At 40.9% G+C, this 57,671-nt stretch carries 59 protein-coding genes (1 of these 59 running past the window's edge); 43 read left to right on the forward strand and 16 right to left on the reverse strand.

Annotated elements, in window-relative coordinates:
- Positions 1-262: 262 nt before the first annotated feature.
- Positions 263-736 carry a hypothetical protein gene (locus CLV38_RS02810; protein ID WP_106191244.1) on the forward strand — a complete coding sequence of 158 codons (474 nt, stop codon included), beginning with the start codon at positions 263-265 and terminating at the stop codon, positions 734-736.
- Positions 737-801: 65 nt separating this feature from the next.
- On the opposite strand, the gene CLV38_RS02815 is transcribed toward CLV38_RS02810, so the two are convergent.
- Positions 802-1,509 (reverse strand): zinc metallopeptidase, encoded by a 708-nt coding sequence (locus tag CLV38_RS02815; protein WP_211295409.1) that lies wholly within the window; start codon positions 1,507-1,509, stop codon positions 802-804.
- A 283-nt stretch (positions 1,510-1,792) separates the two neighbouring features.
- Between CLV38_RS02815 and CLV38_RS02820 the strand changes: the two genes are divergently transcribed.
- Genes CLV38_RS02820 through CLV38_RS02835 form a run of 4 tightly spaced genes read left to right on the forward strand, consistent with a single transcriptional unit; the run spans position 1,793 to position 6,566 of the window.
- Complete coding sequence (locus tag CLV38_RS02820; RefSeq protein ID WP_106191249.1) at positions 1,793-2,968, forward strand: galactokinase; 1,176 nt, start codon at positions 1,793-1,795, stop codon at positions 2,966-2,968.
- Positions 2,961-4,469 (forward strand): UDP-glucose--hexose-1-phosphate uridylyltransferase, encoded by a 1,509-nt coding sequence (gene galT, locus CLV38_RS02825; RefSeq protein WP_106191251.1) that lies wholly within the window; start codon positions 2,961-2,963, stop codon positions 4,467-4,469. The genes CLV38_RS02820 and galT overlap by 8 nt, the downstream gene beginning before the upstream one ends.
- A 27-nt stretch (positions 4,470-4,496) precedes the next feature.
- Positions 4,497-5,549 (forward strand): aldose epimerase family protein, encoded by a 1,053-nt coding sequence (locus tag CLV38_RS02830; protein WP_106191254.1) that lies wholly within the window; start codon positions 4,497-4,499, stop codon positions 5,547-5,549.
- Positions 5,550-5,576: 27 nt separating this feature from the next.
- Positions 5,577-6,566, forward strand: coding sequence for a LacI family DNA-binding transcriptional regulator (locus CLV38_RS02835; RefSeq protein WP_106191256.1), 990 nt, complete (start codon positions 5,577-5,579; stop codon positions 6,564-6,566).
- Positions 6,567-6,687: 121 nt separating this feature from the next.
- On the opposite strand, the gene CLV38_RS02840 is transcribed toward CLV38_RS02835, so the two are convergent.
- Positions 6,688-7,434, reverse strand: a complete 747-nt coding sequence (locus tag CLV38_RS02840) for an NAD-dependent epimerase/dehydratase family protein (protein WP_106191259.1) — start codon at positions 7,432-7,434, stop codon at positions 6,688-6,690.
- Between the two features lie 87 nt (positions 7,435-7,521).
- Positions 7,522-7,731: a CsbD family protein gene (locus CLV38_RS02845; protein WP_106191262.1), complete on the reverse strand. Its 210-nt coding sequence runs from the start codon at positions 7,729-7,731 to the stop codon at positions 7,522-7,524.
- A 168-nt stretch (positions 7,732-7,899) separates the two neighbouring features.
- Between CLV38_RS02845 and tsaB the strand changes: the two genes are divergently transcribed.
- The 4 genes from tsaB to tsaD are packed head-to-tail and all read left to right on the forward strand — an operon-like array spanning position 7,900 to position 10,702.
- Entirely contained in the window at positions 7,900-8,628 is a 729-nt protein-coding gene (tsaB, locus tag CLV38_RS02850; protein ID WP_106191265.1) for a tRNA (adenosine(37)-N6)-threonylcarbamoyltransferase complex dimerization subunit type 1 TsaB, read from the forward strand.
- Positions 8,615-9,199 carry a ribosomal protein S18-alanine N-acetyltransferase gene (gene rimI / locus CLV38_RS02855; protein ID WP_170068794.1) on the forward strand — a complete coding sequence of 195 codons (585 nt, stop codon included), beginning with the start codon at positions 8,615-8,617 and terminating at the stop codon, positions 9,197-9,199. Before tsaB ends, rimI (CLV38_RS02855) begins: the two co-directional genes overlap by 14 nt.
- Positions 9,200-9,216: 17 nt before the next feature.
- Positions 9,217-9,720, forward strand: coding sequence for a ribosomal protein S18-alanine N-acetyltransferase (rimI, locus tag CLV38_RS02860; RefSeq protein ID WP_106191270.1), 504 nt, complete (start codon positions 9,217-9,219; stop codon positions 9,718-9,720).
- The gene (tsaD, locus tag CLV38_RS02865; RefSeq protein ID WP_106191273.1) at positions 9,692-10,702 is read left to right on the forward strand and encodes a tRNA (adenosine(37)-N6)-threonylcarbamoyltransferase complex transferase subunit TsaD; all 1,011 of its coding nucleotides are present in this window, start codon (positions 9,692-9,694) and stop codon (positions 10,700-10,702) included. Before rimI (CLV38_RS02860) ends, tsaD begins: the two co-directional genes overlap by 29 nt.
- Positions 10,703-10,870: 168 nt before the next feature.
- Here the strand turns inward: tsaD and CLV38_RS02870 are convergent, their stop codons facing one another.
- A complete protein-coding gene (locus CLV38_RS02870) occupies positions 10,871-11,317 on the reverse strand; it encodes an Lrp/AsnC family transcriptional regulator (protein WP_106191275.1) in 447 nt (148 codons plus the stop codon).
- A 56-nt stretch (positions 11,318-11,373) separates the two neighbouring features.
- A complete protein-coding gene (locus CLV38_RS02875) occupies positions 11,374-13,332 on the reverse strand; it encodes an ABC-F family ATP-binding cassette domain-containing protein (RefSeq protein ID WP_106191278.1) in 1,959 nt (652 codons plus the stop codon).
- A 378-nt stretch (positions 13,333-13,710) separates the two neighbouring features.
- Between CLV38_RS02875 and CLV38_RS02880 the strand changes: the two genes are divergently transcribed.
- Positions 13,711-14,412, forward strand: coding sequence for a redox-sensing transcriptional repressor Rex (locus CLV38_RS02880; protein ID WP_106191280.1), 702 nt, complete (start codon positions 13,711-13,713; stop codon positions 14,410-14,412).
- Between the two features lie 53 nt (positions 14,413-14,465).
- On the opposite strand, the gene CLV38_RS02885 is transcribed toward CLV38_RS02880, so the two are convergent.
- Together CLV38_RS02885 and CLV38_RS02890 are read right to left on the reverse strand one after the other, a co-directional pair.
- Complete coding sequence (locus CLV38_RS02885) at positions 14,466-14,675, reverse strand: YdiK family protein (RefSeq protein WP_170068795.1); 210 nt, start codon at positions 14,673-14,675, stop codon at positions 14,466-14,468.
- 28 nt (positions 14,676-14,703) lie between these two features.
- Positions 14,704-15,366 carry a CPBP family intramembrane glutamic endopeptidase gene (locus tag CLV38_RS02890; RefSeq protein ID WP_170068796.1) on the reverse strand — a complete coding sequence of 221 codons (663 nt, stop codon included), beginning with the start codon at positions 15,364-15,366 and terminating at the stop codon, positions 14,704-14,706.
- A gap of 247 nt (positions 15,367-15,613) precedes the next feature.
- On the opposite strand from CLV38_RS02890, the gene groES reads away from it, so the two are divergent.
- From groES to CLV38_RS02925, 7 genes are all read left to right on the forward strand, one after another.
- The gene (gene groES / locus CLV38_RS02895; protein ID WP_106191288.1) at positions 15,614-15,898 is read left to right on the forward strand and encodes a co-chaperone GroES; all 285 of its coding nucleotides are present in this window, start codon (positions 15,614-15,616) and stop codon (positions 15,896-15,898) included.
- Positions 15,899-15,942: 44 nt separating this feature from the next.
- A complete protein-coding gene (gene groL, locus CLV38_RS02900) occupies positions 15,943-17,568 on the forward strand; it encodes a chaperonin GroEL (protein ID WP_106191290.1) in 1,626 nt (541 codons plus the stop codon).
- Between the two features lie 187 nt (positions 17,569-17,755).
- Positions 17,756-18,679 (forward strand): ketopantoate reductase family protein, encoded by a 924-nt coding sequence (locus CLV38_RS02905; protein ID WP_170068797.1) that lies wholly within the window; start codon positions 17,756-17,758, stop codon positions 18,677-18,679.
- Between the two features lie 100 nt (positions 18,680-18,779).
- On the forward strand, positions 18,780-19,121 hold the full coding sequence (locus tag CLV38_RS02910; RefSeq protein WP_106191295.1) for a hypothetical protein: 342 nt from the start codon (positions 18,780-18,782) through the stop codon (positions 19,119-19,121).
- A gap of 36 nt (positions 19,122-19,157) precedes the next feature.
- The gene (locus tag CLV38_RS02915; RefSeq protein WP_106191297.1) at positions 19,158-19,955 is read left to right on the forward strand and encodes a carbon-nitrogen family hydrolase; all 798 of its coding nucleotides are present in this window, start codon (positions 19,158-19,160) and stop codon (positions 19,953-19,955) included.
- A 39-nt stretch (positions 19,956-19,994) separates the two neighbouring features.
- The gene (locus CLV38_RS02920) at positions 19,995-20,723 is read left to right on the forward strand and encodes a DNA-3-methyladenine glycosylase family protein (protein WP_211295404.1); all 729 of its coding nucleotides are present in this window, start codon (positions 19,995-19,997) and stop codon (positions 20,721-20,723) included.
- A 66-nt stretch (positions 20,724-20,789) separates the two neighbouring features.
- Positions 20,790-22,265, forward strand: coding sequence for a hypothetical protein (locus tag CLV38_RS02925; RefSeq protein ID WP_106191299.1), 1,476 nt, complete (start codon positions 20,790-20,792; stop codon positions 22,263-22,265).
- A 54-nt stretch (positions 22,266-22,319) separates the two neighbouring features.
- Here CLV38_RS02925 and CLV38_RS02930 read toward each other — a convergent pair whose 3' ends face one another.
- The gene (locus CLV38_RS02930; RefSeq protein ID WP_106191301.1) at positions 22,320-22,991 is read right to left on the reverse strand and encodes a CAP domain-containing protein; all 672 of its coding nucleotides are present in this window, start codon (positions 22,989-22,991) and stop codon (positions 22,320-22,322) included.
- A gap of 182 nt (positions 22,992-23,173) precedes the next feature.
- On the opposite strand from CLV38_RS02930, the gene CLV38_RS02935 reads away from it, so the two are divergent.
- From CLV38_RS02935 to CLV38_RS02985, 11 genes are all read left to right on the forward strand, one after another.
- On the forward strand, positions 23,174-24,577 hold the full coding sequence (locus CLV38_RS02935; RefSeq protein WP_106191303.1) for an MATE family efflux transporter: 1,404 nt from the start codon (positions 23,174-23,176) through the stop codon (positions 24,575-24,577).
- A 669-nt stretch (positions 24,578-25,246) separates the two neighbouring features.
- A complete protein-coding gene (locus CLV38_RS02940; RefSeq protein WP_106191306.1) occupies positions 25,247-25,873 on the forward strand; it encodes a glycosyltransferase family 32 protein in 627 nt (208 codons plus the stop codon).
- Between the two features lie 138 nt (positions 25,874-26,011).
- Positions 26,012-27,622 carry an amidohydrolase gene (locus CLV38_RS02945; RefSeq protein ID WP_106191308.1) on the forward strand — a complete coding sequence of 537 codons (1,611 nt, stop codon included), beginning with the start codon at positions 26,012-26,014 and terminating at the stop codon, positions 27,620-27,622.
- The gene (locus CLV38_RS02950) at positions 27,622-28,530 is read left to right on the forward strand and encodes a YitT family protein (RefSeq protein ID WP_106191310.1); all 909 of its coding nucleotides are present in this window, start codon (positions 27,622-27,624) and stop codon (positions 28,528-28,530) included. The genes CLV38_RS02945 and CLV38_RS02950 overlap by 1 nt, the downstream gene beginning before the upstream one ends.
- Before the next feature lie 71 nt (positions 28,531-28,601).
- Positions 28,602-29,255 carry an ABC transporter ATP-binding protein gene (locus CLV38_RS02955; protein ID WP_106191312.1) on the forward strand — a complete coding sequence of 218 codons (654 nt, stop codon included), beginning with the start codon at positions 28,602-28,604 and terminating at the stop codon, positions 29,253-29,255.
- Positions 29,252-30,016, forward strand: a complete 765-nt coding sequence (locus CLV38_RS02960; protein WP_106191314.1) for an ABC transporter permease — start codon at positions 29,252-29,254, stop codon at positions 30,014-30,016. Before CLV38_RS02955 ends, CLV38_RS02960 begins: the two co-directional genes overlap by 4 nt.
- 241 nt (positions 30,017-30,257) lie before the next feature.
- Complete coding sequence (locus CLV38_RS02965) at positions 30,258-31,169, forward strand: 3D domain-containing protein (protein ID WP_245920522.1); 912 nt, start codon at positions 30,258-30,260, stop codon at positions 31,167-31,169.
- A 364-nt stretch (positions 31,170-31,533) separates the two neighbouring features.
- The gene (locus tag CLV38_RS02970; RefSeq protein WP_106191319.1) at positions 31,534-31,722 is read left to right on the forward strand and encodes a hypothetical protein; all 189 of its coding nucleotides are present in this window, start codon (positions 31,534-31,536) and stop codon (positions 31,720-31,722) included.
- Between the two features lie 35 nt (positions 31,723-31,757).
- Entirely contained in the window at positions 31,758-31,979 is a 222-nt protein-coding gene (locus CLV38_RS02975; RefSeq protein WP_106191322.1) for a hypothetical protein, read from the forward strand.
- 47 nt (positions 31,980-32,026) lie between these two features.
- Positions 32,027-32,248: a hypothetical protein gene (locus CLV38_RS02980; RefSeq protein ID WP_106191324.1), complete on the forward strand. Its 222-nt coding sequence runs from the start codon at positions 32,027-32,029 to the stop codon at positions 32,246-32,248.
- A gap of 46 nt (positions 32,249-32,294) precedes the next feature.
- On the forward strand, positions 32,295-32,576 hold the full coding sequence (locus CLV38_RS02985; RefSeq protein ID WP_106191327.1) for a hypothetical protein: 282 nt from the start codon (positions 32,295-32,297) through the stop codon (positions 32,574-32,576).
- Positions 32,577-32,663: 87 nt separating this feature from the next.
- Here CLV38_RS02985 and alr read toward each other — a convergent pair whose 3' ends face one another.
- Positions 32,664-33,833, reverse strand: a complete 1,170-nt coding sequence (gene alr / locus CLV38_RS02990) for an alanine racemase (protein WP_170068798.1) — start codon at positions 33,831-33,833, stop codon at positions 32,664-32,666.
- Positions 33,834-33,979: 146 nt separating this feature from the next.
- On the opposite strand from alr, the gene CLV38_RS02995 reads away from it, so the two are divergent.
- On the forward strand, positions 33,980-34,621 hold the full coding sequence (locus tag CLV38_RS02995) for a superoxide dismutase family protein (RefSeq protein WP_211295405.1): 642 nt from the start codon (positions 33,980-33,982) through the stop codon (positions 34,619-34,621).
- 181 nt (positions 34,622-34,802) lie between these two features.
- On the forward strand, positions 34,803-36,140 hold the full coding sequence (locus CLV38_RS03000; RefSeq protein ID WP_106191335.1) for a C1 family peptidase: 1,338 nt from the start codon (positions 34,803-34,805) through the stop codon (positions 36,138-36,140).
- 67 nt (positions 36,141-36,207) lie between these two features.
- Here the strand turns inward: CLV38_RS03000 and CLV38_RS03005 are convergent, their stop codons facing one another.
- Together CLV38_RS03005 and CLV38_RS03010 are read right to left on the reverse strand one after the other, a co-directional pair.
- Positions 36,208-36,486: a hypothetical protein gene (locus CLV38_RS03005; RefSeq protein WP_106191337.1), complete on the reverse strand. Its 279-nt coding sequence runs from the start codon at positions 36,484-36,486 to the stop codon at positions 36,208-36,210.
- Between the two features lie 138 nt (positions 36,487-36,624).
- Positions 36,625-38,160, reverse strand: coding sequence for an AbgT family transporter (locus CLV38_RS03010; protein WP_106191340.1), 1,536 nt, complete (start codon positions 38,158-38,160; stop codon positions 36,625-36,627).
- A 343-nt stretch (positions 38,161-38,503) separates the two neighbouring features.
- On the opposite strand from CLV38_RS03010, the gene CLV38_RS03015 reads away from it, so the two are divergent.
- The 4 genes from CLV38_RS03015 (at position 38,504) to CLV38_RS03030 (ending at position 43,215) form a co-directional block, all read left to right on the forward strand.
- Positions 38,504-39,247 carry an acyl-[acyl-carrier-protein] thioesterase gene (locus CLV38_RS03015; RefSeq protein ID WP_106191342.1) on the forward strand — a complete coding sequence of 248 codons (744 nt, stop codon included), beginning with the start codon at positions 38,504-38,506 and terminating at the stop codon, positions 39,245-39,247.
- Between the two features lie 12 nt (positions 39,248-39,259).
- Positions 39,260-40,249, forward strand: a complete 990-nt coding sequence (locus tag CLV38_RS03020) for a LacI family DNA-binding transcriptional regulator (protein WP_106191345.1) — start codon at positions 39,260-39,262, stop codon at positions 40,247-40,249.
- A gap of 116 nt (positions 40,250-40,365) precedes the next feature.
- Positions 40,366-41,754, forward strand: a complete 1,389-nt coding sequence (locus tag CLV38_RS03025) for a PTS transporter subunit EIIC (RefSeq protein ID WP_106191347.1) — start codon at positions 40,366-40,368, stop codon at positions 41,752-41,754.
- A 15-nt stretch (positions 41,755-41,769) separates the two neighbouring features.
- A complete protein-coding gene (locus CLV38_RS03030; RefSeq protein WP_106191350.1) occupies positions 41,770-43,215 on the forward strand; it encodes a glycoside hydrolase family 32 protein in 1,446 nt (481 codons plus the stop codon).
- Here the strand turns inward: CLV38_RS03030 and CLV38_RS03035 are convergent.
- From CLV38_RS03035 to CLV38_RS03045, 3 genes are all read right to left on the reverse strand, one after another.
- On the reverse strand, positions 43,204-43,662 hold the full coding sequence (locus CLV38_RS03035) for a hypothetical protein (RefSeq protein WP_106191352.1): 459 nt from the start codon (positions 43,660-43,662) through the stop codon (positions 43,204-43,206). The genes CLV38_RS03030 and CLV38_RS03035 overlap by 12 nt on opposite strands.
- A 170-nt stretch (positions 43,663-43,832) precedes the next feature.
- Positions 43,833-44,804 (reverse strand): asparaginase, encoded by a 972-nt coding sequence (locus CLV38_RS03040; RefSeq protein WP_106191355.1) that lies wholly within the window; start codon positions 44,802-44,804, stop codon positions 43,833-43,835.
- A gap of 17 nt (positions 44,805-44,821) precedes the next feature.
- Entirely contained in the window at positions 44,822-45,445 is a 624-nt protein-coding gene (locus tag CLV38_RS03045) for an MBL fold metallo-hydrolase (protein WP_106191357.1), read from the reverse strand.
- Positions 45,446-45,768: 323 nt separating this feature from the next.
- Between CLV38_RS03045 and CLV38_RS03050 the strand changes: the two genes are divergently transcribed.
- From CLV38_RS03050 to CLV38_RS03065, 4 genes are all read left to right on the forward strand, one after another.
- Entirely contained in the window at positions 45,769-48,150 is a 2,382-nt protein-coding gene (locus CLV38_RS03050; protein WP_106191359.1) for a S8 family serine peptidase, read from the forward strand.
- A 129-nt stretch (positions 48,151-48,279) separates the two neighbouring features.
- A complete protein-coding gene (locus CLV38_RS03055; protein WP_106191362.1) occupies positions 48,280-48,744 on the forward strand; it encodes a Dps family protein in 465 nt (154 codons plus the stop codon).
- A gap of 99 nt (positions 48,745-48,843) precedes the next feature.
- A complete protein-coding gene (gene tsaE / locus CLV38_RS03060) occupies positions 48,844-49,308 on the forward strand; it encodes a tRNA (adenosine(37)-N6)-threonylcarbamoyltransferase complex ATPase subunit type 1 TsaE (protein ID WP_106191364.1) in 465 nt (154 codons plus the stop codon).
- Entirely contained in the window at positions 49,295-49,825 is a 531-nt protein-coding gene (locus tag CLV38_RS03065; RefSeq protein ID WP_245920523.1) for a GNAT family N-acetyltransferase, read from the forward strand. The genes tsaE and CLV38_RS03065 overlap by 14 nt, the downstream gene beginning before the upstream one ends.
- A gap of 44 nt (positions 49,826-49,869) precedes the next feature.
- Here CLV38_RS03065 and CLV38_RS03070 read toward each other — a convergent pair whose 3' ends face one another.
- Positions 49,870-50,394, reverse strand: coding sequence for a 3'-5' exonuclease (locus CLV38_RS03070; protein ID WP_106191366.1), 525 nt, complete (start codon positions 50,392-50,394; stop codon positions 49,870-49,872).
- Between the two features lie 193 nt (positions 50,395-50,587).
- On the opposite strand from CLV38_RS03070, the gene CLV38_RS03075 reads away from it, so the two are divergent.
- On the forward strand, positions 50,588-51,142 hold the full coding sequence (locus tag CLV38_RS03075; protein ID WP_106191368.1) for a GNAT family N-acetyltransferase: 555 nt from the start codon (positions 50,588-50,590) through the stop codon (positions 51,140-51,142).
- A gap of 117 nt (positions 51,143-51,259) precedes the next feature.
- The gene (locus CLV38_RS03080; protein ID WP_106191370.1) at positions 51,260-52,657 is read left to right on the forward strand and encodes a 6-phospho-beta-glucosidase; all 1,398 of its coding nucleotides are present in this window, start codon (positions 51,260-51,262) and stop codon (positions 52,655-52,657) included.
- A gap of 73 nt (positions 52,658-52,730) precedes the next feature.
- Here CLV38_RS03080 and CLV38_RS03085 read toward each other — a convergent pair whose 3' ends face one another.
- Entirely contained in the window at positions 52,731-55,361 is a 2,631-nt protein-coding gene (locus CLV38_RS03085; protein WP_106191373.1) for a calcium-translocating P-type ATPase, PMCA-type, read from the reverse strand.
- 367 nt (positions 55,362-55,728) lie between these two features.
- Between CLV38_RS03085 and CLV38_RS03090 the strand changes: the two genes are divergently transcribed.
- The 3 genes from CLV38_RS03090 to CLV38_RS03100 form a co-directional block, all read left to right on the forward strand.
- Positions 55,729-56,097: a hypothetical protein gene (locus CLV38_RS03090; RefSeq protein ID WP_146128983.1), complete on the forward strand. Its 369-nt coding sequence runs from the start codon at positions 55,729-55,731 to the stop codon at positions 56,095-56,097.
- A 134-nt stretch (positions 56,098-56,231) separates the two neighbouring features.
- Positions 56,232-57,230 carry a UDP-N-acetylmuramate dehydrogenase gene (gene murB, locus CLV38_RS03095; RefSeq protein ID WP_106191378.1) on the forward strand — a complete coding sequence of 333 codons (999 nt, stop codon included), beginning with the start codon at positions 56,232-56,234 and terminating at the stop codon, positions 57,228-57,230.
- Positions 57,231-57,318: 88 nt separating this feature from the next.
- On the forward strand, positions 57,319-57,671 hold the beginning of the coding sequence (locus tag CLV38_RS03100; RefSeq protein WP_106191380.1) for a Gfo/Idh/MocA family protein. Its footprint extends 568 nt past the window's final position; only the first 353 of its 921 coding nucleotides appear in the window; it begins with the start codon at positions 57,319-57,321; its stop codon lies off the right edge, out of view.

A 57,671-nucleotide genomic window follows, 5' to 3' on the forward strand; every position in this document is an offset into this window, starting at 1 on the left:
CGGTGGACCTATTCCATGGCCCTATTATTAGGGAATATCCCAGAATATCCAAGCAATACTAACTAAGATTAGTACCATAAACTTATAATACGAGGTGTGATAGACTGGGAAGGTATTTTTGATGCAGTAAAACAGCTGACACATCAACCGGCTCTTGTATTGGAACTGAATACTCAGACTTCTATTGAGCAGATGAAGCAAGGGAAAGAGTTTATTAAGAGCTATTTACAATAGTCAGATCATACATGGAGGGCAAGAACAGATGTCAAGAATAGAAGCGTTACTTGAACAATATAAAGATAAGCTGGTTATTGTTGATGAAAAAAAAGACGGCTTATCGAGTTTGAGAGAACTGGTAGATCTGACAGAAGAGCCTATCGAAAAACTGACGGCTCCTCACCTAAATAGTATTATTGGCGAGTCGATCTATTCTAAAGACCCACCTAACACTGATGAACTGAACATGACATTATTTAAAGTGGTGGAAAATGAAAAAAGCAAACGATACTATAACGACTTGAATAAAATTATACAGTCCAGTTCACCTGAGCCACTGTATTTTTGGGACCGGGCGATTTACTGTATAGTAAAAGATAACCGTGATATTCTTGCGCTCGATAATCTTCAGCTGTTGTATGATTATCAGGTGAATCAGGGAATAACCAAAAAAGAGTATAAAGAAAAATCCACTGATTTATTACGTTATCTTGAAGTTTTTGATATGTATTATGGATAGAACAAAAAAGACACATCGGTTATCCTATTAATAGGATTTCGATGTGTCTGTCTGTTTAGTGACAGTTATCTGCGACGTCTGCCGCCTCCAAAGATAAGGAAGAGTCTCAGTACACTTAAGAATGAAGCGATAGCAGCCGCAATGTAAGTCAATGCTGCAGCGTTTAACACTTTTTTTGCTTGAGGCAATTCATCCGTTGTCAGTAAGCCCTGTTCTTCAAGAACACGGATAGCCCGTTTCGACGCATCAAATTCAACCGGTAAAGTTACCAGCTGGAACAAAAGAGTTAGTGAAAAGAGTAAAATTCCAATATTGATGAGTGTTTCCTGATTACCCATGAAAAAACCCAGGAATAGAATAGGAAACGCAGCAGTTTGTCCGAAATTCGTTACAGGCACTAGTGCCGCACGTAAACGCAAAGGGCCGTAATTGTCCCGGTCCTGCATAGCATGTCCTGCCTCGTGAGCTGCCACGCCAATAGCTGCGACAGATGTAGAGTTTCGAGTTGTATCAGATAGACGCAGTACGCTGTCCTGAGCGTTATAGTGGTCAGTTAAATTCCCTCTAATCCCTTCTAAACGGACATTTTTTAATTGAGCAGCGTTCAATATTTCACGACAGACATCTGAGGCGGTAAATCCTCGTTTGCTTTTAACATCACTGTATTTATTGAAAGTCGATTGTACATACATACTGGCAAAACCAGAAATAATCATACCAATTATGATCAGAATCATCGTTGGATCCCAGTAAAATGGAAAGAATGGCATAATATGTCCCCCTTAAATCCTCTTATTTAAATCTCCCTTAATTATACCATAAATTCAGTTTTTCTATCCGAAAAGAGCGTAATTTATGTGTGAGTTAACTGTGAAGATCCTTTGTTTGTCACAAATCGTTTGAAAGATAACTGGGTATAAATTACAGTAAAACTCTCCCAGACATACTTGTGCAAAAGCGTTAGATTGCCAGCTGTCTTTTGTTTAGTAAATTTACTTATTTATCTTTACTAAAAGGGTTACAATAATAACGACTATAATAAGAGGAGCGGTTTAAATGAATCGAAAAAACCTACTGACATCATTTGAAGAACAGTTTGGTTATGAAGGAGAACGCGTCTTTTTCTCACCCGGGCGCATTAATCTGATTGGTGAGCATACGGACTACAATGGAGGGAAGGTATTCCCATGTGCCATTACAATGGGAACTTATGGCGTAGTCAAACCACGACAGGATAAAGAGGTTCACGCTTTTTCAGGTAATTTCCCGGCTGTCGGGACCGTTATATTTTCTATTGATGATCTGGAATACGATAAAGCAGATAACTGGACAAACTACGTCAAAGGTATGATCAAGTTTATCCAGGAGCAGACAGGCAAACTCTCTAATGGGTTTGACTTGTATATATATGGAACAATTCCTAATGGAGCATCTCTATCGTCATCTGCGTCTTTAGAATTATTGACAGGCGTCATTGTCAGAGACCTATTTGATTTGTCTATATCTCAACTGGAGTTAGTTAAGTTAGGTATGCGGACCGAAAATGAATTCCTGGGATTGAATTCGGGAATCCTTGACCAGTTTGCAATTGGAATGGCTAAGAAAGGCAACGCTATGCTTTTAGATACCAATACGCTTGAATATGAACAGATCCCGCTAGATTTGCCGCACCATAAAATTGTGATCATGAATTCGATGACGCGTAGAGAACTGGTCGATTCTGAATACAATACAAGACGCAAGCAGTGTGAAGATGCCCTGGACCAGCTCAAGACTGTAGTAGAGATTGACAGTCTGGGAGAGTTAAGTGAGGAAGAATTTGAGAATCATAAACAGGTCATTAGTGATAAGGTATTAGTTAAGCGAGCGAAACATGCGGTCTACGAAAGTGCCCGAACCGAACGCGCGGGCGAAGCACTGAAAAGGAATGATCTAAAAACATTTGGTCAATATATGAATGATTCTCACGTATCGTTGCATGAAGACTACGAAGTGACGGTTAAAGAGACAGATTTGCTGGTCAGGTTAGCCTGGAAACAAACAGGAACCGTTGGTGCGCGCATGACCGGAGGAGGATTTGGCGGATGCTGTATCGCAATTGTTGAAAACGACCAAGTTGACGAGTTTATCAATAAAGTCGGCAGTGCCTTTGAAATAGAGATAGGACATGGAGCCGAATTTTACATTGCAGAAACGGAAGACGGCACAAAGGAATGGGTTTCACATGACTAAAGTAACTAACGAAAAAAAAATAAATCAGATTATTACCGACTTTGTTGACGCTTATGTGAAAATAGGGCGTATACCTTTTCAGGATCAGATTTATATCACCAATAGACTAATCGATCTGCTTGAGAGACAGTCCTATGAAAAAAAACAGCCATCAGAAAATACTGAAGGTGCGCTGGAATTACTTGACCAGCTTGTCACTTATGCAGTGAATAAGGAGATTATAGAGGACCTTCCATCAGCTAGAGATGTTTTTGGAGCTAAACTGATGGATTTGATTACCCCTTCTCCGTCAGACATCAACCGTCACTTCTGGCAGGCATACGATCATAGCCCGAAAGAAGCAACTGATCTCTTTTTTACAGTCAGTCAGCAAACTAACTATATAAAAACCAGAGAGATAGCAAAAAACATCGAATACACCCATGATACGGATTTTGGTCAATTGGAGATCACTATCAATTTGTCGAAACCGGAAAAAGACCCTAAAGAAATAGCGTTGGCTGGAAAGACTAAGACTCATTACCCGGACTGTTTACTGTGTATGGAAAATGAAGGATATCAAGGGCATTTGACTCATCCTGGACGTGCTAATCATCGGATCATTCGAATGGACGTCAGTGGTGAGGAATGGGGCTTTCAGTACTCTCCTTATGCTTATTACAATGAACATGCGATATTTCTCTCCAAAGTGCACAGGAAAATGGATGTCGGGATCCAGGCTATTAAAAATCTGCTGGATATATTAACAACCTTCCCGCATTATTTCGTGGGGTCTAATGCAGGACTACCGATTGTTGGAGGATCAATTCTTTCTCATGATCATTACCAGGGCGGGCGCCACACATTCCCTCTGGAGCGGGCTGGAAAAGAGTATTCATTTAAATTGAAGGATACACCAGACGTTCAAGCCAGTGTGATCAAGTGGCCGATGTCAGTGATTCGGATAAGCAGTACAAATAAAGAGGCAGTAGTAAAAGCAGCGGATAAAGTAATGAAGACATGGGAAGGGTATTCAGATGAATCAGTAGGGATCTACAAAGAAACCGATGGCGTCCCTCATAACGCCATAACCCCAATTGCCAGACGTAAGGGGGAGGCCTTTGAGTTAGATCTTGTCCTGCGGAACAATCGGACGTCAGATGAGTACCCGGATGGCATATTCCACCCGCATCCGCCTGTTCAGCACATTAAAAAAGAGAATATAGGCCTCATCGAAGTTATGGGGCTGGCTATTTTACCTCCCAGACTCAAAGATGAACTCCGGACTGTGAGGGAGTATCTGCTTGGAACTGTAGATTCTGTCCATGCGATTCATCAGGAGTGGGCAGATGAGTTAAAAGCAACTGCAGCGATTACCGAAGAAACGGTTAAAGATGTAGTCGATCATGCTGTAGGGGACGTATTCCTGCAGGTGCTAAAGGATGCAGGGGTCTTTAAACAAAACGAAGAAGGTAAACAGGCATTTAAACAGTTTGTGACTGTATTGACAAAGGAACAGTAAACTAATTCGATTATCAGGAGGAGAAAAATGGAACTGACACATAAAGTTATAGGAACAGTCGATAATAAAGAGATAGTGGAACACACAGTAACAAATGCTAATGGTATTTCATTAAGTGCCATGACATTAGGCGCAACACTGACTAAATTAGTAACACCAGATAAGAATGAAATAAGAAAGGATATAACCCTAAATGTAGAAAATGTAGATGATTTCGTTGCACATCGGCCATTCTATGGGGCAACTATCGGTCGTGTAGCCGGACGTATCACTAGAGGGAAATTCGAACTGTCTGGAAAAGAGTTTCAGCTCGACGTGAATGAAGGCGAGAACCTTCTCCATGGAGGACCTAAAGGCTTAGATACTAAAGGATGGGCGGTTGAAGCAGAATCTGGCGAGTCAGAAGCTAGACTGATCTATACCTACACCAGCCCTGAAGGTGAGAACAACTTCCCTGGGACTCTAGCGGTTAAAGTAATCTATACTCTGACAGATGAAAATGAATGGATCATCCAGTATGAAGCCTCAACAGATGCACCAACTCTGTTTAATCCGACCAATCATGTGTATTTCAATTTGACCGGAGATATAAAGAAATCCATGCTTGATCACCAGTTGAAACTGAACAGTGATCTTTATGGATCACTGGGTGAAGAAAATCTGCCAAGTGGTCAGCTTGAAAAAGTTGAAGGCACTCCATTTGACTTCAGAGAGGGCAAAGCAGTGAAAGAAGCGGTATTGTCTGATCATCCTCAGATCAGCCCATTAAACGGACTGGATCATCCCTTTGTCCTTAATCCAAAGGAAAAAGGCGTACAGGCAACTTTATATGATCCCGAATCAGGAAGAGAAGTTGAACTGTATACCGACTGCAACAGTGTGGTCATATTTACACATAACGCTGAAATAGATGACTACCTGATAGAAGGAGAGCCAGCTAAACAGTACGCAGGCATCACGCTTGAAACCCAGACGCTTCCTGATGCAGTCAATCAGCCAGGATTTGGGAATATTATTTTAAGACCCGGCGAACTCTTTACTTCCCAAACAACCTATAAATTTAATGTTAGAAAAGGATAAGTCAGATAAAAGGTGAGGAGTGATGGGATGGCGACCCTCAAAGATATCGCACAAGAAGCAAATGTCTCGACATCTACTGTGTCCAGGGTATTAAACTATGATTCGACATTATCAGTAGGAGAAGAAACAAAAAAGCGCATCTTTGAAGTAGCAGAAGCGCTGGAATACAAGAATCTAAAAAAATCAACTTCAAAGAAAAAAGGGACTATTGCCATCGTCAACTGGGTCAGTGAAGCGGAAGAGTTGAATGATATCTATTATATGTCTATACGCCTGAGCGCGGAAAGCAAAGCGCAAGCCTTAGGATACAACTTCATACGGGTGTATAATCAGGACGAACTGATCAATCATGATAAGCTCTCTGGTATTTTAGCGATAGGAAAATATAGTCAACATCAGGTGGATCACTTTCTTGAAAAAAACTTACCGCTCTGTTTCGTGGACTTTAAACCACAACAGGATATAGACTGTGTACTGGTAAATTTTAAAAACGCCGTTAAACAGAATATTGATTACTTGATCGACCAGGGTCACAGTCGAATCGGCTTCATTGGTGGAGAAGAATCATTCAGCGACGGGACCGGTAACTGGATCGATCCTCGAGAAAAAACAGCCAGAGAGTATTTAAAACGCAAGCGACTTTATAAGGCTGACTACTTTTATATCGGAGCGTTCCGTGTAGAAGATGGGAAGAAAAATATGCTGAAAGCTCTTGATAATTTGAGCGAAGAAGAACGGCCCGCTGCATTTCTGGCAGCAAATGATGCCATTGCCATTGGGTGTTTGAAGGCTCTTTATGAAAAAAATATTAAAGTTCCCGAAGACATCAGTCTGATTGGATTCAATGATATTTCAACCGCTAAATACATTACCCCTTCTTTGACAACCGTCAAAGTCTATACTGAAGAGATGGGGAGCAGCGGGATTCAGCTCCTGCATGAACGCATTCAGGGTGAACGGCAAGGGGCGAAGACGGTCATTACGTCAACTAAGCTGATCATCCGGGAAAGCACATAGCAGTACAAAGGTAATAACAATAGACTCGTCAGCCGACGAGTCTATTTCTTTTTAAACACATGTCCTTTACAGCATTTTTGACAATCTTGTTTATTAGCAACGATAGTCAGTTGATGGGCTTTTACATTTTGTTTAATTTCTCAAATGCATTGTCTTTTGGCTGGTAGCCTATCTTCACGCGAGCAGATTCGATATCTAACCGCGGGAATGAATTGTTGGATACGCCATTGACCAGTAAATAGGGTTCTTCCAGTTCAGCTGTCAGGCAGCAGTCGATTAGATGATTCATATCACGGACCGAGAAATACATGCCCATAGAATGGAAATCACTGTTCGGATCCAGCTCCTCATCGTCTTCTGTATAATTGCCGATACGTATACCGATTGATTCTACGCCTTTTTTGAATGCATAATAGCTGCCTAGTGCTTCCAGATACGCTTTGGATACGCCATACAAATCGTCAGGCCTAACCTGATCAGTTGTTTTGACCTGAACGTTATCTGGGTAAGCATCACTGGCATGTATTGAACTGGCAAAAATGACACGCTTTAAAGTGGACGACTCTGCTGCTTTTTTGTATAAATTCTGGGGCAGGACATAATTCAGATCGACCAGTTCGTTATAAAAATCAGCTTCAGGATCAGGGTTGCCGGCTAACTGAATAACATACTCCACGCCTTCCAGTGCATCATCCCAATTATCCAGTTCTGATAAATCGCCCTCGACTATTTTGGCGCCTTCTTTCAATTCATCAGGAAAATCAGAAAAATCAATATCGGCCAGTACAAGATCATGGGACTCTTTTAAGTGTTTAGCCAGATTTGTCCCAATTGCACCAGTTGCGCCAGTAATCAGTAATTTGCTCATAAAATAGTACCCTCCATAAAAGTATTTAAAGAAAATCCACCCTAAGATATAAAGATCCAAGGATGGATGGTTGTGAAAAGCTGAAGATTAACGTCTGTCTTTGTCTCTATCTTTGTCTCTGTCTTCTTTTGCTTCTCCAACTGCTTCATGTCCGTGACCTTTAGCCTTTTGGGCTTTACCTTCAGCCTGTTTTCCTTTGTTATCTGTAGCGTCACCGAAAGAGTCTTTGGCAGCTCCTGCTACTTTATCCTTCAATCCTTTAGCTTTGTGTTTCAAACTGTCTTTATTTTCACTCATTATTTATCCATCCCTTCTTATGTGGTTGCTTTAAATTATTCACGTTTATTGTAAGTAGTCTGGCGATATAAATCAAAAGAAACGCTTTACAAAGCACTTATTCGTTTCTCAACGCACAGAAAATATGCTAAACTTATTTTAAATAGATAATGATAGAGGAGCTAGTATATGAAAATTCTCGGTATCGATACGTCCAATCAGGTCATGTCTGTGGCACTGGTTGAAGATTCTACGCTACTCGTTGAAAAAACAGTCAATATAAAAAGAAATCACAGTGTGCAACTGATGCCTGCTGTGGAAGCTCTGTTCAAAGAAGCCGGGTGGCAACCGAATGATCTGGACAGAATTGCAGTAGCAAAAGGGCCCGGATCGTATACAGGTGTCAGGATCGGTGTGACGATTGCTAAAACACTCGCTTTCAGTCTGAAAGTCGAACTCGTCGGTGTATCCAGTCTACACGTACTCGCAGGAAATGGTGAACAGATCCCGAATTCTTATATTGTGCCACTTTTCGATGCGAGACGAAACAATCTTTATACCGGACTGTACCGGTATGACGAGAACGGTTGTGTGCCAGTAGAAAAAGACACCCATATATCTGCAGACATATGGACTGATTATTTGAAATCCTTAAATGCACCGATTCAGTTTATTGGGTCTGATGTTCAAAAATACGCTGACTTGCTGAAAACGAAACTAGGTAGTAAATTTATCATTCTGCCAATGAGCCGTCACTATCCCAGAGCCAGTGTACTGGCGGATATCGCTAGGACAAAAGAACCTGAAGCTGTTCATTTATTTGAACCTGACTATCTCAAGTTAGCTGAAGCAGAACAGAATTGGATGGAGGCCCATCCTGACCAGTCCCAAGGAGGCGGGTGGATTGAAAAACTTTAAAGAATGGTTTTCTGATAGAGTAACAAAGACCACAACTAAGACCTTTATTCCGTTATCAGTAAGGATCAAACTGGATCAGCCATTCTATCCTTTATCAGATGAGCGGTTTTTAAGCAGTAAAATAGCACGTGAAGAAGATGCAGACAGTATTTTAACGATTGAACGCTTATGTTATGATGGTCAGACACCCTGGAATCGGACCGCGATCCTTCATGAAATACGCTTCAACAAAAATGCGTTTTACATTGTTGTTTATGATGATGCTAAACCGGTCTCATTCATCGGCTCCTGGTTCGTTAATCACGAAGCGCATATAACGAATATTGCCACAATACCTGACTATCAGAACAAAGGCATCGGGACTTATTTACTGAGAGAAATCATTAAGATCGCCGAGAAAGAAGACATCACAGAAGTAACGCTAGAAGTGCGAGTCTCCAACACATCAGCACAAAGTTTATATACAACACTGGGGTTTGAAAAAGGCCTGGTGAAAAAAGGATACTACGCGAATGACCATGAAGATGCCCTGGAAATGAAATATGTGGTGAATCCTGCTGGTAAAGAATAGAAAGAGTGCGATATCTGATGACAACTAATGAAATCTCTATTCGTCCCTATAATAGTGTAGAGGATGCAAGTAAGGCGTTTTATGAACTGGCAGAAACTGCTTTTACATATGGAGCGCCATGGTCTAAAAAGCAATATGAACAAACCTTGTCACGACCGGATCTCATCTTTTTTGTTGCGGAACAAAATGATGAGCTGATCGGTTATGTCGGCGGCAAATTAATGGTAGATGAAGCAGAAATATACTCGATTGCCATAAAAAAATCGTTTCAGAATAAAAAAATTGCGTCAAAGCTAATCGTCGCTTTTAAGCAGTACTGTCAGACTAAAGGAATGACTACACTTTATCTGGAAGTAAGAGAATCGAACACAAAAGCGCGGCTGTTCTATGAAGCCCATGCATTCTCGGAAATTGCTGAACGTAAACAATACTATACGCGTCCAATAGAAGATGCGATCATTATGAAATGCAATCTTGGAAAGAAGGAAGAAGATGAAAAAGAAGCGGATTTTAGCAATTGAAACGAGTTGTGACGAAACAAGTGCGGCAGTGATAGAGGATGGTAAAGTGATTTTGTCTAATATCGTGGCATCTCAGATAAAAAGTCACCAGCGTTTTGGAGGAGTCGTTCCTGAGATTGCCAGCCGGCATCACGTTGAACAAATCACGCTCATTATAGAAGAAGCAATGACCGAGGCTGGGATAGAGTATACTGAACTAGATGCTGTTGCTGTCACTGAAGGGCCCGGCCTTGTTGGTGCCTTGCTCATTGGGGTGAATGCCGCTAAAGCTATAGCATTCGCTCATTCATTGCCGCTCATTGCAGTTAACCATATCAAAGGACATATCTTCGCTAATCAACTGTCAGATGATATGACATTTCCTTTATTATCTCTGGTGGTCAGTGGAGGACATACAGAGTTGATCTATATGTCATCACCGGATTCTTTTGAAATAATCGGAGAAACCAGAGATGATGCGGCAGGAGAGGCTTATGACAAAATTGGAAGAGTAATCGGTGTCCCTTATCCTGGCGGGAAGCATATAGATGAAATGGCTCACAGAGGAAACGATACGTATCACTTTCCTAGAGCTATGATGACTGAGGACAATTATGACTTCAGCTTTAGTGGGCTGAAAAGTTCCTTCATCAATACGGTCCACAACGCCAGACAAAAAGGGGAAGAACTGAATACAATTGATTTGGCGGCAAGTTTTCAGGCTGCCGTTACAGATGTACTGGTTGATAAAACGATTCGTGCAGCCCGAGAAAAACAAGTGCAGCAGCTTGTATTAGCTGGTGGCGTTGCTGCCAATAAAGGATTGCGGCAGGCGTTGACAGAAGCAGTCACAAATGAAATGCCAGATGTTGAACTGCTTATCCCTCCCCTTAATTTGTGTGGAGACAATGCTGCAATGATTGGGGCAGCGGCTTTTGTTCAACTGGAAAATGAAGAGTTCGCTGATTATACATTAAACGGCAAACCTGGCTTGTCAGTTTAGAAAAAGGCAGTTACTGAAAAGGAAATGGAGCTAAAGATAGCTCGACCTGAATTTTGACCCTGCTATTCTACTGTTTTAATAAAAATAAAAATGCATTTCCCCGCTCGTTTCCTGTGATGACAGGAAGTGGAAGGGGAATGCATTTTTTATATTTTTGTCCTTATAAAATTAATCATCAAACTCATGTAGCGTTAAGCCTCTAACAGGAACGGGTGTGGAAAACACGATTTGTGTGTATGTTTTGCCAAACTGCTGCAGGTCATTGATAAAATCATCCAGCTCAGTTGTCGTTGGATACGATACTTTGATCAGCATGGAAAATTCACCTGTTACACAGTTGCACTCGAGAACGTTAGATGTGTTTTCAATGTAAGGATAGAAATCTTTCTTCTGGGCCGGACTTAAATCCAATTGAATAAACGCCTGTATATGATAACCTAATTTCTTTAAATTCACACATGTCATATATTTATCAATAAAGCCTTCTTTTTCCAGTTTTGAAATCCGATTTGAAATAGCGGGCGAAGACAGGTAAGTTTCACTCGCTATTTCCTTTAATGATGCACGGCTGTTCTCTTGTAATATCTGGAGTATTTTCAAATCCATCTGATCCATATACGTTCCTCTTTCTTTTTGATGATTTGTGATAACAGGAAGAATGATTAATGATACTAAAGGTTTTCCAATGATTCATGCAGCTCTTCCCATTTTTCCATCAAGTTTTCCTGTTTTGTTGAGAGCATCTGGTTCTGCCTTGCCAATGATTCTGTCTTCTCACTGTCAGAAAATGTATCCGGCTGACTCATTTCGGTTTGGATGGTCAGGAGTTCTTCTTCAAGAGTCTCCAGCTCTTTTTCAATCGTTTCAATCTCACGGCTCAATTTTCGTTCCATTTTCTGTTTTTCTTTCTGGGCTTCAAATGCCTGTTTTGTTTCACTACCAGTTGGTGTATCTTCCTGCAGTGATGAATTACCTGCGGCAGCTGTATCCTGATCCAGCGTATTTAAAGCCTCCAGCTCTGTTTTTTTCTGAAGGTAATAATCGTAGTCCCCGAGGTAAAGAGTTGCACCATCCTCAGACAGTTCAACCACTTTAGTGGCCAACCGGTTGATAAAGTACCGATCATGAGAAACGAAGAGCAAGGTTCCTGCAAAATCGATAAGCGCATTTTCAAGCACTTCTTTTGAATCGATATCCAGATGGTTAGTCGGCTCATCCAAGAGCAGCATATTGTTTTTCTCAAGTGCCAGTTTAGCAAGTGCGACACGCGCCTTCTCGCCACCACTTAGAGAGCTGACCGATTTTTCAACATCGTCGCCACTGAATAAAAAGGAGCCCAGCAGTGTTCGAATCGATTGCTCCGGCAGTAATGGGTGATCATCCCATACCTCATTCAAAACAGTTTTTTTCTCATTAAGTGTACGCTGTTCCTGGTCATAATACCCTAAATCTACTTTAGTCCCATATTTTATTTCACCCCGAATTGGTTTCAGGAGTTTGTTAATGGTTTTCAGTAAGGTGGTTTTTCCAACCCCATTTGGTCCGACAACGGCAATAGAATCTTCTTTCCTGATATCCAGATCGATATGATCTGAAAGAGGAGTGCCGTCATAGCCAATGGCCAGTTCTTTTGTTTGGAGAACCTGCTGACCAGATTCTCTTTCTGTTGCAAACTGAAAGTGTGCACTTTTTTCATTGCCTTGTGGTCTGTCTAACGTATCCATTTTCTCCAGCTGTTTTCTTCTGGATTGAGCCCGTTTAGTAGTGGATGCCCGCACTAGGTTCCGATTGACAAAATCTTCAAGCTTGTCGATTTTTTTCTGCTGCTTTTCAAACACTTTCCACTCACGGGTAATTCTCTCAGCCTTTTGCTTTAAATAATTGGAGTAATTTCCAGGATAATAATCGACAGCTCCACGGCTGACTTCATATATGTCTTGAACAACTTTATCCAAAAAGTACCGGTCATGCGATACGATCAGTAACGATTTTGAGTAATTCTGTAAATAACTTTCCAGCCAGGCAAGAGTATCAATATCCAAGTGGTTAGTGGGCTCATCCAGTATCAGCAGATCTTTTTTCTGTAAGAGCAGCTTAGCCAAAGCCAGTCGTGTTTTCTGGCCACCTGATAGATTGGAAATCGGTGTGTCGTAGTCTTCTTCATAATATCGAAAGCCATGCAGCACAGACCGTATTTCGCTCTCGATACCGTATCCGTTGTTCTCTTTGAAAGCCTGCTGAAGATGGTCATAGCGGGTGAGCAAATTTGAATAGCTATCCGACTGCTTATCAAGTGTCCCATCGCTCAATTGTTCTTCAATAGCATGCATTTCTTTTTCGATCAGCTTGACTGGTTCTGTTAGTTTATCCATTTCTTCCCATATCGTCAGGTTGGATTCAAGACCAGTATGCTGGTCAAGGTAACCGATCGTACAGTCTTTCTTTTTATGAATGGTACCGGCATCCGGTTCTTCTTTTCCGGATAGAATATTTAATAAGGTCGTTTTACCTGCACCATTTCGACCAACGAGACCGACTCGGGCTTTATCTTTGATTTCAATAGAGACATTTTCAAATAAAACATCCGCACCAAAATGTCTTGCGATTTTCTGAGTTTGTAGAAGTATCATAGGGATCCTCATTTTCTATACGTGTTATCTATCTTTAGGTATTAGTGTAGCACACAGACTGAATAAATCACTAGTGTAAATAAAGGAGAGCGCTGACATTGTGAAATTTATTTTGCAGGTGTCCTGATAAGGATAGTTTGTTCATTGTTCTATAATTGTTCAGTAGATTACATGACAATTGCATAAAGATATTGACTGTTTTCCTAAAAAGGGGCATATTTGCTTTATTTTATAATGAGTAGTGGTATAATATTGATTGGAAACATTTAGTAAGTTTGTGAATGCACAAAGTGAGAAATAGATACAAAATGTATCAAATCGGCTCAAAAACAAGCCAAAGATGTTTTAAATTTAACGAAATAGATGAGGAGAATGACAATGGCTGAAAAGAAAATACCAAAAGCTACTGCACGCAGACTGCCATTATACTACCGTTATTTGCGTTTTTTATATGAGGCAGGAAAAGAACGTGTGTCCTCAGCCAAATTAAGTGAAGCTGTAAAAGTAGACAGTGCGACGATCAGACGTGATTTTTCATACTTCGGTGCTTTAGGTAAAAGAGGGTATGGATATGATGTAGAAGCACTAATGAACTTCTTCAGTAAGACCTTGAACCAGGACCGCTTAACGAATGTCGCGCTGATAGGTGTAGGGAATTTGGGGCAAGCTTTACTGAATTATAACTTTCGACGAAATAACAATATTCGGATTAGTGCCGGATTTGATGTCAAAGACGAACTTATTGGAACGATTCACCAAGGTGTACCGATATACGACATTAACGAAATGGTCGAGCAGTTGGAAATGCAGCAGATCGATGTAGCCATACTGACAGTTCCATCCGAGTTAGCACAAGAGATGGCAGATAAGCTGGTTAAGGGTGGCGTTAAAGGGATTATGAACTTTACTCCGATCAGAGTAACTGTTCCCAAGGAAATCAGAGTACACAATGTGGATCTGACTAATGAGCTGCAGACACTGATTTATTTTATCAATTATTACCAGGATTTTGATAAAGATAAAAATGAAGACAAAGATACAGTTAGTGACCCGTTGAATGATCTTTTTTATAAAGAATAAAGAGAGCCAATCTTCACATCAGTTTTGAGCTGATGGGTGAAGATTGGCTTTTTTTACTGCTTATCTTTTTTTCCTTTTTTAATTTGATAAAATGATGCTGCCATTCTCGTACCTTGGACAAAATCCTTAGTAGCAAATAAAGCAAAGAGATAGGAGAAAAATCCCCATCCGCTAGTGCCGACTGAATCAATGGTGAAAAAAAGAAACAGCATGGAAAATGCATATTTGAAAATTATCTGAAACATAATTTGTTTTTCAGTCATTATAAGTCCTTTCTTAGATGCTCTATTATTATAATAAATAGATGTTAGCCAAAACTGCAAAGACATTCATCAGGCAATGAGCGATAATTGGTGTCCAGATGTTCTTAGTTTTGTAATACAACCAGGCAAAGACCAAGCCCATTGTAGAATAAACAAGCAGTAATCCATCAAAATGGATAATAGCAAAAATCAGTGAACTGATGACTGCGGCGCCAATGCCTCCCAGTTTGCCGACCAGCATTCCGAATAAAGCTTTTCTGAAAACGAATTCTTCCATAATAGGGCCAGTCACGCCGATTAGTAAAAGAAAAGCCGGGTAAGTCCTCACGACTTCCACGAGCATTTGCGTGTTTTCTGATTCCATTGAAGACCCCAGTAAATTGACCTCGATAATACTGGCGATATTCTGTACAACCAGTGCAATAAACATACCAGCCAGTCCCCAAATCAGTATGGTACCGATAGAGCCTCCAAAGGAACGTTCAAAATCAAACTGCATCTGTTGTCGTCTCTCGATCCAGATCATTCCAATGGCACCAAGAGTAAACAGAACCATGGACGGCATTAAAAAGCCGACAGTTCCAAGTGTGTCCGGCAGGAAGAATGGAATAAGTGCTGAGAGAAGCTGGACAGTCAGAAATAAAATGATCATGTGTATTGCTGCTTTTTTATTTGTTTCGTGTGTTGGCATACTGTTCATCCTTTAATTCATATTCCCACAATAATAGTAATTTAACACAAATAGACACCGGTTGCCACAAACGAAATTTTTCAAAAAAATTTACACTTAAGACTTGCAAGAAATCAAAGTTTTGAATATACTAGGTAATGGAGTTAGCACTCGGAGGTCGAGAGTGCTAAAACTACTTGATCTACTGAAATCAGTAGTGAAAATATGTAAACAATAGACTATTAAATTATTTTGGAGGGATTACATCATGTTAAAACCTTTAGGAAATCGAGTACTTCTTGAAGTGACAAAAGAAGAAGAAAAAACTGCAAGCGGATTAGTTTTACCGGATTCTGCAAAAGAAAAACCTCAATCTGCGGTTGTTGTAGCTGTTGGTGAAGGAAAATTACTAGAGAATGGACAGCTAGCTGCTGTTTCAGTAACCGTTGGGGACAATGTTATTTTTGAAAAATACGCTGGATCTGAAGTCAAATATCAAGGGACAGAGTATTTAGTGGTTAAAGACACAGATATTATTGCAATAGTAGAATAACAGTTAAGCATAATCATTAAAAAATTTAAGGAGCGGTTTAAAACATGGCTAAAGACATTAAATTTTCTGAAGATGCCCGCGCGGCAATGGTTCGTGGAGTAGATAAGTTAGCAAACACCGTTAAAGTAACACTTGGACCAAAAGGTAGAAATGTTATTTTAGACAAATCATTCGGTGCACCTCAAATCACTAATGATGGGGTAACCATCGCAAGAGAAATCGAGCTTGAAGATAAGTTTGAAAATATGGGTGCTCAACTGGTTGCTGAAGTAGCTAGCAGAACAAATGATATCGCAGGGGACGGAACTACAACTGCTACTGTTTTGGCTCAGGCGATTGTTAACGAAGGAATGAAAAACGTGACAGCTGGGGCTAACCCTGTCGGCATCCGTCGCGGAATCGAATTAGCAACTAAAAAAGCTGTTCAATTACTTCATGAAAATTCTACTAAAGTGGAAGACAAGGAATCGATCGCACAGATCGCGTCTATTTCTTCTGGAGACAATGAAATTGGACAATTACTCGCTGATGCGATGGAACGTGTCGGAAGTGACGGCGTTATTACTATTGAAGAATCACAGGGAATCGAAACTGAACTGGATGTTGTTGAAGGTATGCAGTTTGACCGTGGATACTTGTCTCAGTATATGGTAACAGACAATGAAAAAATGGAAGCCAATCTGGAAAATCCATATGTTCTGATTACTGACAAGAAAATTTCATCTGTTCAGGAAATCCTTCCTGTTCTTGAGAATATCATGCAACAGAATCGTCCATTACTGATTATTGCTGACGATATCGAGGGAGAAGCTTTACCCACACTAGTTTTGAACAAAATCAGAGGAACGCTGAATGTTGTAGCTGTTAAAGCGCCAGGTTTCGGTGATCGACGTAAAGGGATGCTTGAAGATATCGCAATCCTGACAAACGGAACAGTTATTACAAGTGATTTGGGACTTGACCTGAAAGATGTCACAATCGATCAATTAGGTACTGCAGGTAAAGCTGTTGTGACTAAAGATGATACAACATTGGTCGAAGGTGCTGGAGAAAAAACACACATCGACCAGCGTGTGGCTATGCTGCGTTCACAGGCTGAAGAAACAAATTCTGAATTTGACCGTGAAAAAATCCAGGAACGTATTGCTAAATTAGCAGGTGGCGTAGCTGTCATCAAAGTAGGAGCAGCTACGGAAACTGAAATCAAAGAACGTAAACTCCGTATTGAAGATGCCCTGAATGCGGCACGCGCTGCTGTTGAAGAAGGCGTTATTGCTGGTGGTGGAACGGCTTATATCAATATCTTAAGCAAACTGGCTGAAATAGAGGTTGAAGGTGACGAAGAAACGGGCGTGAAAATCGTTATTCGTGCACTGGAAGAACCTGTTCGTCAAATCGCTTCAAACGCAGGTTTAGACGGCAGTGTGATTGTTGAGCGTCTGAAACATGTTGAACCGGGCATTGGATTTAATGCAGCAACTGGCGAAATGGTCAATATGGTACAAGCGGGAATCATCGATCCAACTAAAGTAACCCGTTCAGCATTACAAAACGCGGCATCCGTATCAGCTCTACTTCTGACAACTGAAGCAGCTGTTGCAGAAATCCCATCAGATAATGATGGACCTGCAGGAATGGATCCAAGCGGCGGCATGGGCGGCATGATGTAAGGAACTGAATGCACGTCATTCTGATCTGCTTAACAAACTTAAATAATTGACTATAATGCTGGATAAGGAGGCGGATGAATAATCTGTTCCTTATCCAGCTTTTTTTGTCCATAGATCAAATCAGGCATAGGATTATGGTATGATGAGAATCAAAATAAAGACTCAAGAGGGTAAAAAGGGGAAAAATATGAGGGATAAAACAATAGCTATAGTTGGATTAGGTGCTCTCGGTATTTTATATGGCCAGCACTTATCAGCTGCATTAGGAAAAAACAGGGTCAGAATAATAGTGAACCAAGAAAGAAAAGAGCGTTATGAAGAAGAAGGCGTTACTTTGAATGGGGTATTTTGCGATTTTAACTATGTGCTGGAAACAGAGAAGACTAGTCCCGCCGATCTGATTATCGTTTGCACAAAATCATTAACTTTAGACAGTGGGATGGAATCGATGTATAACCAAGTCGGCGAGCAGACGACAATCATATCTTTGATCAATGGCATTTCCAGCGAACAGATTATTGGGTCGAGATTTGGACACGAGAAAGTGATACCAACTGTGGCGATCGGAATGGATGCGACGAGAGAAGGGCAAAATGTCCGGTCGAAAGTAAAGGGCTGGCTGCAGATCGGTGCAGACATTCCTGAAAAAGAATCGAGGCTGCATCAAGTCATGGCGTTATTCGATGAAGCGGCGTTTCCCTATGTAGTTGAAAAGGACATTATGCTTAAAATATGGGAAAAATTCATCATGAACGTCGGTGTGAATCAGGTCGTCATGGTAAATGAAACGACGTATGGTGGTGTTCAGACGGGTGGAGACTTTCACGCACAAGCGCGTGCGGCCATGCTTGAAGTCGTATCGATCGCTCAGTCTGAAGGCATTCTACTCACTGAAGAACATGTGCAAAAAGCATTTGATATTATCGATACAGTGGATCCGGACGGAATGCCCTCAATGAGGCAGGATGGATTTGCCAGAAGACCTTCTGAAGTGGAGCTTTTCTCAGGAACAATTTTAGCCAAATCAGATAAATATGGCATTGCTGCACCAGTAAACGAATTTCTTTACAGTGAAGTAAAGCGTATTGAGTCTGAGTATACTTGGGTGTAGTGTTTTAATCAGCAGATTTAGTGTCGGGAAATGTAATCAAGGACTGTTAGACACAGTTTGTATACTGATAAAAACCTTTAAATGGAAGGGGTAATTAGAAATGAACAGACTAGTTTTATTGATAGGAACCCTCTTTTTATTCTCTTGTCAGTCAGAAGTGGACAAGCTAAATCAACCGGACACAGAATCACCTGATTCAAATAATCAAAATGATGAATCAACTGATGTATTTACAGCAGAAATTATGGAAATTAATGGCGATAGTGCGGTGGTTTTCGCGGAGGATATTGAAGCCTATCCTTCTGGTGCAAATATTAGTATATCTCTGCCAGAAGAGGAAGAGTGGCAAGTAGGAGACGTTTTGCGTGTGGAACATAATGGCTTTTTCATGGAAAGTGATCCCTTGCAAATCGGGCAGATAAGTGTAGAGAAAGTGGATTAACTGCATACTTAAATAGGACGAATTGGAGTGGACTAAATGAAAATCAGCGCTATACAGTTAGATCTTGCTTTTAATGACCCAATCGAGAACGAGAAGACAGTTGAAAAACTGATACGCGAAACAGTCAATAACGAAAAACCTGATATAATCGTTCTCCCTGAGATGTGGAATGTCTCTTTTTTTCCTAAAAACCTTGAAGAGGTTGCGGATCTGAATGGCAAACGGACGGTAAAATTGCTAAGTCACTTAAGTAAAGATTGTGAAGTCAACATAATTGGCGGATCGGTAGCTACACTAATTGATGGACATTTCTATAATACAAGTTACAGTTTTGACCGAGAAGGTGAATTGCTTCATACCTACCATAAGGTCCACTTGTTTTCTCCATCGAACGAACATAAAACATTCAGCTCAGGAAATCAGTTAGGTATTTTTGAAATAGAAGGCATAAAAGTCGGAGTGGCCACATGCTATGATCTCCGTTTTGTAGAATGGATCCGCATGATGGCATTAGAAGGCATTGAGATGTTATTTGTACCTGCAGCTTGGCCAAACCCTAGAGTATTTCCTTGGCAGACACTGCAGCGCGCAAGGGCAATAGAAAATCAGATTTTTGTCATTGGAGTCAACAGTGTAGGTGAGACTGACAAGCTATCATTTTGCGGACACTCAATGATCTTGAATCCTCTAGGAGATACCCTTGCAGAAGCTGCTGAGGAAGAAACAGTTTTGACAGCTGTTATAGATTTGAACTCGCGAAAAGAAATTAGAGAACAGATAAATGTATTTAACGATCGTCGTCCAGAACTTTATAAATGGAATGAACCTAAATAGCAGTGTGCCAGCTTTAGAATAAATGCAGAAAGGCCGATCATGATGGATCAGGAAGAAGAGGAAAAGAGTGCGTATTTCACTATTGACCCCGAAGCGCTGGAGTATTTGAAAAAAGCAGATCCAGTGCTGGGAAAAGCGATAGATGCCATTGGTAAGGTAAGAAGAGTTATCAGACCCAACCTTTATACAGCATTGGTGAACAGCATCATAGGACAGCAGATATCCACTAAAGCCCAGCAGACAATCTGGAACAGGCTGGAAGATAAATTGGGAGAAGTAACACCTGAAAATATACTCAGTTTGTCGGACGAAGAGGTTCAGTCTATTGGAATTTCATTCCGAAAAGTCTCATACATTAAACAAGTCTCTAAAGAAATCGTTCAGGGAGACCTTGATCTGAATGAACTTCAGACAATGAGTGATGATGAAGTGACTCAAAGGCTTTCCCAAATCAAAGGGGTCGGTGTGTGGACAGCTGAAATGCTGATGATTTTTTCGATGGGTCGAGAGGACATTTTGAGCTGGGACGACCTGGCTATTCATAGAGGCTTACGGATGCTCTACCATCACAGAAGGATTACAAAAAAGCTCTTTGCCAAATATAAAAGACGGTATTCTCCATACTCAAGCATTGCCAGTCTATACCTCTGGGAGATTGCCGGAGGAGCTGTTTCTGACATGAAAGACTATGCCCCTTTAACGGAAGCACAAAAAAAGCGTAGAGCACGAAGCAGAAGACACACTAAATCAGTAGATCCGAAAAGATAAACACAGATAATAGACATCTCTTGACCATTGTATTTTTTCAGAAAAGGAAAATCAGGAGGCATGGGCATGCTAAAAGGATATGATTTCAAAGCTGGTAAAAATCCCTATAAACAGTTTAAAACTAAAGAACTCGGCGAGCGTTTATCCAGAGCTCAACGGTTAATTAATAATTTAAACATTCCTGTTTTAATCATTGTAGACGGGTGGGAGTCTTCCGGTAAAGGGTTTGTTATTAAAGACCTGGTAAAAGAGCTGAATCCTAAGCACTTTAAAGTCAGTGTTTTTGAGAACCCGACTGAAGACGAAAACAAGCGTCCTTTTCTTTGGCGGTTCTGGAATAAACTGCCGAAAAAAGGGGATATAGCCATATATGACCGCAGTTTTTATTTCAACGTATTCAATGATTTGTCTTTAACTGGTGAAGCATTGGATAAAGATATCAGAGACATCAGTTCAATTGAGAAACTTCTATTAGATGACGATACGATCATTATTAAATTTTTTCTGCATCAGAAAGAAAAAACGCAGCAGAAAAGAATAGATAAGCTGAAAGAAGATGAAGACCGGTCATTTATGATCAGTGAGCGGGATGAAGAGCAATATGAGAACTACGGAGACTATCTGAATCATTTTGATACTGTTTTAAATAAATCGGACTTTACTTTCAGTAAATGGCATGTGGTCTCTTCTGAAAATAAAAAGGATGCTTCCGATAACATTTTAGGCATGACGATTGATTTAATTCATGAGGGTATTGATCGCATAATGGGGATGAAAAATGGCGGGTTGAGAAAAGAACTGAGAGACTACTCGCCGCAGGAAAAGCCATTGGAAAAAGTGAATCTAAAGCTTGAACTGGATGACGAAGAATACGATAAGCTCAAAGATGATTTGCAGATGGAAGCTCAGCGCTTATCATTCAGGCTGTATACAAATGGTATTCCAACAGTAATGGTCTTTGAAGGAGTGGATGCATCCGGTAAGGGCGGGGCAATCGAGCGACTGACAAGAGAAATGGACCCGAGAGGATACGAGGTCCTGACAACGGCTGCTCCTTCAGAAGATGAAAAAGCGCATCACTATTTGTGGCGCTTTTACAAAGACTTTCCCCAAAAAGGGGATATGAAAATTTTTGATCGCAGCTGGTACGGGAGAGTTATGGTGGAGCGAGTCGAACAGTTTGCTGATATGGAAGAATGGGACCGTGCCTATAATGAGATAAATGAAATGGAACAGCATCTTCATAACTTTAATACACTGATTTTAAAGTTTTTTATATACATTGATAAGGAAGAGCAGCTTAGACGGTTCAAATCCAGGGAAACAGAGCCGGATAAAGTATTCAAATTGACTGATGAAGACTGGCGTAATCGCGAAAAATGGACTGACTATATTGAAGCGATGAATGAAATGCTGGTGCGGACGGATACTGACTATGCCCCCTGGACCATAGTTGAAGGACAACAGAAGAAATACGCGCGAATTAAAGTGTTGCAGACATTTATTGAACAGGCTGGAAAAATACTGGATGAAACAACTTAATTAAAGACAAAAAGAGTATTTCGTGAGAAATACTCTTTTTGAGGTGTTGTTATGTTAACGTTGAGTTCCAAATAGTTGAGTGGCATAGAGGAATTCGCCATCAAAATGGACACCAATCCCTATTTCTTCAAAATCAGGACGAATCATATTTTCGTAATGACCTTCACTTTCAACCCAACCGTTAAAAATTAGTTCAGCCATTTCTTCATCGCTCAAGTAATGAGTGGCCATACCCAGATTTTCTCCTGCGACTCTGTAGGGATAATGAATGCCTTCTTCGTTGAAGACAGTAAAGGTCTCAGAGCCGTCCGGTCTCGTATGTGAAAAGAGCTCTTCCGTCTCAATAGCCCGTATAGTCGCAGCAGCCCTCAGCATATCGTTCGACTTCAGGGGGTCAGCCCCGAGTTCTTCTCTTAAATCATTGAGCAGCTGAATGATTGTCTGTTCAATCAGGTCAACATCAATGTCTTCTGTCTGTTCGCTGGAAATGGCAGGCGCCTCAATTTGGTCCTGTTCCGTATCCTGTCGGGTCAGTGAATTACTCGAAAAGGGTGTCTGATCAAAGGAAATGGTTAGTCTGTCAAAGTCGGTCGTTGATGGGAGGTAACTGACAATCGTATTCATCCAGTTTCCCGCGGTTGTGCCATTCAGTAATCCAGTCGTCCCCAACCAGAAGCCTATAATAAGGGTCAACAGCAGGACAACTAATTTTCTGATAAACTTCATTTTGTGTTCACCCTTTCTAGTCTAAAAGCATTGTATCAGAAAGGTATGAAAGTAAAAAGAATAAGGATGACATTTTATTTGTTTTTTTAGTGTTATTTACTTCTTTTTGTAGGAGGGTTTTTGTATAATATAGAAGTTACTTACAGATAGTTAGTCAAAGATAAATTTAGGGGCGTCATATTATGAGTAAAATGAATTCAGAACAAATGGGCAAGATGCCGATGAATAGACTGGTGCTGACATTGTCCGTACCTATGATGATATCCATGTTCGTCCAGTCTCTTTATAATGTAGTCGACAGTATATTCGTCGCTCAGATTAGTGAAGAAGCTCTGGCAGCCTTATCGTTAGCTTTCCCGATACAGATGCTGATGATTGCTATTCAAGTCGGGTCCGGTGTAGGTATGAATGCCGAGTTATCTAAACGCCTCGGAGAAAACAACAGGAAACTGGCCAGTGCTGCGGCAAATAACGGGGTCTTTCTAGGATTTGTGCATTACGGCTTATTTCTGATCTTTGGTCTTTTATTTATTCGACCATTTTTCGAATTGCAGACTGACAATCCGGAGATCGTCAGGTACGGAATGGAGTATACTGTGCTGATTACCACTTTATCAGTCGGGAAATTCATGCAGTTTGTTTACGAACGGATACTTCAGTCTACCGGTCGAACATTCTATACGATGATTACGCAAGGGACCGGAGCAATATTAAATATTGCACTGGATGCCATTCTAATTTTTGGATTGCTAGGTTTTCCGGCAATGGGAGTCTATGGTGCAGCTATCGCTACTATCATTGCGCAAATCACCTCTGCAATCATGGCGTTTGTTATCAATGCCAAGGTCAATACTGATGTGGATATGGAATATAGAACATTCAGACCTGATTTCAAAGTGATCAAACGTATTTATTCGGTCGGTATACCGTCAATGGTAATGACATCAATCACATCACTAGTAACTTTATTGTTTAATAACATTCTGTTGCAGTTTACATCTACAGCAACAGCTGTTTATGGGGTCTATATTCGTCTGCAGGGATTTGCGTTCATGCCAGTCTTCGGGCTTAATAATGGCATGATTCCGATTGTGTCATATAATTACGGTGCAAAAAATAAAGAACGAATGATTCTAGCCATTAAAATATGTCTGGGATATGGGGAATCCATCATGCTCCTGGGGACGGTACTGTTTCAGTTGTTCCCTGAACAGTTCCTGCTCTTATTCAATGCATCCGACGAAATGATGGAACTGGGAGTAGCCGCATTAAGAACGATTAGTCTGAGCTTTGCTTTTGCCGGAATCAGTATTATGCTGGGGACTGTCTTCCAATCGCTGGGGAATCCGATGCTGAGTTTGTGGATACAGGTCATTCGTCAGCTGATTGTTTTAATCCCTGTCGCTTATGCACTGTCTCTGACAGGAAACGTCAATATGGTATGGTGGTCTAAGCTCATATCAGAAGGAGTCACCGTCGTCTTTGCTTTGATTGCGATGAAATACGTCTATTCCAAAAAAATAGACCCAATGACAGATGCGGAACCCAAAAAACGGAAATTGAAAAAACAATTCGTCACTAAATGATCTAAGTATCAATTAAACCACGCCCACTAAATGAGTTTAGTGAGCGTGGTTTTTCGACTTTCAAGGGATTTTGTTTGTGTTCGGAAGACTAGTGTTATTTGAATAACCGAGTAGGCTTAAGTGAAGTAAGGTAGAGCATAGTGAGTCACTATGCTCATTGGAGTATACCGAAGTAGAGGAGACTTAGGCAGACTGAGAAGAAATGCTTTGGAGAGTATTACCAAGAGACGAGTAACTAGGTTTACTGAGAGATAACGGCAATGGAGTATGCCTAAGAAGCGTGGTGTTGGGTAATGTGAATGCTCAGATCATTCAGAGTATGCTAAAGAGTAGTCTAGTTGGGCAGACTGAAAAACATAGGAGGAATGAGTATGTCGAACTTTTCCAAGTTCGGCATACTCTACCAAATCATCAGATAGAGTAGAGCAAAGCTGATACCGAAAAGTTTATTTAGAAAAGTCAACGGTCTTACCCATCTGAGTTTGTCTCAAACTTTACCTTTGCCTATGGATATAGAGACCTAAGGAGGTCCAATTAATAAGTAAGTAGTTCACCTGAAAAAAGTTCCAATAGCTATTAATCGATTTTTGACCTGTTAGTTTGGTACACTGTAAGGGAGTTCTCATGGAAATTTCATAAATTACAGAACACATAGAAGGAGAGAATCATATGATTCCAAAAATCATTCATTATGCATGGTTCGGAGGAAACCCTTTGGGACCGTTGGAAGAAAAGTGTTTGGCGAGCTGGAAACGGTATTGTCCTGACTGGGAAATCAAACGTTGGGATGAAACGAATTTCAATCCTGAAGACCACGGAGAATATACTAAACAAGCTTATGAAAGAGAAGAGTGGGCTTTTGTATCAGATGTGGCCCGTCTGCATGCGCTAAAAGAATATGGCGGTGTTTACTGCGATACAGATATGGAGCTTATCAAACCAATCGACAAGTTCCGTAAATTCCCGGCCTTTTTCAGTTTTGAAATCGAAACGGAAATATCTACAGGGATTATAGGAGCAGAGGCGCATCATCCATTTATAGAAGAGTTATATAAAGATTATGATGGGAGAGAATTCATCCTGCCTGACGGATCTCGAGACGATAAAACAAATGTCATCCGAATTACCGAAATCATGACTGAACGCGGGTTAAAACCTGATAATACCTACCAGGAGGTAGAAGGGTGTACTATTTTTCCAAGAGAATACTTTTCTCCAAAGGATTACTGGACACGCGAAGTCGATTCGACCCGAAATACACATGGTATCCATCAATTCACAGGAAGCTGGTTATAATACAATTCAAAGTCAGAGCGTAACGGTCCTGACTTTTTTTTATGCGAAAAAAGATACGGGTTCAAACCGTCACTCGAGAAGAGTATAATGAGATGTGACCAGAAAGAGTTCTTATTAATGAAAGCAGGCGATTTTTAAATGAAATGGTTTAAAAACGGTAAAATTTATTTAAATGAAAATGAATTCGCTGAAAGCATGATTATTGAAAACAACAGAATCAGTCGCATTGGAGATAATGACCAATTGGCTTATGAGTTCAACAATGGAGAAATTATTGATTTGAATGGCCGGACTGTCATTCCCGGACTGATCGATTCGCATCTTCACTTTTTGATGACGGCAGAATTTCTGTCCCTTCTGCCTATTACAGGAGTCTCTTCGATGAAGGAACTGATTGAACGGTGTCGATCGTACATATTGAATAATCAACTATCTGCCGATGATGTTCTCTATTCAGAAGGCTGGAACCAGACACTGTTCACTGACGATAAACGAATGCCTGAAAGAAGCGATCTGGATCAGGCATCTATGACCATACCCATTGTGCTTGTCAGAGTGGATCGCCATGTTATGAGTTTGAATTCTGCAGCACTACAGCACTTTAACATTACGACAGAGAGTATAGTGGCAACTGGTGGAGAAATCCAGAAAGATCATTACGGGGAACCAACAGGCATACTCACAGAAGGGGCACTTGATTTGGTCAAAGCCCAATTGCCGGCTGCTACGATAGAAGTTAAAAAGACCATGATCAAAAACACTATGACGTTAGCCAATCAGTATGGTATCACTTCCATGCATACAAACGATGCTAAAGACGAAACGATAGAAGAAACGCTGTTTGTGTATTCAGAACTGGAAGATGAACAGGCGCTAACGGTACGGTTCTACCAGCAGATCTGGTTCAATAACGGCAACTATCTACCGGATTTTTTAACAAGAGGGTTCTCTTTCCGTAAAGGTACAGACTGGAATCGGATCGGTCCAATCAAGTTTTTCATTGACGGGACTTTAGGCGCCCGTACAGCTGCACTTAGAGAGCCTTATGCTGATGACCAATCCTCTAAGGGAATACTGACTAAATCTGAGGAGACACTGACGAGTGAAGTTAAACTGGCTGTTGATAATGGGTATCAGGTCATCATTCACGGAATTGGCGATCAGGGAATCGAAACGATTTTAAATGCTTACGATGCGGTGCTAGGAGACGAGCCAAATACTCTAAGATTGGGGATCAATCATATGCAGATCACTGGGTTAGATCTGATTGACCGTGTAGCTGATAAAGATTATCTGACATATGTTCAACCCATTTTTCTAGAGGATGATATCCCTATTCTTTATGACCGTATAGGATCACAGCGAGCAGAAACGTCTTATCTGTTCAATACGATGAAGAAAAAAGGAATTCATCAGTCGTTTAGTAGTGACGCTCCGATTGTTTCTTTTAATCCTTTTGAAAACATACAATGTGCAGTGACACGCAATAGACTGACAGATCCATTGGATATACCATACTTGCCGGATGAAGCAATGACAGTCTCTGAGGCGATTGACGCATACACGTATGAAGGAGCGTATGCCAGTTTTGATGAAGATAAAAAAGGACGCATCAGAGAAGGGTATTTAGCTGATTTTGTTGTTCTGAACCAGGATATCTTCACTGTTGAACAGTCCAAAATAAAAGACATCACTGTCCATTCTACTTATGTAGATGGCAATGAGGTCTACAGCGAGGAGAAGACATAATGGCGAGCAGTCACTTGATTACTAAGACGCGAATTAAAAATTTACTACTAATAGTGATCGGATCGATATTGTACGCGACCAGCGTGAATGTCTTTACTGTTCCAAACGGATTATCAGAAGGAGGCCTAACTGGGTTTTCACTGATTCTCTTTTACCTAGTTGATATTCCGCCTTCTTATACTATTTTCATTATCAATATTTTCATACTGGCAATAGGATATAAATTCCTGGATAAAAAGACCCTGCAGTATACCTTAGTTGCCAATGCGATCATCTCCGTTATGCTGCTTGCGGTCACTCGCTATCAGTTCATACCAGAAACTACTCTACTTGCCCCAATAGGTTCAGGTATCTTTATGGGAGCAGGAATCGGACTGATCATGCTGGGTCACGGGACAACTGCGGGCAGCGACATTCTGGCAAAATTACTGGAAAAATATTTTGGCATCAATGTACCGACAGGCTTACTGCTGATCGATGTGTGTATCGTATTACCCAGTGCCTTTATTATTGGAGCAGAGAATGTAGCTCTGACATTGATCAATTTGTATATACAGAGTAAAGTAATCGACTTTGTTTTAGAGGGACTGAACCCAAGAAAATCTTTCTTTATCATCTCTGAAAAACATATTGAAATAGCAGAAGCCATTGAAAATCAATTGGGAAGAGGCATTACGATTCTTGATGGGAAAGGTTATTTTACAAAAGAAAAGAAAGAAATCTTGTATATCATTATAAGCCGCAGGGAAGTGCTGCCCATCAAACGGATCGTTGCAGCACTAGATCCAAATGCGTTTATGACTATTTCTCATGTTCAGGAAGTGACAGGAGAAGGATTTACTTATCTTTCACCTGAAATGCAGGCTGAGCGTATTACAGAAGCGGAGGAAGACTGGCTGGAAGAATAAATAGTTGCGTCACAAACCTAATAGTTTATACTAGTTATTAGATGATATTAATTATAAAAAGGGGTTTGAATATGTCAGAATACCAACTGTCCTTAGAGAGTATTTCATTTAAAGCAGATGAACAAATTATCCTTGATTCAGTTTCTTTCAAGGTGAAAAAAGGCGAACGCATAACGATTACCGGTCCATCGGGTGGAGGAAAAAGTACATTATTAAAGATAATCGCCAGTATCATCAATCCGACACAAGGAACGGTCTACTTTAATGGAGAAGACATCCAAGAGTCTGATCCACTACCTTACCGTCAGAAAGTGGCCTATTTTTTTCAGAACGCTACTTTATTCGATCAAACTGTAAGAGATAATGTCTCTTTTCCCTATGAAATCAGAGAAAAAGAGTTTGATGAAGAAAAGTGTACTGCCATGCTGGAAAGAGTCAAACTCGACAGATCTTACCTGGATAAGCCCATCAAAGACCTCTCCGGGGGAGAAAAACAGCGAGTGGCCTTAGTAAGAAATCTGCTTTTTCAGCCTGAGGTCCTTCTTCTGGATGAAGTAACCAGTTCGCTGGATGCTGAGAACAAAGAAATTATTTATAGCATGCTTGATGAGCTGAATGAAAAAGAGTCGATTACGATCCTTTCCGTAACGCATGATGAACGTGAAATCGATAAAGCGGATAGAGTCTTAACTATCACAAACGGGAAATTGGAGGATTCAGAATGAATGAAAGCTTAGAAATTAGTAATTTCGCACTCATACTCTCGACTGGATTATTACTTATTGCTATATTTGTAGATTATAAGGAAAAACTGAATCTTGGTAATGACATATTTATAGCGGGAATCCGTGCCGTTATTCAGCTGTTTCTGATAGGGTACGTGTTAAGTTACATCATTCAGGCCAATAATATGGTCGTGACTTTAGCTATGGTCCTGTTTATTGTATTCAATGCAGGCTTTAATGCACATAAAAGAAGTGAGGGAATCCCCAAATCACTGTTTATTTCATTATCCTCGATTGGGATCGGGACTGTTATTACACTCGGGATACTAGTATTTTCCGGTGCTATTGACTGGGTGCCTTCTCAAATCGTTCCTATAACAGGGATGATTGCCAGCAATGCCATGATTGGATTGGGTCTGACTTTTCAGGCACTGAATTCGAAATTTGCGGACAGGAGACAGCAGGTCCTTGAAAAACTGGCTCTGGGGGCTAATGAAAAGCAGGCTTCAATGAGCATCATAAAAGAAAGTATCAAAATTGGTATGTCACCGTCTATTGATCGGACGAAAACAGTTGGTCTGGTCAGTTTACCCGGAATGATGTCCGGACTTATATTCGCAGGCATAGATCCTATAGAAGCAATAAGATACCAGATTGTTGTCATGTTCATGCTGATTGGGGTCACCAGTATTTCGAGTTTTATCGCAAGTTATCTGGCTTACAGACAATTTTACAATGACAGAAATCAGCTACTCATTTAAAAAAGCCGGCATTTAAGCATTTTTGTTACATCCCCGACATATCACCTATTTTTGTCACAGTCTCGTAAGGATATAATGAGAACAATACAGACTTACTAAAAACAAGTAACAGATGCCTTATACCCCTTTTCTTTTCATTATTGCATGGTAAGATGCTTACAGTTATCCGGACAACACATATGGGTAAATAGTATGGATCGATCATAGACAAGTAATGAAGATAATGAAAAGGGGTATAAATTTGTTTAATCATAAAAATCAATTTATCAAAGCAGGCGTAACTTTCTCAGCTGGAGCATTGCTGTTTTTGGCTAATCAGTCTGAAGTAAGTGCGAACGACTATACGAGCGCGAACTGGGAACCTAGAACCGTATCAGAAATCGAATCACAAATTGCAGAACAAAAAAATGACCAGAACCCTGACAAAGATGTTGTCAAATATTCATTCGTCTGGGGAGATACTCTATGGGGAGTATCAGAAGCGACAGATATTTCTGTTGATAAATTAGTTCAAGTCAATGGTATTGATGACCGTAGCATGATACATGTCGGTTCTACTATATACCTAAGTAAAGATGCTTCAGTTATTTCTGTTCAAAATGGAGATGAAGAAGTTGTCAGCTACGATGTATCTAATGGTGAAGCTGTTGAGACAGAGACGCCTGAAGAAGTAGAAGAATCGTCTCAAAGTGAAGCAGCTGAGGAAACGACTCAAGTTGAAGAAACTCCAGAAGAAACTGAAGAAGTGACCGTAGTAGAAGAAGTTGTAGAAACTGAAGCTGAGGAAGAAGTCGTTGAAGAAACAGTCGTTGAAGAAACTGTTCAACCAGCTGAACCTGCAGCAGAAAGTTCTCAGACAAGTGAAAATGGCTATACAATGACAGTTGAAGCCACTGCTTATTCTCGCAACCAGCCTGTTCTAAGTAATCATACCTTTACAGGTATTGATTTAAGAGAGAATCCACGTGTAATCGCTGTGGATCCTAATGTTATTCCGTTAGGCTCAACAATCGTTGTTCCAGGATACGGAGAATATGTAGCAGGAGATACTGGTGGTGCGATCATCGGTAATAGAATTGATGTCCACATTGAAAGCCTGCAAGAAGCAATTCAATTTGGAAGACGCACTATAGACATCCAAGTATTCGAATAATCAAACCATCTATCTACTGAACTATAAGTGGGAAGTCACCTTCCTGCTTATAGTTTTTTTATACATAAAATGTGAATATTTTGAGAAGTATTACAGCGCTGTCATAACTGTAAAAGAATGTGGCTGAATTGTAAAAGCCTTTTCTTTTGAAAAAGATTCAGTTCATGGTAGAGTATCTTTATAGCTGAAAATTGCCATTATGAACCTTGAATTGACAGTTGATGTTGTTTTAATACTAAAAAACACTCATCGGTAAATTCGGTCAGGTTTATTTCTTATATAAGGCTTATTACTTTTCTTTGACTGAGAATTTTGGTAATGTTTCGGTAGATAGACGCAAAACTGTATAAAAGGAGAGAGATAAATGAAAAAAATTGCTAAATTCACCGCATTGTCTCTAACTGCAGGAATGCTACTAGCTGCTTGCGGAGACGGGGAAGATATGGAAGAGGATTTTCCTGGCGTTGAAGATCCGGCTACAGAAGATGAGCTGGATGATGATGGCATGAATGATGACCTTAATGATGACTTAGATGATGACACAGACGAGTAAGACGATAAACCATTAAACTATGAGGAGAGATAGATATGAATAAATTAGCGAAATTAACAGCACTGACAATGACAGCGGGGATGCTACTGGCAGCCTGTGGGGATGCAAACGATGATGTAGATGACACATTACCGGGTACAGAAGAACCTGCAGACGATGGCATGGATGACGGATTAGAAGATGACGGAATGGACGATGGACTGGAAGACGACGGTCTAGAAGATGATATGGACGACGACATGGACGACGACGCATAATTTAATGAGTTAAAGGATAAACCACTAAACTATGAGGAGAGATAGATATGAATAAATTGGCGAAATTAACAGCACTGACAATGACAGCAGGGATGCTACTGGCAGCCTGTGGAGATGCGAACGATGATGTAGATGAAACACTACCGGGTACAGAAGAACCTGCTGACGATGGTATGGATGACGGATTAGAAGATGACGGAATGGACGATGGACTGGAAGACGACGGTCTAGAAGATGATATGGACGACGACACGGATGACGACGCGTAAAAAAACCAAAAAGCCTTGAATTCTATTTTGAAGGAGAGACGATTTGATGAACAGATTAGCAAAATTAACTGCATTGACAATGACAGCCGGTATGTTGCTGGCTGCTTGTGGCGATGCGAATGATGTAGATGAAACATTGCCAGGTACAGAAGATCCAGCCGATGATGGTATGGATAACGGCCTGGACGACGACGGCATGGAAGATGATGGCGTTGACGATGGATTAGATGAAGAAGGTCTTGATTTCGATGATGACGAAGATGACGAATTAGGCGATGATGGACTGGAAAGTGAAACAGACGACGATTTGGATGATGAAGACGAATAATGTCTTGAATATCAATCTGAGTAGTTAAAAAAGGACGATCCTTTAGAGTGGGATCGTCCTTTTTCGTGCTGTTTTTTACAACAGTGGTCAATCGAGCAGAACATTCTGTCTGGCCTCAACGGTATTATTTTTTAAATATACTCGAGGGATACGTTTGCCGATTCCACATAGAATCTCATAATGAAAACTATCGGTCAGCTCAGCCATTCTATAAATAGAAGGGTGGCCTTTATCTGGATCTCCGATAAAAACGAGCTCATTGCTATTTGAAAATGCCTCAAAATCAGAAACATTTACCATCAGCTGATCCATACAGATGCGTCCGACAATAGGTGCTTTCCGGTCTCCGCTGGTTAAATGCCATCTGTTAGATAATTCCCTAGGGATTCCGTCAGCGTAGCCAAGTAGAATCGTTGCGATCGTCTCTGCCTTGTCAGTCTTATAAGTTCTGCCATATCCAATCGTCTCACCGGCTTGAACTTCTTTGACAAAAGCAGCATGAGTGCTTAGTGTCATAACCGGTTTTAAATCGATAAGGTCATCTAGAGCCTTATCCGGATGATACCCGAAGAGCGAAATACCCGTTCTGATCATATCCAGATCAAATTCAGGATAAAGCAGGGCTGCTGCTGTATTACTACAGTGATGGAGATCAAATGTCTTTCCCTCGTTTTTCAGATAACGGATGACATCGGTGAACAGTTTGAATTGCTGCTGTGTAAAAGATGGATCCTCGGTATTTTCGGCTTCTGCGAAATGTGTATAGATTCCTTCAAAATTAATGGTTGGAGCTTTAAGTGTCTGACATAATGTCAGTGCGTCCTCTTTTGTTCGGACACCAATTCTCCCCATTCCGGTATCGATTTTGACGTGTACAGTGACAGGCTGATTAGTCTGTTCCGCATAATAATTGACGGCTTCTGCTATAGGGTGTGAAAAAACAGTAATAGCGATGTTCTGCTGGATAGCGGTCGGTATAGTGTCTGGTTCTATTGGACTAAGGAGCAGGATAGGCGAAGTAATACCGGCTTCCCTCAACTCCAGAGCTTCATCCAGAACAGCCACAGCCAGGTATTCAATTCCCTGATGCTCCAAATGTCTCCCTATCTCCACAGCCCCATGTCCGTATGCATCTGCTTTTATAACGCCCATCACTTTAGTATTCTTTGTTACATGATTTTTCATCTGAAGATAATTGTAGGATACTTTATCTAAATCGATTTCGGCTTTAGTGTAACGATAACTTCCAAAATTCATAGGTATCAACTCCTTATGTCTCATATTTTAACATGAACAAGGATGTGAGTGGCTGATAAAATGCTAAATCTTCGTTTTTTAAACGCTATATTGGTAAAATAAGGATACAGTTAAAAAGGATTAACAGCTGTTGGAAGGAGACTGTAATGATGTTTAGAAGAGGGAAGCTGGCTCTGTTAAGTGGGGCCGTATTATTTATGGTAGCCTGTGATGAAGAGGTCACAGAGCTTGAAGAAAGTGGACAGGAAGAAGTAGCTGAGGATGCAACAGACGATGAAACAGATGAGGATACCACTATTCTTGAAGATGGGGGTACAGATGAAGAAGTGACCGCTCTGGATGTTGATATGGTCAATAGTGATTCAACGTACGTAGGGTCAGCTGTTTTTGACGAAGGAGAAGATGGGGTCACTTTGACACTTAATCTTGAAGGTCTGCCTGCAGGTGAATATGGTATGCACATTCATGAAGCTGGTATGGCTACTCCACCTACTTTTGAAGATGCAGAAGGACACTTTAATCCAACCGATGCAGATCATGGGTTTGATGCTGAAGATGGACACCATCTGGGTGATTTGCCGAATTTAGTGGTACCGGAAAACGGCATCGTCAGCGAAACAATTGAAATACCTGGAGTGACACTGCTCCCGGGTGAAGACAATACGTTAGCAACAGAAGAAGGCACTGCGCTGATTATTCATACTGAACCGGACGACTACGAAACACAACCAACCGGTGATGCAGGAGAGCGCATGGTTGGGGGCGTCATATTCGCACCTCAAGAATAAAGAGTAACATTAGATCGTCAAAGGAACCTAGGTTCTTTTTGACGGTCTTTTTTTCCTGTAATACTTAGAAGGCTTGAGCACCGTAAAAATAGCTTCATTTCTCAACTGCTGAATGACACCTTGTCATGAATCGAGATTTTAGGTATGATTAACTCATTCATAAGAAAAGGATGAGAAAAATATGAAAATAAGTAAAGAGTTGTTACATCAGTTTCAGCAAGAATTTGATTCGAACCCAACAAACCATGCTGTTAAAAATGCAATGGCGAAGGTCGGATTGAACAAGTCGTCAGTCGACAACAATTTAACACGCCGTCATCCATTCGTGTTTTCACATGAGACGAAAAAAGGAGAGATCACGAATCAGCAATCGAGTGGAAGATGCTGGATGTTTGCAGCCCTAAATACGGCTCGCGTGGATACAATGACTAAACTGAACGTGAAAACATTTGAATTTTCTCAAAATTATACACTGTTTTGGGATAAACTTGAAAAGGCGAATTATTTTTTGGAAAGCATTATTGAAACAGTAAAAGAACCATTGAATTCCAGACTAGTTCAGCACCTGCTTATGGATCCCATACAAGATGGCGGACAGTGGGACATGTTTTCCGGACTATTGGAGAAGTATGGTGCAGTGCCCAAGTCTGTTATGCCTGAGACATATCACTCTTCGAATACCAGAGAGTTGAATCAGTTACTGACTGCTAAGTTGAGGGATTTTGCTGCCAAGATTAGAACGGGTCACAAGAATGGGCAGACACCAGAAGAGCTGACTGATTTGAAAGAAACATATCTGTCACTGATTTACAGCCTTCTGACTAAAACGCTTGGTGAAGTTCCAGAAACATTTACTTATGGATATAGGGACGAGGAGAAGGCTTACCATAGAATCAGCGATATAACGCCTCAGGATTTCTTTAAAACATATGTGGACTGGGATCTGGATGAAAGGATCTCCTTAATCAATGCACCGACAGAAGATAAGCCCTATGGAAAAGCTTATACAGTCAAATATCTGGGAACGGTCAAGGAAGGAAAAGCCATCACATACGTAAATGCCCCAATCGAAGCTTTAAAAGAAGCAGCAGTCGCTTCAATCAAAGACGGAGAACCAGTTTGGTTTGGATGCGATGTAGGTAAAATGCTCGACCGGGAAGCCGGTATAATGGATGATAAAGCTTACGATTATGAATCGACACTAGGCGAGAATATCGAGCTTACAAAAGCACAACGTCTGGACTATGGTGAAAGCCTTTTGACCCATGCAATGGTATTTGTTGGAGTTGATTTGGATGATGACGGTAAGCCTATTACTTGGAAAGTAGAAAACAGCTGGGGAGATAAAAACGGAGATAAAGGGATCTACTCTATGAGTGATAAGTGGTTTGATGAATATAACTATCAGGTCGCTGTCAAACGTAAGTATGTTGAAGCAGAGTGGCTGAAAGCGTTCGATGAACCTGTAGTAGAGCTGGAACCATGGGATCCAATGGGGTCTCTGGCGTTAGTTCAGTAAAAATACGAAAATATAAAGATGAACACTTTAGTTGGCCATATAATAAGCCTTCAAGTGTTCATCTTTTTTAATTTGTATAAAGTTCAATGGCGAGCACAATTGAGGAACTGAGCGCCCCTCCAATAATAAAATACATGATCATTTGAAGAGGAATAAACCAGGCTATATCATCAAGATCTTTATCCTTATCAGAAGCTGTTTTAGACAAAAGAAAATACCCGATACCGACGCTGATGCCTAAAACAGGAAATAAACTTTGTATCTGCTGTGCTCTGAAATATCCGAATAATAGACCTGTCAGAAAGCCAAACAGCTGAAGCCACCTTCTTTTTGCTTTTTTCGACATGGGTTGACCTCCTTTGGATAGGTGATACAGGATTGAAGACACTGTATTTAGACATATTATAGCATGCTGATGCGAAAGATTAGGTGAAAAAAAGGCATGTTTTCCAATTCAGGAAAACATGCCTTAGACGTTGTAGTATTATAAGGTAACTGGAGCTCCAGGTCCTAATGGTAATCCTAAGACATACCAGATGACTAGTAGCAGCGACCATGCGATCAGGAAAGCGATCGTATAAGATAACATGGTTGAAATGATCGTACCCAATCCACTTTTCTTATCGTATCGTTGTGCAAAGACCAGGATCATTGCAAAGTAACTCATTAATGGTGAAATAACGTTTGAAGATGAATCCGCAATACGGTAAGCCATCAACGTCATTTCAGGTGCAATATTAACACTGTAAAGCATTGGAGCGAATACAGGTCCCATGATTGCCCATTTTGCAGAGGCAGATCCCATGAATAAGTTAATGAATGCTGTGACCAGAATGAAGGCCAAGATCAATGGCAGTCCAACAAATCCGATAGCTTCAAGGAAATCAGCACCACTTACAGCAAGGATAAATCCTAAGTTAGTATAAGCAAAGTAGTTGATGAACTGAGCAGCGAAGAATGCCAGCACCAGATAACCACCCATTGAGCTCATTGATTCAGCCATCCCTTTAACGAAGTCGTGAGATGTCTCAATTTTCCCTGTTGTCTTACCATAAACGTAACCTGGTATAGCAAATAGCAGGAAAATCATGAACAGCAAGCCTTGTGACAAGAAGTTGTTTAACGTCATCTCACCAGTTGCTTCGTCCAGCATTCTTAACGGTGCATTTTCTGGAACCATCAAGAAAGCCATGATACCTAAGAATACAAGTAAAGCGATCAAAGCGTTACGCATTCCTTTGTTTTCTGTATCAGAAATCGGCTCATCATTTGGTTTGTAGTCACCATCATATTCGCCAAGTCGTGGTTCGACAAACTTCGCGGTGACAATGGCCCCGACAATAGTCAGTACAAATGTTGAAACGATCATGAAGTACCAGTTAGCTGTAACAGCCACTTCATAGTTAATACCAGCTGAGGTTAAAGCTTCGTTTGTAATCCCAACAAGTAGTGCATCAGTTGGCCCGAAAATTAGGTTGGCAGAGAATCCTGCAGAAACTCCGGCAAAGGCTGCAGCTAATCCTGCAATAGGATGACGCCCGGCTCCAGCAAATACGATTGCTCCAAGTGGAATAACAACGACATACCCGGCATCAGATGCAATGTTTGAGATGATACCTGCAAATACCACGGTAGCGGTCAATAAGTTAGCTGGAACATTGCTAAGTAATTTTTTGAGTGTAGTGGAAATCAATCCAGTCCATTCAGCAACTCCAACTCCTAACATAGCAACTAATACAGTTCCTAAAGGTGCAAACCCTGTAAAGTTACTAACTGCACTGTTAAAGATGTGTGCAATTCCTGCACCATTCATTAATGAAATGGCTTCAATCGTTACTTCTTCACCCGCACTAGCATCAAAGTAATCTACTGTGACACCAAGACGGAAAACTAATTCGGATATAAGGACGATGAATAGCGCTAAAGCTATAAATATAATGACTGGATGCGGAAGCTTATTTCCGACGCTTTCAATCATGCCTAGAAATCCTTTATTCGTGTTCTTTTCAGATTCACGCATAATCTGTGTTCCTCCTTAAATTTTTTATGAAGTTAAAGCTAATCTTACTAATGACTATCAGATTATGTCTAATCATTAGTAAGATTAAAATTTGACTCCATTTAATATTGTACTATGAAATCTATTCTAATACAAATGGCACCATAATATCAATATAATATAATCGATTATAATAAAATTTCCTGTTATTTTTGGTAAGTGTTGAAAAATCAATGATGGTAACGCTTCTCTTTTTGTTATGTTTATTAGTGTAAGATTAAAAAACAACTAAATGAATTAGAATTGTAATTATCTGTGTTTACTTTTATAATTTAAGGAGACTGATCATTAAGGAGAACGACTAGTGAGTTTAACGTATACAGAAAGTAAAGAAATTGCTTATTATATGTGTGACCGTCATCAGAATCTGACTTTGCCAATGCTGGTGAATATTTTACTGGATGTGTCAGAGAAACAATCTGAATCACTGAACAGAGATGAAGCATTTGTTAAAGCTAGAGGACTGAGCTGGATTATATTGCATTATGAGTTCATGATCGAACGAATGCCGAAACTGAAAGAAACCGTACAGATTGAAACCTATGCAACGGAATACAATAAATTGTTTACTTATCGTGAGTTTGTTATAAGAGACGCAAACCACAAGGAACTGGTGAGAGTAAAGACTACATTTGCATTGTTAGATTCAGAAAAACGGAAAATGGGCCGAATCACAGAAGACATTGTTGAGCCATATAAAGCGACTTTTTCCAAGCGAATCAGGAGAAATCAGAAACCCGCTGAACCTGATTTAAATGAATACACTGAAAAAACATATGCTGTCCGTTATTTTGATATTGATGGAAATAACCACGTCAATAATTCGCACTACATTAACTGGCTGCTAGACAGTCTGGACAGTGAATTTCTTTCGCAGCATGACATCAGACACGGCGTCATTACTTTCGATAAAGAAGTGAATGAACACCAGACGGTCATCAGTCGTGTCAGTTACCGAAAAGAAGAAGAGCTTTATACTGACCATTTAATCCGAACAAATGGCGCTTCCCATTGTTCTGCCAGTTTTAAATGGATAAAAGTCGGATGAGGAGGATAAGCTATGGTTACGATCAATGATATTGCGAAAGAAGCTGGTGTAGCAAAGAGCACGGTATCCAGGTATTTGAACAATGGGTCTGTCAGCGCAGACACGAGACGGAAAATTGATAAAATTATTGAAAAAACTGGCTATACACCCAACAACTTTGCAAGGAGTCTAAAAGCTCAAAAAACGAATATGATTGGTGTTATGATTCCAAGGCTGAATTCAGCTTCTACTAATGAAGTACTTGAAGGCATTGATGAGATGACGCGCAAGCTGGGTTATCAGCTGATCATTACAAACTCTGATCAGAATAATGAAAGAGAATTTGAAAACATTCAGACACTGGCGAAACAGAAAGTGGAAGGGGTCATCATGTTCGCCAGAGAACTGACTCCCGAACATATTGACACCGTTAAAAAGACTGGAACACCGTTTCTTTTCATTGGTCAGAAAGCAGAAGGCATTCACAGTATTATTCATCAGGATTACCAGGCAGGTGCTAAAATAGGCACTTACGCCATTGAACTGGGTCACAGGCATTTCCTGTATGTCGGCGTACCGGAAAAAGATCGTGCAGTCGGAGTCGAACGCAGACAAGGATTCTTAGATGCTGTCCGTCCAGTTAACGGGTCAACAGTTGAAAAAATCGAATCGGATTTTTCCAGAACCTCAGCTTACCAAAAAGCTTTAGCCTTTCTTCCCAAGACCGAAGCGACTTATATTGTTTGTGCCACTGATAACATTGCAGTAGCCGTTCTGAAAGCAGCTAAAGACCTTGGATACAGTATTCCTGAAGATTTCTCTCTATCAGGATTTGGAGGGTATGAAGCGACCGCTTATGTCTCACCTACGATTACCACAGTCAGTTATCCGTACAGGGAAATGGGGTTGGAAGCCGTCAAAAAACTGGTCCGACTAATCGGGAAAGAAGAAGTTCCGAACATTAGCGAGATGGGTAATGAACTGGTGATCAATCAGTCCACAGCCTATTTTGACAAAATATAAGAAAGTGCTTTCTTTTCTATTGAATTGAAAGCTGCTTTTTGTTATGCTTTAGAGGAACCGGTTCTGTTGATTAGGCAGAACACTATGAAAACGGTTAATAAGAAAGGATGGATAACATGTCATACCAAGAATCGATTGACGGCATAATCGAAGCAGTCGGTGGAAAAGATAATATTAAGAATTTTGAGCATTGTGCAACGCGCATGCGTATTATTCTTAAAGACGATGATAAAGTAGATAAAGAAAAAGCTGAAAACGTTCCTGAATCAAGAGGCTATTTCTTTAATACAGGTCAGCACCAGTTTATTTTCGGTACAGGAAAAGTGAATAAAGTGTACAGCGAATTTCAGCAGGCTATGGGAGAAGGCGGTGGCGGAAATAATGATTCTGGAGACTTTAAAGATGATGTCTATCAGAATTTAAATCCAGCCCAAAAAGTGGTTCGCATACTGGCTGATATTTTAGTCCCATTAATCCCTGTTTTGGTTACAACAGGTCTTTTGATGGGTGTGCGAGGGTTACTTCTTGAATTGGGACTGGAAATGGACGATAGCTGGCTAGCTATTTTTGAAATGCTGACAGATACAGCATTTGCTTTCCTACCTGTTCTTATTACATTCAGTGCTACACGTAAGTTTGGCGGAACACCCATTATAGGGATAGTTGTTGGGTTGATGATGGTCGCACCACAGTTACCTAATGCGTGGGCTGTAGCCGGTGGAGATGCTGAGCCATTAAGATTGTTAGGCTTAGATATTGTTGGCTATCAGGGTTCTATTATTCCAGCAATTGTTGCCGGGTACCTTATTTCTAAACTGGAAAAAGGGTTAAGAAAATTTGTTCCTGACATGATTGATCTTATTGTGACACCATTTGTAACGATTTCTGTAACGATTTTTACAATGTTACTTGTTTTAGGTCCAATCCTTCAACTTGTAGAAAGTGGTGTACTTGATGGAATACTATGGTTAGTCGAAACACCATTCGGTATAGGGTATATCATCTATTCTGCCTTCCAGCAGGTCATTGTGATTACTGGCCTTCACCACTCGCTAAGTATCGTAGAATTGGGATTACTGAGTGATACAGGTGGTAACGTATTGAATACATTAGGGACTGCTTCTATGGCAGGTCAATTTGGTGCTGCAGTAGCAGCAGCTTACCTTATGAAGAGTCAGGTTAAAAGAGCGAACGCTCTATCTTCGTCAGTGTCAACATTATTCGGAATCACCGAACCGCTTCTCTTTGGTGTAAACTTAAGAGTAATGCGCGTATTCTTTTCCGGTATGATCGGTGGAGCAGCGGGCGGACTGATGGTTTCAATCTTTGGACTTGCAGCTACAGGGTTAGGCATTACGTTCATTCCAGGTATCCTGCTTTACACACATAGTGTAGCAGCGCTTATCCAATATATCGTTGTGATTGCAGTAGCATTCGCCGTTGCATTCATGATGGTAAGGGTTCAAAGCAAACAGATCAAAGCTGAATTAAATGTTGAAGCTTAGAAAAGGATGGTTAAGATGAGTGAATTGACCAACCAATATTGGGAAGATCTGGCTCAGGCACAAGCCAAGCTGAAGAAAAAAATAGAAAATGATCCATGGCGTCTGGCTTTTCACCAGATGCCGGAAACCGGATGGCTGAACGATCCTAATGGCGCAGTTCAATTTAATGGCCTGTATCATTTGTATCATCAGTATGTTCCGGATGACCCGGATGGGGGACTCGTGCACTGGGCACACAAAACATCAACAGATATGGTTCATTTCCAAGAAGAGGACCTGTTTTTATCACCCGATAAACCCTACAATAAAGATGGGGTTTATTCCGGAAGTGCCTTTGTGAAAGATGATGAGATTCATTTCTTCTATACGGGAAACGTCAAACATCCGGGGGAGCATGATTACACATTCAGCGGGCGTGAACAAAATACTGTTCATATTGTCAGCAAAGACGGGTTCACTGTTGACTATGAAGAAGTCGTCATTCCTCATGAGGACTATCCTGAAGGCTTTACAGATCACATCCGTGATCCGAAAATCTTCGAAAAGGATGGCATTTATTATATGGTGCTGGGCTCTCGTGCTTTAAACCATCGGGGAAAAATTTTACTGTATGAATCAGCCGACTTATATGACTGGACATACAAAGGAGTCTTTATCGAAGGTGAAAAAGAAATGGGTTATATGTGGGAATGCCCTGACTTTTTTGAGACAGATGAAAAAGACGTCCTGATTTTTTCACCTCAAGGATTAAAGGCAACATCGCATGAATTCGAGAATACGCATAACTCTGGCTACTATTTAGGGTCAGTTGACTGGGAGAAGGCTAAATTCATACCAGACTCTGATTTTAAAGAATTGGACCGAGGGTTTGATTTTTATGCTCCTCAGACGTTTGAAGACGAATCCGGCAGGCGAATATTATGGGGATGGATGGGACTGGGGGATATCAGTCCAGAATACTCTAATCCTACAGTTGCAAGAGGCTGGCAGCATGCTATGACATTGCCTAGAGAATTAACAGTTGAAGACGGGAAGCTGAAACAGCGTCCGTTGACAGAATATCAGATGTTGAGAGTGAATGAGAACGAACAGTCGTTATCTATTCAAGATTCATTTGAATGGGAGGCTCAGAATCAGAAGTCTTTTGAGCTGATCATTACAATTGAAGAAGTCAAAGATAAATTATCAATCACTTTAAAAGAAGATACTGTTCTTTCTTACGATAATCATCAGTTCTCTCTGTCTCATGGGCCTTCAGGATTCGGTAGATCTGAGCGGACAGTGGAAATCGACAATTTAACTAAGATCCATGTGATTGCAGATACCTCGTCGCTTGAGATTTTCTTAAATGATGGAGATTATGTCTTATCGTCAAGAGTCTATCCGAAAAACGAAAGAGATTCGATTTTGTTCGAAGGATATTCTGAATTATCAGTCGTTAAATGGGATTTAAAAAGTTAATAGAGTGAAATAAAACAGCAAAACTGGCAGGTGAGTCATTAGCCCGTCAGTTTTGCTGTTTTGCTGTAATGAAATGTTACGACTTTCAGTTGGAAACAAGCTAGGTTGCCAGCTCGATAAGGAATTGGTCGCGAGAGCCGTACTGTCATTTGATTCTCTTGCCCTCTCGATCAGAAATTGGCCGCGAGCGGTACCGTAATAAGGTTCTCTTGCCCTCTTGATCAGAAATTGGCCGCGAGCGGTACCGTAATAAGGTTCTCTTGCCCTCTCGACCAGAAATTGTCTGCGAGCGGTACCGTAATAAGGTTCTCTTGCCCTCTCGACCAGAAATTGTCTGCGAGCCATACCGTAATAAGGTTCTCTTGCCCTCTCGACCAAAAATTGTCTGCGAGCCATACCGTAATCAGGTTCTCTTGCCCTCTCGACCAGAAATTGTCTGCGAGCCATACCGTAATCAGGTTCTCTTACCAGCTCGGACTTAAATCAAGGATGAGTTAGTAAATCAATCAGATGAGCAATAGAACACGAAAGATCCAGGCAACTAAATAACCCCATACTAAAGTGATCAATAATCCTCAGCTTAGTATGGGGCTCTTAGTTTATAGGTTAGAAGGTATCTATTTCTGGAAACTGTCGGTCATCTCTGCCACGTCAAGGGTCTGTTCCAACAAGACTAGTAACTTGATTCGGGCTTTTGGTCCGGATAGACCCGGTGCAAATATGACGCCCAGTTCTTTTAAATGCTTTCCCCCACCGGTATAGGCGTAAATATCTTGAGCAATTCCGTTAAAGGCTCTGGATGTTATGACAACAGGGATGCCTTTTTCCAGTATTTTCTTTAACCCATTAAGTGAAGCGGGGGGCATATTTCCGGCTCCTAAGGCTTCAATCACTAGTCCGTCAAGCGCCGTCTCATTTAAAGCGTCAAATAAAGTACTATCCATTCCGGCGTAAGCAGTTAACAGGCAGACATTTTTGTCAGCAGTAGAAATAGAAAAGGTTTCATTATATACAAGTTTCTGGAAGAAACGGACCTCATGTTTCGAGACGATCCCGATCGGTCCGAAAGTAGGCGTTCTAAAGGTAGCTACATTTGTTGTGTGCGTCTTGGTGACGTAACGGGCCGTGTGAATTTCTTCATTCATAACAACCAGCACGCCTTTATCTCTGGCGTCCAGTGAAAGAGACGTCCAAATCGCATTCTGAAGATTGCTCACACCGTCAGATCCTAATTCATCGACGGGACGCATTGCCCCTGTTAAGACAATTGGAAAAGGCGTATCCAGAGTCAAGTCGAGAAAATACGCTGTTTCTTCCAATGTATCTGTTCCATGAGTGATTACAGCGCCATCGTAAATACCTTCTTCTGCTGCTTTAAGCAGGCGCTTTTGAAGTAAAAGCATATGATGAGGGGTTACATGAGGTGAAGGCAGCTGGAAAATATCTTCTTCAACAATTTTTAAATTTTCTTCAAATAGCTGACTGTATTTATGAAGGGGGTGCTCACCGCTTGGTTTGACTGCTCCTGTTCGCTGGTCAGTGCTCATTGAAATGGTTCCACCTGTGTGAAGGAGTAAAATACGTTTCACGTTGTTCTGCCTCTTTTCTAGTTAAAATAAGGATTCGTTCTTTTTTCATATTCAATTGTCGTTTGATTTCCGTGACCTGGATAGACAATAGTATCTTCAGGTAAACTAAATAATTCTTTTTTTATAGCCGGTATTATCTTTTCAGGTTCACTTCCCGGTAAATCTGTCCGACCAATACTGCCTCTAAACAGAGCATCTCCAGAGATGACGAAGCCGTCTTCTTCAAAAATAAAGCTGACACCACCTGGAGAATGTCCTGGTGTTGAAACAACTGTTAGTGTGAACGGACCGATTGTTATCGTTTCAAAAGGATCGAATGTATACTCCGCTGGGTTAGCTTTAACTTCAAAGGGATTGAAAGAAGACAGATTCTTTGCAGGATCGCCCAACCATTCCTGTTCTTCTGGACTGACATAGACGGGAATATCGTAATCTACTCGAATGTCTTCAAGGGATCCAATATGATCAAAATGAGTATGAGTCAAAATGATGGCAATTGGGCGTACACCTAGTTCTTCTATTTCATTTTTGATTTTACTTGTTTCATCACCTGGATCTACTATAAGTGCATCTGTTCCTTTATAAATAATGTAACAATTCTCTTCAATTGTACCCGTTACGATTTGCTGAACTTGAGTCATGTTAATTCCTCCTTCGTATTCATATATCAGTATAACTGATTAGTCAAATTCTGTCGAAAAATGAGGAAAGACTACAGTAACAAAAGAAATGAAGTGAAAGAGCTGAGAAAATTATTGTGCGGAAGTATAACTTGTTATATCTTCGCACAAATTGAATTGGAGTACGTACTATACTGATTAACTTGTTCAAATAATTGTTGCGCTTGTATTTAAGGTATGGTAATCTTTTTTTGTTAGGTTAAATGAGAAAGAGGTGAGAAAAGTAAGAGATTACTAATGTCATGTCGGGTATAAACACTCACTTACAAAGGGGATAAAATATAATGAAAAAATCTGTTACTACAGTATTTGCCGCTTCAATGTCAGTCCTTATCGGTTTTGGTTCTGTCCAGCCCGCTTTTTCGGTTGCAGCACAAGGGAACGACGGTAATGAGTCTTCCTCTGAACCAACGCTACATTTAGAAGCTGATTTGTTATCCGATGAAATAATATCGATTATAGTAGAAATAGAAGAAGAAGCTGTTCTCCAGGCAAGACAAAACGGTCGATTCCAATCTGAACAGATTTTATCTCAGGAACGTGAACGAATTTTAGAAGAACTTGAATCACATGGGGCACAGGCAGAACTGAACCATGAATATGATCAGGTATTCTCCGGATTTTCAATCGATCTAGCAGAAAATGAAATTGGAAACCTTCTTATGATTGATGGCGTTAAAGCTGTATTTCCTAATCAGTTGTACGAAGCGAACGAAGAATACCATTTCAATCTTGACGATTTCTCACCAGAAATGGCTGACAGTGCTCCCTACATAGGATCAACAGAAGCATGGGATGCTGGGTTTACAGGTAAAGGGGTCACAGTGGCTGTCATCGATACAGGAGTGGATTATACTCACCCTGATTTAGCTCACGCCTTTGATATGGATAACCTTGGATGGGACTTTGTAGATAATGACAACGATCCTCAAGAAACACTTGTCGGAGCTGTAACGGATCATGGTACTCACGTGGCAGGAACGATTGCAGCAAATGGGACACTTAAGGGCGTTGCACCAGATGCGACTTTACTTGCTTACCGAGTACTCGGACCAGGTGGAAGTGGAACGACCGACAATGTGATTGCGGCAATTGAGCGGTCGGTTGAGGATGGAGCAGATGTGATGAATCTTTCATTAGGAGCATCAGTGAATGATCCAGACTATCCTACATCAATAGCTTTAGACACGGCTATGGGGGAAGGTGTGGTGGCTGTTACTTCAAATGGTAATTCCGGTCCGCAGAACTGGACTGTCGGTTCACCGGGAACTTCCAGAGATGCTATTTCTGTAGGCGCAACTCAATTACCTTATAATGTTTTCAGTGCTTCAATTGAAACGACTTCTGAAAATACGTATCCTTCTGCCGACGTGATGGGGTATCCAAGTGAAGACGAATTAACTGCATTAAATGGGTCAACATCAGAATTCGTATATGCGGGCTTAGGCAGTGTTGCAGAATTTAATAATGTGGATGTTGAAGGCAAAATAGCCTTGGTTCAAAGAGGCGAATTAGCTTTTGTAGACAAAGCTCAAAATGCGGCTGATGCAGGAGCCGTTGGCGTAGTGATTTTCAACAATGTACCAGGAAGTCAGCCGGATGTACCTGGCATGGCGGTTCCTACACTGAAGGTTTCTTTAGAAGATGGCCAAAAACTGTTGTCTGACTTAGATAACGGACACAACACACTAACTGTCTCTATCGAGTTCAGTGATCAGGTTGGGGAGACGGTTGCTGATTTTTCTTCCAGAGGTCCTGTCATGGATACTTGGATGATCAAACCGGACGTAGTAGCTCCGGGTGTCAATACCTATAGTACAGTACCAAACAATGGATACGGCTCAAAATCAGGAACCAGTATGGCCGCTCCACATGTAGCAGGAGCAGCTGCTTTGATTTTGGAAGCACACCCTGACTGGAGTGTTGATTTCGTAAAAGCATCATTAATGAATACGGCAGAGCGCCTAACAGATAGAGATGGGAATTTCTATGCTCACAATACTCAAGGAGCAGGAAGCATACGTGTACTTGATGCGATCCAAGCAGAAACATTGATCATTCCCGGAAGCCACTCATTCGGTATTTTCAATAAGCAGCGAGGAAGAGAAACACGTCGTCAAAGTTTTGAAATACACAACTTGACTAACTCAAGAAAACGTCATTCAGTAAGCTTTACTGGAAATGATGGCATCAAAGTGAATAACAGTAATAACTTGAATATCCAAGGTGGAAGATCAAATTCATTTAACTTCATGGTTCAAGTGGATGCGTCGAACATGGAAGCTGGATACAATGAAGGCACGTTTATTATCAGTGACGGAACCAAGGCATATGAAGTCCCGACCATATTATTCATTCAGGAACCGGAATTCCCATTATTACAGTCTGTTCAGTTTGGTCTGTCAGATGGAGTACTTAATGGACTGGTTAGGGTGACGACAGATGTGGATCAATTTGCACTGCGTGTTAGAAATGCAGATACAGGAGAGTTGCTGACAGAAACAGCAGTCAGTCAAAATATTCCTCGAGGAGATCACTTCTTTGCATGGGATATGCTGATCAACGGTCAACCGCTTACTCCAGGTCGCTACCAGCTGAACCCGACGGCCACTTTAGGGGACCGTGTAACTGAACTAGAAGGCGGCGTTTTAACAATAGGCGAATAATTTAGATTAGCAGTAACTCAGGTGATTCTTTCGGGAATCATCTGAGTTTTTTGATGCATTTCAGTTGAGTTTGTGATGAATGTATCATAAACTGACTATAAGATTAAAATATTAGGAGGCGCTTTATTAATGGCAACAGAGTCTGTTGAGCAATACTTGAATAATTTAGTCGCAACGCAAGGTTTATTTTATACTAAACTGCATCAGGTGCATTGGTACATCAAAGGGCCTGGTTTTTTTAAACTGCATGTCAAGCTGGAAAAATATTACGATGTTTTAACTGAACACATGGACGAAAATGCAGAAAGATTACTTCAATTAGGCGGAGAGCCATTCTCTACGCTGCAGGAATTCATAGACCACTCGCTGATCAAAGAATCTACTGAAGATAAATATTTATCTCAGACTGAAATGCTTAAAGCGACTGTTGGAAATTTTGAAACAATAAGAGATGAATTATCTAGAGGGATAGAGCTATGTGATAATGCAAAGGATGATGTTACGGTCGATATTCTGACTGAGCAAAAAGCATATGTCGACAAAGTAATCTGGATGCTGTGGGCGTATTTAGGAAAAAATGCTTTAGGTGAATAAGTGTAAGCTGAAGAGTCAGTGTGAGCTGGCTCTTTTTTTATGTAAAAAGCAGATAGTGTATGGTACTATAAGGTATATTTTTGATGAAGAGGTTTTGCTATGAAGATAATCACACACAATGAAAATGAAACAAAACAGTTTGCAAAACAACTGGCGGCTTTACTTAAACCGGGAATGACCGTTTTACTGGAAGGGCAACTGGGTGCAGGCAAAACGACCTTTACAAAAGGTGTAGCTGAAAAGCTGGGGATCGAGCGGCCGATCAAGAGCCCGACCTATACGTTGATCAAAGAGTATTCAGATGGAAGTATCCCCTTATACCACATGGACCTCTATAGAATGGAAAACGCAGAAGATGAAGAACTGGGTCTTGATGACTATTTTTATGGTGAAGGCATCACGATTGTAGAGTGGGGTTCCTTTATGCAGGATGAGTTGCCGGAAGAGTTCATCTCAATCACTTTAAACGTAATGGACAATATGACGGATAGAGAAATCAGGTTGACTGCCAAAGGTAAACACTATATTGAACTACTGGAGCGATTAGAACATGACAACACGTGAAGAGATGGATTGTACGGTAAGAGAAGCCATTCCTGCTGATGCTAGAGGTGTTATTGAGTTATTGAATAAAACAGCGACCCAAACAGGTTTTATGACACAAGGGGAAGAAGGATTAAATATCACTGTAGAAGAAGAAGCTCACGAGCTGGATTCTATCTATTCATCCGAAAATAATTCTGTCATAGTAGCTCTTGTGGAGGGGAAGATTATCGGAATAGCCTCTATTAGTGCCTCATCCAAGCCTAAAATTGAACACATTGGAGAAATCGGAGTTGTTATAGACAAGGATTACTGGGGAATGGGATTGGGTCGGTTGATGATGGAGGATATCCTGGAGTGGGCTGATGAGTCCAGCATTTTAAAGCGGCTGGAACTGAAGGTACAGCACCGGAATGCGAGAGCCCGTGCGCTATATGAATCTCTTGGCTTTGATTTGGAGGCTATTATGAAATATGGTGTAAAAGATAACGGAGAATATTTGGACGTGTGCCTGATGAGTAAACTGATCAATCAGTAAAAAGAGCTGGAATCGTCTATGACGAACCAGCTCTTTTTGTTGAATTATTTTACAAATCGTTTCAAAGAGGAGACACCAAATTCTTTTTCCTGATTAAGCAAAATAGTAGCACATGCTCGTGCGTCATCTTGAGCATGGTGATGATTTAAAGGAATGCCGTAGTGAGCAGCAACAGTATTCAGCTTATTATTAGGTAAGGTTTTTAAAAGAGCCCGTGATGAGCGAACTGTACATAATGTCATAAAACGGGGAGTCTGTATATTATAATACGCCAAAGTACCCGAGAGCACGCGCTTATCGAAAGGCATATTGTGAGCAATAACCAGCTGCTCATCTGTAAAATACTGTTTCATATCTTTCCAGACTTCAGGGAATTTAGGAGCATCAACGACATCTGATTCGCTGATTCCGTGTATTTGGGTATTTATACGATCGAACCAGGTTTCCGGCTGGATCAGAGTGTAGTATTCATCAACAATCTCACTGTTCCTTACAATAGTCAATGCGACTGAACACGCGCTGTGTGTCTGGCGATTAGCTGTTTCAAAATCTATTGCGGTAAAATCCATAGGAGACCCTCTTTATCATTATTTAGTAAACATCTGTTTAGTATTTACAAAGTATAGCATGTTCCGCAGAACTTTCAAGAGAAGTTCAGCGAATAGATCGTCAGTACTCCCGGATAAGGAAAGCGGGATGACTGTGAAAGCTAACAGTAAAGATATACTCATTAAGTCAGACTATTTCTGGAGGCGGTAAAAAATGGACTATTATAACAAAGAAGAGCTGATCATACGCTCAATGCTTGAAAGAGACAGTCAGATACTCGCAGAGGCATTCTCAGCTCAAGGCTGGGACAAGCCAGTATCCCTTTTTGAAAAGTATTACAGACGTCAGGAAAGCGATGAACATCTGGTGTGTATAGCTGAAGTAAAGAATCAGCTTGCAGGTTATGTTACTCTATTGCCGGAAACGTCAGCTGGTCCTTTCTCATCCCTAAAGATCCCCGAAATCGTCGATTTAAATGTACTGATGGATTATCAGATGGATGGTGTAGGGAGCGCATTGCTTTACTGTGCTGAAATGCTGGCTGGCCAGTTCAGCGATACCGTATCACTCGCAGTCGGACTGCATTACGGTTATGGTGCTGCACAAAGGTTGTATGTGAAAAAAGGCTATATTCCGGATGGCTCGGGCGTGTGGTACCAAGGAAGTCAACTGGAACAATACGCTGACTGTGTAAACGACGATGAACTAGTCCTCTATTTGAGTAAACAGTTAGGACAGCAGGAAAATCACCACTATAATAGACTTTAAAGTAAGGGATTAGACCATCACAAACTAATAAAAGAAAGCGCTTGTCTGTAATCAATTACATACTTTAAGCTTGATGAGTACGGTATGGAAATTACCTAAAATCAGGAGGTTACAGACATGGCAAAAGACGGACTGAAGATCGTAACAATCGGTGGAGGATCAAGCTACACACCTGAACTGATCGAAGGATACATCAAGAGAAAAGACTTACTGCCCATCAAAGAAATCGTTCTGGTCGATATCGAAGCAGGGAGAGAGAAACTGGATATTGTCGGCGCTATGGCAAAACGAATGGTCAAAGCAGCAGGGCTTGACTGGACGGTCACTCTGACTTTGGACAGGAAAACAGCACTAGAAGATGCAGACTTTGTCACGACTCAATTTAGAGTAGGATTGCTTGATGCCCGGGTTAAAGATGAGCGTATTCCTTTGTCTCATGGAGTATTGGGACAAGAGACGAACGGAGCTGGGGGCATGTTCAAAGCGTTTCGAACGATTCCTGTTATATTGGATATCATTGAAGATATGAAGGTAGCTTGTCCAGCTGCCTGGCTGGTTAATTTTACGAATCCTACCGGAATGGTGACTGAAGCAGCGATAAAACATGGGGGCTGGAAGAAAACGGTTGGATTGTGTAATGTACCGATCGGTCACCGGAAAATGGCTGCAGAAAAGCTGGCTATCCCTGAAGACGATCTGTTCTTTAAATTTGCTGGACTCAACCATTTTCACTGGCACCGTGTCTGGGATAACCAGGGGATCGAGCGCACGGAAGATGTGATCGATGCAATTTACAAACCGACGGATGAGGACCAGGAAAGTCATCTGAAAAATATCCATAATGCGAGTTTCCACTATGAACAGATTAAGGCACTGGAAATGTTGCCCTGCGGCTACCACAGGTATTATTATGCGGAAGACGAGATGCTGAAGCATTCGATTGAGGAATTTGAAAAAGGCGAAACCCGCGCACAGGTCGTTAAGAAAACAGAAGCCAGGTTATTTGACTTGTACAAAGATCCAAAACTGGATTATAAACCTGAAGAGTTATCTCAACGTGGGGGAACACATTACAGTGACGCAGCATGTGAGATCATCGCGTCTATTCAAAATGACTTGCGGACCGAGATGGTCGTCTCTACCGAGAACAATGGAACGATCGTCGATTTGCCTTATGACTGTGCTGTAGAGGTGTCCGGGGTGGTGACGTCTCATGGCTTTGAGCCCTATAACTGGGGAAGCTTTACACCTGAAGCACGTGGATTAGTCCAGAGCATGAAAGGAATGGAAGAAACTGTTATCCGTGCCGCAATCGATGGAGACTATAATCGTGCACTCAGCTCGTTTATCATCAATCCATTAGTTCCCGGTGGAAAAGTAGCGAAGGATATCCTGGATCAGCTATTATATGCTCACAAAGAACATCTGCCTCAATTTGCAGATAAAATAAAAGAAATTGAAGAGCACCAGCCTGAAACAGTCAACTATGTTGACGAGCTGATGAAGAGTAATTAAAAAAACAACGCCCTATTAAACAAAGGGCGTTGTTTCTTTTTGGTTATCAGTCAGTCATTTTTACAGCGTTACTTTATTTGAAAGGGAGTAATTTTTTTCTAAGTTCCATGATGATTGTTGTGCTTAAAGCTAATCCGGCAGCTATTGCCCATTGGACTAATCCAAATGTCGCAGGAATAGAGAAGACACCTCTGATACCTGGAAGAAGAGTGACACCGTATAGCCCCAGACAGAACACAAAGGCAAGAATAACAAATTTATTCTTCAGAAATCCGGCTTCAAAACTAGTTTGAGTAATAGAACGGGCAGGGAACACCTGCAGAGTACGGGCCAGTATTAATGTAGTGAATGCCATAGCGATACTGATTTCTGCTGTATAATACTGCAATCCGATAAACTGGGAAATGATGACCGCAATACCAATCAGACTTCCTCTAAAAATAACGGTTTGAAGCGTCTGTCCTGAGAAAATTGTTTCATCCGGATCACGCGGTTTCTGACTCATGACATTTGGTTCTTCAGGCTCAAGACCTAAAGCAATGGCTGGCAGAGAATCATTCACTAAGTTTATGAATAGTAGCTGCAGAGCAGTAAATGGGCTGACCCAGTTCATGATCAGTGCAAATAATATAGCAATGACTGCCCCAAGGTTACCTGAGAATAAATAAGCAGTGGCTTTTTTGATGTTGCTGTATATGGTACGGCCAACGGACACGGCTTTGACGATTGAAACGAAGTTATCATCTGTCAAGATCATGGCTGAAGCATCTTTAGATACATCTGTTCCGCTACCCATGGCAATACCGATATCTGCTTGTTTTAAGGCAGGTGCATCATTAACACCATCACCTGTCATTGCCGTAATCTGTTTTTTATTCTGCCAAGCTTTGACTATTCGAATTTTATTTTCTGGTGTGACACGGGCATAAACAGTAATTTTCTCGAGGTTTTCCATCAGTTCTTCCTCGGATAATGCATCAAGCTCCTGACCGGTAAAAGCAAGGTCTCCTTCACTTGATATATTTAAATCTCTGGCAATAGCTCGAGCAGTTGTTTTGTGGTCTCCGGTAATCATGACCGTTTTGATTCCAGCACGTGTCGCGTCTTCAACAGCATGATAGACTTCCTGACGAGGCGGATCGATCATGGCCAGCAAGCCCACAAATATAAGATCATTTTCATCTTCAATAGAGACATCGTCAGTTTCAACCGGTTTGTAAGCGAAGGCAAGTACACGCATAGCCTGATCCGAAAAACGTTCGTTCTGATCAACTAGTTCTTTCTGTAATTCATCTGTCAGATAAACAATGTCACCATTCATTTTGATTTTAGAACAGAGAGAGAATATAACATCAGGTCCGCCTTTGACAAGCAGTCGTTTCTCCCCATCTATCTCATGTACAGTTGACATGCGTTTTCGACTTGAATCGAAAGGCAGTTCTGACAAACGAGGGTATGTTTTTCGAACCTGGTCATAAGGGAGGCTCTGCTTGTTGCTGTATGCAATGAGCGCAACTTCAGTTGGATCACCACTTGAATCTCCCTCGTCGTTTAAGGTTGAATCGTTAGTCAAAGTGGCAATCTGCATTAGAATCTGTTCGGACTCGGTCCACTTTTGTGGATCACCTGAGAATAAATTTGATGCTCCGTTTGGAATATAAGAATCGACAACAGTCATTTTGTTTTGAGTCAGCGTGCCCGTCTTATCGGTACAGATAACGCTAGTCGATCCTAATGTTTCAACAGCTGGAAGTTGTCTGATGATGGCGTGCTGTTTAGCCATTTTATTCGTTCCCACGGATAAGACAATAGTGACGATAGATTGCAGAGCTTCAGGGATAGCGGCTACTGCAACGGCTACAGCGAACATAAAGGCATTCAGCAAAGGAACCGTTACATCCTCTGTGTTTCCAAGGAAAATACGGCCTGCCTGAATAGCGAATATCAAAACAGAGAGAAGAAGGATTGCCCAGCCTAGTTTCTTGCTGAAATGGTCCAGTTTTCGCTGCAGAGGGGTTTGTTTGTGTGAAGCACTTTGAATCAGTTGTGCCACTTTGCCCATCTCAGTTGTTTCACCTATTTCAGTCACCAGCAGGCGACCTCGACCATAAGTGACAAGTGTACCGCTGTAAACCATATTAATCCGGTCAGCAAGCGGTGTATCTTCGGTCAAGGGAGTTGTTTTTTTATCAGATGAAACAGATTCTCCTGTCAGAGACCCTTCCTGAACCTGTAGAGATTCAGCTTCGATCAGCCGGCCGTCCGCAGGTATATTATCGCCTGCTTCGAGAATAATAATATCTCCGACAGTTATGTCTTTTGCATCAATAGATTGTGTTTTCCCATCTCTTAAAACTGTTGCATTGGGTGAAGCCATCTTTCTTAAGGATTCCAGTGAATCTTCAGCTTTTTTAGTCTGAACCACACTGAGAATTGAATTAAGGATCAGTACAGTGAAGATAATCAATGGTTCCAGTTGTTCTCCTATCAGAATTTGAATAATAGCAACAATCAGTAGAACAATAACCATAGGATCTTTAAACGATTCGACAAAAAGTGAGAAAATAGAGCGCTGATCTTTTTGAGCTATTTCGTTCAAACCGTATGTTTCACGACGTTTAGAGACTTCTTCACTGTTCAGTCCATCAGAGGAAGAGTTCAATTCACTGATGACGTCCTCGCTTGTCTGTTTATAGTAATCCATTTCAGTTTCCTTTCTGTTTGTCGGAATAAGAGATAAAAAAAGACGTATACGGAGATTTCACTCCGTATACGTCTCACAATTTAATGCAGCACCAGCAGATTAGATATCTACGATTGGTGGCACTGCAACAGAGAAATCTCTGCCTGTTACTCCCGTACAATTATTTGTTTGTAAATTTATTATAATCGCCCGTGATATAAAAAGCAAGATGCACGTCTTCTTTATTTTCAGTCAAGAGGCTGAAAGTGAGCAAAGGCTCCATCACCTTAGCCGAAGAGGGCAGAGCGGCGCTCCTCAGTTGTATTAGTCTACATATGATTAAATAATTGATAAAATACACTAAGGAAAAATCATCAGAGGTGTCCATATGAAAAAAATGTTATTGCGAATAAAGAAATGGCCGAATAGCTTGAAAATCAACCTGGCTTCTCTTATCTCAATAGGGTCAGGAGGGCTAATGCTCTCTCTTCCAATCAATCATACCACAGCTCAGACTGGGACTGTATTCGACCACTTTTTCACCTCAGCATCACTCGTATCAATCAACAGTATGACGTCGGTAGAATTTTCAGAAACCTATTCTTACTTTGGAAAAGGAATCGCTATATTCCTCATGAGGATCGGGGGACAAGATGAGGAAGAAGATTTTCTGCTCGAAATCAATGCAGATGCTGAAATAAAAAAAGAGATGACTTTGACCGATTGGCTGGAGAAACAGCGCTGGGCTATGATTTAAGACTTGACGATTAGGTGACAATTCATTACAAACCTACACATTCATTATAAATAATGTTAAAATAAACATGATTTGCTTACCAGAAGTAGTTACAAGGAGCTGAATCACTGTTTACGAGAGGACAATATAACCTAATGAATATAAAAAAACTAAAAAAGAATTTCCCAAACGTCAACATTAAAGAAAATGAACCTTTAGCCCATTATACTTACACAAAAACGGGTGGACCTGCAGATGCACTGATTTTTCCTAAAACAAAAGAAGAAGTACAGAAACTGATCAGTTGGCTGAACGAGGAAAACTGGCCCGTCACAATACTAGGGAATGCTAGTAATTTAATCGTTAAAGACGGCGGGATTCGTGGAGCTACGATCATCTTGACAGATATGAACCAGATTGTGATCAAAGAGGATACAATTAAAGTTTTGACCGGTGCCGCACTGATTGAAGTGAGTAAACGAGCCTATCAGTCGAATCTGACAGGACTGGAATTTGCCTGCGGAATCCCTGGAAGCATTGGTGGAGCCGTTTATATGAATGCTGGTGCCTATGGTGGTGAAGTAAAAGAAGTTATCAAATCAGTTACGGTCCTGACTCGTGAAGGACACATAATCGAGCGAGATAATAATGACATGGATTTCTCTTATCGTCACAGCAAGCTGCAGGAAACAGATGAAATTGCTTTAGAAGTTGTCTTTGAACTGAAAAAAGGCGATGCGGAAGAAATCAAAGATAGAATGGATGAATTGACATATTTACGGACATCCAAGCAGCCATTGGAATACCCATCATGTGGATCTGTCTTTAAACGACCGACAGGGTATTTTACAGGTAAACTGATTCAGGAAGCCGGATTACAAGGACTTAAATGGGGCGGCGCTCAAATATCCACTAAGCATGCAGGATTTATTGTTAATATTGATAATGCCACTGCCACTGATTATATTGAGTTGATCGAACACATTAAAGAAGTCATCCTTGAAAAAGATGGTGTACAACTTGAAACAGAAGTCAAAATCATTGGTGAAGACCATCCCGTAGCGGTTGAATCTAGAGATAATCTTATGAAAAAAGCAGCAAGTACATTTCATGCCCAACTAGGAAAAATTTTACCATTAACTGAAGACAATTAAAGCAAGGAGCAGTACTGAATCGGTGGCTTAAGCAAGTCGTGATTGGTTGAGTCTGCTCTTTTTATATTTAAAAAATGGAGGAAATCAGATGAATATTGGCGTTATTGGACTAGGAACGATCGCTCAGAAAGCGTATCTTCCGATTTACACAACTCACTTTCCACAGCACACATGGCATTTCTGTACACGCAATGAGGTCAGACTTAAAGAATTGGGTGAGAAATACGGTTTGACTGACTCTCAGCTGCATACATCCTGGGAAGAGCTGGCCAATTCAGTCGATGCGGTATGCATACATACACCAACACCAACACATGAGGAAATGATCCGGTTCTATCTTGATCGATCGATTCCTGTTTTTGTCGACAAACCCTTGACCGAAAATATTGAAAAGACAAAGGAATTGATTACCCTGTCAAATCATAAGAATACCCCTCTTAT

Source organism: Alkalibacterium olivapovliticus (assembly GCF_003003275.1).
GTDB lineage: Bacteria > Bacillota > Bacilli > Lactobacillales > Carnobacteriaceae_A > Alkalibacterium > Alkalibacterium olivapovliticum.

Coding starts and splice junctions, on each gene's coding strand:
- CLV38_RS02810 (WP_106191244.1), top strand. CDS start 263: ATGTCAAGAATAGAAGCGTTACTTGAACAATATAAAGATAAGCTGGTT.
- CLV38_RS02820 (WP_106191249.1), top strand. CDS start 1,793: ATGAATCGAAAAAACCTACTGACATCATTTGAAGAACAGTTTGGTTAT.
- galT (WP_106191251.1), top strand. CDS start 2,961: ATGACTAAAGTAACTAACGAAAAAAAAATAAATCAGATTATTACCGAC.
- CLV38_RS02830 (WP_106191254.1), top strand. CDS start 4,497: ATGGAACTGACACATAAAGTTATAGGAACAGTCGATAATAAAGAGATA.
- CLV38_RS02835 (WP_106191256.1), top strand. CDS start 5,577: ATGGCGACCCTCAAAGATATCGCACAAGAAGCAAATGTCTCGACATCT.
- CLV38_RS02840 (WP_106191259.1), bottom strand. CDS start 7,434: ATGAGCAAATTACTGATTACTGGCGCAACTGGTGCAATTGGGACAAAT.
- CLV38_RS02845 (WP_106191262.1), bottom strand. CDS start 7,731: ATGAGTGAAAATAAAGACAGTTTGAAACACAAAGCTAAAGGATTGAAG.
- tsaB (WP_106191265.1), top strand. CDS start 7,900: ATGAAAATTCTCGGTATCGATACGTCCAATCAGGTCATGTCTGTGGCA.
- rimI (WP_106191270.1), top strand. CDS start 9,217: ATGACAACTAATGAAATCTCTATTCGTCCCTATAATAGTGTAGAGGAT.
- tsaD (WP_106191273.1), top strand. CDS start 9,692: ATGAAAAAGAAGCGGATTTTAGCAATTGAAACGAGTTGTGACGAAACA.
- CLV38_RS02870 (WP_106191275.1), bottom strand. CDS start 11,317: ATGGATCAGATGGATTTGAAAATACTCCAGATATTACAAGAGAACAGC.
- CLV38_RS02875 (WP_106191278.1), bottom strand. CDS start 13,332: ATGATACTTCTACAAACTCAGAAAATCGCAAGACATTTTGGTGCGGAT.
- CLV38_RS02880 (WP_106191280.1), top strand. CDS start 13,711: ATGGCTGAAAAGAAAATACCAAAAGCTACTGCACGCAGACTGCCATTA.
- CLV38_RS02885 (WP_170068795.1), bottom strand. CDS start 14,675: ATGACTGAAAAACAAATTATGTTTCAGATAATTTTCAAATATGCATTT.
- CLV38_RS02890 (WP_170068796.1), bottom strand. CDS start 15,366: ATGCCAACACACGAAACAAATAAAAAAGCAGCAATACACATGATCATT.
- groES (WP_106191288.1), top strand. CDS start 15,614: ATGTTAAAACCTTTAGGAAATCGAGTACTTCTTGAAGTGACAAAAGAA.
- groL (WP_106191290.1), top strand. CDS start 15,943: ATGGCTAAAGACATTAAATTTTCTGAAGATGCCCGCGCGGCAATGGTT.
- CLV38_RS02905 (WP_170068797.1), top strand. CDS start 17,756: ATGAGGGATAAAACAATAGCTATAGTTGGATTAGGTGCTCTCGGTATT.
- CLV38_RS02910 (WP_106191295.1), top strand. CDS start 18,780: ATGAACAGACTAGTTTTATTGATAGGAACCCTCTTTTTATTCTCTTGT.
- CLV38_RS02915 (WP_106191297.1), top strand. CDS start 19,158: ATGAAAATCAGCGCTATACAGTTAGATCTTGCTTTTAATGACCCAATC.
- CLV38_RS02920 (WP_211295404.1), top strand. CDS start 19,995: ATGATGGATCAGGAAGAAGAGGAAAAGAGTGCGTATTTCACTATTGAC.
- CLV38_RS02925 (WP_106191299.1), top strand. CDS start 20,790: ATGCTAAAAGGATATGATTTCAAAGCTGGTAAAAATCCCTATAAACAG.
- CLV38_RS02930 (WP_106191301.1), bottom strand. CDS start 22,991: ATGAAGTTTATCAGAAAATTAGTTGTCCTGCTGTTGACCCTTATTATA.
- CLV38_RS02935 (WP_106191303.1), top strand. CDS start 23,174: ATGAGTAAAATGAATTCAGAACAAATGGGCAAGATGCCGATGAATAGA.
- CLV38_RS02940 (WP_106191306.1), top strand. CDS start 25,247: ATGATTCCAAAAATCATTCATTATGCATGGTTCGGAGGAAACCCTTTG.
- CLV38_RS02945 (WP_106191308.1), top strand. CDS start 26,012: ATGAAATGGTTTAAAAACGGTAAAATTTATTTAAATGAAAATGAATTC.
- CLV38_RS02950 (WP_106191310.1), top strand. CDS start 27,622: ATGGCGAGCAGTCACTTGATTACTAAGACGCGAATTAAAAATTTACTA.
- CLV38_RS02955 (WP_106191312.1), top strand. CDS start 28,602: ATGTCAGAATACCAACTGTCCTTAGAGAGTATTTCATTTAAAGCAGAT.
- CLV38_RS02960 (WP_106191314.1), top strand. CDS start 29,252: ATGAATGAAAGCTTAGAAATTAGTAATTTCGCACTCATACTCTCGACT.
- CLV38_RS02970 (WP_106191319.1), top strand. CDS start 31,534: ATGAAAAAAATTGCTAAATTCACCGCATTGTCTCTAACTGCAGGAATG.
- CLV38_RS02975 (WP_106191322.1), top strand. CDS start 31,758: ATGAATAAATTAGCGAAATTAACAGCACTGACAATGACAGCGGGGATG.
- CLV38_RS02980 (WP_106191324.1), top strand. CDS start 32,027: ATGAATAAATTGGCGAAATTAACAGCACTGACAATGACAGCAGGGATG.
- CLV38_RS02985 (WP_106191327.1), top strand. CDS start 32,295: ATGAACAGATTAGCAAAATTAACTGCATTGACAATGACAGCCGGTATG.
- alr (WP_170068798.1), bottom strand. CDS start 33,833: ATGAATTTTGGAAGTTATCGTTACACTAAAGCCGAAATCGATTTAGAT.
- CLV38_RS02995 (WP_211295405.1), top strand. CDS start 33,980: ATGATGTTTAGAAGAGGGAAGCTGGCTCTGTTAAGTGGGGCCGTATTA.
- CLV38_RS03000 (WP_106191335.1), top strand. CDS start 34,803: ATGAAAATAAGTAAAGAGTTGTTACATCAGTTTCAGCAAGAATTTGAT.
- CLV38_RS03005 (WP_106191337.1), bottom strand. CDS start 36,486: ATGTCGAAAAAAGCAAAAAGAAGGTGGCTTCAGCTGTTTGGCTTTCTG.
- CLV38_RS03010 (WP_106191340.1), bottom strand. CDS start 38,160: ATGCGTGAATCTGAAAAGAACACGAATAAAGGATTTCTAGGCATGATT.
- CLV38_RS03020 (WP_106191345.1), top strand. CDS start 39,260: ATGGTTACGATCAATGATATTGCGAAAGAAGCTGGTGTAGCAAAGAGC.
- CLV38_RS03025 (WP_106191347.1), top strand. CDS start 40,366: ATGTCATACCAAGAATCGATTGACGGCATAATCGAAGCAGTCGGTGGA.
- CLV38_RS03030 (WP_106191350.1), top strand. CDS start 41,770: ATGAGTGAATTGACCAACCAATATTGGGAAGATCTGGCTCAGGCACAA.
- CLV38_RS03035 (WP_106191352.1), bottom strand. CDS start 43,662: ATGGCTCGCAGACAATTTCTGGTCGAGAGGGCAAGAGAACCTGATTAC.
- CLV38_RS03045 (WP_106191357.1), bottom strand. CDS start 45,445: ATGACTCAAGTTCAGCAAATCGTAACGGGTACAATTGAAGAGAATTGT.
- CLV38_RS03050 (WP_106191359.1), top strand. CDS start 45,769: ATGAAAAAATCTGTTACTACAGTATTTGCCGCTTCAATGTCAGTCCTT.
- CLV38_RS03055 (WP_106191362.1), top strand. CDS start 48,280: ATGGCAACAGAGTCTGTTGAGCAATACTTGAATAATTTAGTCGCAACG.
- tsaE (WP_106191364.1), top strand. CDS start 48,844: ATGAAGATAATCACACACAATGAAAATGAAACAAAACAGTTTGCAAAA.
- CLV38_RS03065 (WP_245920523.1), top strand. CDS start 49,295: ATGACAACACGTGAAGAGATGGATTGTACGGTAAGAGAAGCCATTCCT.
- CLV38_RS03070 (WP_106191366.1), bottom strand. CDS start 50,394: ATGGATTTTACCGCAATAGATTTTGAAACAGCTAATCGCCAGACACAC.
- CLV38_RS03075 (WP_106191368.1), top strand. CDS start 50,588: ATGGACTATTATAACAAAGAAGAGCTGATCATACGCTCAATGCTTGAA.
- CLV38_RS03080 (WP_106191370.1), top strand. CDS start 51,260: ATGGCAAAAGACGGACTGAAGATCGTAACAATCGGTGGAGGATCAAGC.
- CLV38_RS03085 (WP_106191373.1), bottom strand. CDS start 55,361: ATGGATTACTATAAACAGACAAGCGAGGACGTCATCAGTGAATTGAAC.
- CLV38_RS03090 (WP_146128983.1), top strand. CDS start 55,729: ATGAAAAAAATGTTATTGCGAATAAAGAAATGGCCGAATAGCTTGAAA.
- murB (WP_106191378.1), top strand. CDS start 56,232: ATGAATATAAAAAAACTAAAAAAGAATTTCCCAAACGTCAACATTAAA.